55 protein-coding genes and 4 tRNA genes (1 of these 59 running past the window's edge) are annotated in these 55862 nt (G+C 65.5%); 16 read left to right on the forward strand and 43 right to left on the reverse strand.

The window, feature by feature from the left end; translation table 11 throughout:
• The 6 genes from BI344_RS06035 to hpnC all read right to left on the reverse strand — a co-directional run.
• Positions 1-499 (reverse strand): DUF7125 family protein (locus BI344_RS06035; protein ID WP_158021037.1); only part of this gene is annotated, 499 nt, incomplete at its 3' end.
• Positions 500-573: 74 nt separating this feature from the next.
• Complete coding sequence (locus BI344_RS06040) at positions 574-1143, reverse strand: hypothetical protein (RefSeq protein WP_071112093.1); 570 nt, start codon at positions 1141-1143, stop codon at positions 574-576.
• Between the two features lie 16 nt (positions 1144-1159).
• A complete protein-coding gene (locus tag BI344_RS06045; RefSeq protein WP_071112094.1) occupies positions 1160-1915 on the reverse strand; it encodes an SDR family oxidoreductase in 756 nt (251 codons plus the stop codon).
• Positions 1916-1917: 2 nt separating this feature from the next.
• Complete coding sequence (gene hpnE, locus BI344_RS06050) at positions 1918-3219, reverse strand: hydroxysqualene dehydroxylase HpnE (protein WP_071112095.1); 1302 nt, start codon at positions 3217-3219, stop codon at positions 1918-1920.
• Positions 3186-4031: a presqualene diphosphate synthase HpnD gene (gene hpnD / locus BI344_RS06055; protein ID WP_071112096.1), complete on the reverse strand. Its 846-nt coding sequence runs from the start codon at positions 4029-4031 to the stop codon at positions 3186-3188. Before hpnD ends, hpnE begins: the two co-directional genes overlap by 34 nt.
• A 70-nt stretch (positions 4032-4101) precedes the next feature.
• Complete coding sequence (gene hpnC, locus BI344_RS06060; RefSeq protein WP_071112097.1) at positions 4102-4914, reverse strand: squalene synthase HpnC; 813 nt, start codon at positions 4912-4914, stop codon at positions 4102-4104.
• A 207-nt stretch (positions 4915-5121) separates the two neighbouring features.
• Between hpnC and BI344_RS06065 the strand changes: the two genes are divergently transcribed.
• The 3 genes from BI344_RS06065 to BI344_RS06075 all read left to right on the forward strand — a co-directional run bounded on the left by BI344_RS06065 (position 5122) and on the right by BI344_RS06075 (position 11214).
• Positions 5122-5197: transfer RNA gene (locus BI344_RS06065), tRNA-Ala, on the forward strand.
• 239 nt (positions 5198-5436) lie between these two features.
• A complete protein-coding gene (locus tag BI344_RS06070) occupies positions 5437-10272 on the forward strand; it encodes a PAS domain-containing hybrid sensor histidine kinase/response regulator (protein WP_071112098.1) in 4836 nt (1611 codons plus the stop codon).
• Positions 10273-11214, forward strand: coding sequence for a diguanylate cyclase domain-containing protein (locus tag BI344_RS06075; protein WP_071112099.1), 942 nt, complete (start codon positions 10273-10275; stop codon positions 11212-11214).
• A gap of 7 nt (positions 11215-11221) precedes the next feature.
• Here the strand turns inward: BI344_RS06075 and BI344_RS06080 are convergent, their stop codons facing one another.
• From BI344_RS06080 to BI344_RS06090, 3 genes are read right to left on the reverse strand one after another with little or no spacing between them, the layout of a single operon-like run.
• Positions 11222-11992 (reverse strand): amino acid ABC transporter ATP-binding protein, encoded by a 771-nt coding sequence (locus tag BI344_RS06080; RefSeq protein ID WP_071112100.1) that lies wholly within the window; start codon positions 11990-11992, stop codon positions 11222-11224.
• A complete protein-coding gene (locus tag BI344_RS06085) occupies positions 11989-12675 on the reverse strand; it encodes an amino acid ABC transporter permease (RefSeq protein ID WP_420837179.1) in 687 nt (228 codons plus the stop codon). Before BI344_RS06085 ends, BI344_RS06080 begins: the two co-directional genes overlap by 4 nt.
• Before the next feature lie 8 nt (positions 12676-12683).
• On the reverse strand, positions 12684-13448 hold the full coding sequence (locus BI344_RS06090; protein ID WP_071112102.1) for an amino acid ABC transporter substrate-binding protein: 765 nt from the start codon (positions 13446-13448) through the stop codon (positions 12684-12686).
• 301 nt (positions 13449-13749) lie between these two features.
• On the opposite strand from BI344_RS06090, the gene BI344_RS06095 reads away from it, so the two are divergent.
• The 3 genes from BI344_RS06095 (at position 13750) to BI344_RS06105 (ending at position 13993) form a co-directional block, all read left to right on the forward strand.
• Positions 13750-13825, forward strand: a tRNA-Ala gene (locus BI344_RS06095).
• An 8-nt stretch (positions 13826-13833) separates the two neighbouring features.
• A tRNA-Glu gene (locus tag BI344_RS06100) sits at positions 13834-13909 on the forward strand.
• Between the two features lie 8 nt (positions 13910-13917).
• A tRNA-Ala gene (locus BI344_RS06105) sits at positions 13918-13993 on the forward strand.
• A gap of 112 nt (positions 13994-14105) precedes the next feature.
• On the opposite strand, the gene flgJ is transcribed toward BI344_RS06105, so the two are convergent.
• From flgJ to fliE, 18 genes are all read right to left on the reverse strand, one after another.
• Positions 14106-14816, reverse strand: a complete 711-nt coding sequence (flgJ, locus tag BI344_RS06110; RefSeq protein WP_071112103.1) for a flagellar assembly peptidoglycan hydrolase FlgJ — start codon at positions 14814-14816, stop codon at positions 14106-14108.
• Positions 14797-15222 (reverse strand): flagellar export chaperone FlgN, encoded by a 426-nt coding sequence (flgN, locus tag BI344_RS06115; protein WP_071112104.1) that lies wholly within the window; start codon positions 15220-15222, stop codon positions 14797-14799. The genes flgJ and flgN overlap by 20 nt, the downstream gene beginning before the upstream one ends.
• On the reverse strand, positions 15222-15479 hold the full coding sequence (gene flgM, locus BI344_RS06120; protein WP_071112105.1) for a flagellar biosynthesis anti-sigma factor FlgM: 258 nt from the start codon (positions 15477-15479) through the stop codon (positions 15222-15224). Before flgM ends, flgN begins: the two co-directional genes overlap by 1 nt.
• Before the next feature lie 122 nt (positions 15480-15601).
• Positions 15602-16288: a Crp/Fnr family transcriptional regulator gene (locus BI344_RS06125; RefSeq protein ID WP_071112106.1), complete on the reverse strand. Its 687-nt coding sequence runs from the start codon at positions 16286-16288 to the stop codon at positions 15602-15604.
• Between the two features lie 225 nt (positions 16289-16513).
• On the reverse strand, positions 16514-17503 hold the full coding sequence (locus BI344_RS06130; protein WP_071112107.1) for a flagellar motor protein MotB: 990 nt from the start codon (positions 17501-17503) through the stop codon (positions 16514-16516).
• 3 nt (positions 17504-17506) lie between these two features.
• Positions 17507-18373 carry a flagellar motor stator protein MotA gene (gene motA / locus BI344_RS06135; protein WP_071112108.1) on the reverse strand — a complete coding sequence of 289 codons (867 nt, stop codon included), beginning with the start codon at positions 18371-18373 and terminating at the stop codon, positions 17507-17509.
• A gap of 16 nt (positions 18374-18389) precedes the next feature.
• Positions 18390-19082 (reverse strand): FliA/WhiG family RNA polymerase sigma factor, encoded by a 693-nt coding sequence (locus tag BI344_RS06140; protein WP_071112109.1) that lies wholly within the window; start codon positions 19080-19082, stop codon positions 18390-18392.
• Positions 19083-19086: 4 nt separating this feature from the next.
• Positions 19087-19524: a flagellar basal body-associated FliL family protein gene (locus BI344_RS06145; RefSeq protein WP_071112110.1), complete on the reverse strand. Its 438-nt coding sequence runs from the start codon at positions 19522-19524 to the stop codon at positions 19087-19089.
• Between the two features lie 23 nt (positions 19525-19547).
• Complete coding sequence (locus tag BI344_RS06150; RefSeq protein ID WP_083339014.1) at positions 19548-20543, reverse strand: flagellar hook-length control protein FliK; 996 nt, start codon at positions 20541-20543, stop codon at positions 19548-19550.
• Positions 20540-20827, reverse strand: a complete 288-nt coding sequence (locus tag BI344_RS06155) for a hypothetical protein (RefSeq protein ID WP_071112112.1) — start codon at positions 20825-20827, stop codon at positions 20540-20542. Before BI344_RS06155 ends, BI344_RS06150 begins: the two co-directional genes overlap by 4 nt.
• Complete coding sequence (fliS, locus tag BI344_RS06160; RefSeq protein WP_071112113.1) at positions 20814-21206, reverse strand: flagellar export chaperone FliS; 393 nt, start codon at positions 21204-21206, stop codon at positions 20814-20816. Before fliS ends, BI344_RS06155 begins: the two co-directional genes overlap by 14 nt.
• 22 nt (positions 21207-21228) lie before the next feature.
• Positions 21229-22578: a flagellar filament capping protein FliD gene (gene fliD / locus BI344_RS06165; protein WP_071112114.1), complete on the reverse strand. Its 1350-nt coding sequence runs from the start codon at positions 22576-22578 to the stop codon at positions 21229-21231.
• Between the two features lie 79 nt (positions 22579-22657).
• Positions 22658-23095 (reverse strand): flagellar export protein FliJ, encoded by a 438-nt coding sequence (gene fliJ, locus BI344_RS06170; protein WP_071112115.1) that lies wholly within the window; start codon positions 23093-23095, stop codon positions 22658-22660.
• Positions 23092-24405 (reverse strand): flagellar protein export ATPase FliI, encoded by a 1314-nt coding sequence (fliI, locus tag BI344_RS06175; protein ID WP_071112116.1) that lies wholly within the window; start codon positions 24403-24405, stop codon positions 23092-23094. Before fliI ends, fliJ begins: the two co-directional genes overlap by 4 nt.
• 3 nt (positions 24406-24408) lie before the next feature.
• Positions 24409-25062: a flagellar assembly protein FliH gene (fliH, locus tag BI344_RS06180; protein ID WP_241499266.1), complete on the reverse strand. Its 654-nt coding sequence runs from the start codon at positions 25060-25062 to the stop codon at positions 24409-24411.
• On the reverse strand, positions 24956-26140 hold the full coding sequence (locus BI344_RS06185; RefSeq protein ID WP_241499263.1) for a flagellar motor switch protein FliG: 1185 nt from the start codon (positions 26138-26140) through the stop codon (positions 24956-24958). The genes fliH and BI344_RS06185 overlap by 107 nt, the downstream gene beginning before the upstream one ends.
• The gene (fliF, locus tag BI344_RS06190) at positions 26124-27803 is read right to left on the reverse strand and encodes a flagellar basal-body MS-ring/collar protein FliF (RefSeq protein WP_241499264.1); all 1680 of its coding nucleotides are present in this window, start codon (positions 27801-27803) and stop codon (positions 26124-26126) included. The genes BI344_RS06185 and fliF overlap by 17 nt, the downstream gene beginning before the upstream one ends.
• Positions 27804-27816: 13 nt before the next feature.
• Complete coding sequence (fliE, locus tag BI344_RS06195; protein ID WP_071112119.1) at positions 27817-28158, reverse strand: flagellar hook-basal body complex protein FliE; 342 nt, start codon at positions 28156-28158, stop codon at positions 27817-27819.
• A gap of 238 nt (positions 28159-28396) precedes the next feature.
• Here fliE and BI344_RS06200 point away from each other — a divergent pair, with 238 nt between their 5' ends.
• From BI344_RS06200 to BI344_RS06235, 8 genes are all read left to right on the forward strand, one after another.
• Entirely contained in the window at positions 28397-29239 is an 843-nt protein-coding gene (locus tag BI344_RS06200; protein ID WP_071112120.1) for a FliM/FliN family flagellar motor switch protein, read from the forward strand.
• Between the two features lie 26 nt (positions 29240-29265).
• Positions 29266-29607 carry a flagellar motor switch protein FliN gene (gene fliN, locus BI344_RS06205; protein WP_071112121.1) on the forward strand — a complete coding sequence of 114 codons (342 nt, stop codon included), beginning with the start codon at positions 29266-29268 and terminating at the stop codon, positions 29605-29607.
• Complete coding sequence (gene fliP / locus BI344_RS06210; protein ID WP_071112122.1) at positions 29607-30353, forward strand: flagellar type III secretion system pore protein FliP; 747 nt, start codon at positions 29607-29609, stop codon at positions 30351-30353. The genes fliN and fliP overlap by 1 nt, the downstream gene beginning before the upstream one ends.
• Positions 30354-30378: 25 nt before the next feature.
• Entirely contained in the window at positions 30379-30651 is a 273-nt protein-coding gene (gene fliQ / locus BI344_RS06215; protein WP_011136551.1) for a flagellar biosynthesis protein FliQ, read from the forward strand.
• A gap of 3 nt (positions 30652-30654) precedes the next feature.
• Positions 30655-31437 (forward strand): flagellar biosynthetic protein FliR, encoded by a 783-nt coding sequence (gene fliR, locus BI344_RS06220; protein ID WP_071112123.1) that lies wholly within the window; start codon positions 30655-30657, stop codon positions 31435-31437.
• Positions 31430-32569, forward strand: a complete 1140-nt coding sequence (gene flhB, locus BI344_RS06225; protein ID WP_071112124.1) for a flagellar type III secretion system protein FlhB — start codon at positions 31430-31432, stop codon at positions 32567-32569. The genes fliR and flhB overlap by 8 nt, the downstream gene beginning before the upstream one ends.
• Complete coding sequence (locus BI344_RS06230) at positions 32566-34656, forward strand: flagellar biosynthesis protein FlhA (protein WP_071112125.1); 2091 nt, start codon at positions 32566-32568, stop codon at positions 34654-34656. The genes flhB and BI344_RS06230 overlap by 4 nt, the downstream gene beginning before the upstream one ends.
• 280 nt (positions 34657-34936) lie before the next feature.
• Positions 34937-35800: a helix-turn-helix domain-containing protein gene (locus BI344_RS06235; protein ID WP_071112126.1), complete on the forward strand. Its 864-nt coding sequence runs from the start codon at positions 34937-34939 to the stop codon at positions 35798-35800.
• 70 nt (positions 35801-35870) lie between these two features.
• Here the strand turns inward: BI344_RS06235 and BI344_RS06240 are convergent, their stop codons facing one another.
• The 3 genes from BI344_RS06240 to BI344_RS06250 all read right to left on the reverse strand — a co-directional run bounded on the left by BI344_RS06240 (position 35871) and on the right by BI344_RS06250 (position 39146).
• The gene (locus tag BI344_RS06240; protein WP_071112127.1) at positions 35871-37604 is read right to left on the reverse strand and encodes an ATP-binding response regulator; all 1734 of its coding nucleotides are present in this window, start codon (positions 37602-37604) and stop codon (positions 35871-35873) included.
• Entirely contained in the window at positions 37601-38089 is a 489-nt protein-coding gene (locus BI344_RS06245) for a putative pterin-binding protein (protein ID WP_139166901.1), read from the reverse strand. The genes BI344_RS06240 and BI344_RS06245 overlap by 4 nt, the downstream gene beginning before the upstream one ends.
• A 190-nt stretch (positions 38090-38279) precedes the next feature.
• A complete protein-coding gene (locus BI344_RS06250) occupies positions 38280-39146 on the reverse strand; it encodes a flagellin N-terminal helical domain-containing protein (RefSeq protein ID WP_071112160.1) in 867 nt (288 codons plus the stop codon).
• A gap of 211 nt (positions 39147-39357) precedes the next feature.
• On the opposite strand from BI344_RS06250, the gene BI344_RS06255 reads away from it, so the two are divergent.
• On the forward strand, positions 39358-40641 hold the full coding sequence (locus BI344_RS06255; protein WP_071112129.1) for a S10 family serine carboxypeptidase-like protein: 1284 nt from the start codon (positions 39358-39360) through the stop codon (positions 40639-40641).
• Between the two features lie 68 nt (positions 40642-40709).
• Here BI344_RS06255 and BI344_RS06260 read toward each other — a convergent pair whose 3' ends face one another.
• From BI344_RS06260 to BI344_RS06285, 6 genes are all read right to left on the reverse strand, one after another.
• On the reverse strand, positions 40710-41726 hold the full coding sequence (locus BI344_RS06260) for a LacI family DNA-binding transcriptional regulator (protein ID WP_071112130.1): 1017 nt from the start codon (positions 41724-41726) through the stop codon (positions 40710-40712).
• A gap of 97 nt (positions 41727-41823) precedes the next feature.
• A complete protein-coding gene (rbsB, locus tag BI344_RS06265; protein WP_071112131.1) occupies positions 41824-42750 on the reverse strand; it encodes a ribose ABC transporter substrate-binding protein RbsB in 927 nt (308 codons plus the stop codon).
• Between the two features lie 60 nt (positions 42751-42810).
• Complete coding sequence (locus tag BI344_RS06270; RefSeq protein ID WP_338032398.1) at positions 42811-43752, reverse strand: ABC transporter permease; 942 nt, start codon at positions 43750-43752, stop codon at positions 42811-42813.
• Between the two features lie 35 nt (positions 43753-43787).
• Positions 43788-45272 (reverse strand): sugar ABC transporter ATP-binding protein, encoded by a 1485-nt coding sequence (locus tag BI344_RS06275; protein WP_071112132.1) that lies wholly within the window; start codon positions 45270-45272, stop codon positions 43788-43790.
• A gap of 10 nt (positions 45273-45282) precedes the next feature.
• Positions 45283-45681, reverse strand: coding sequence for a D-ribose pyranase (gene rbsD, locus BI344_RS06280; protein WP_071112133.1), 399 nt, complete (start codon positions 45679-45681; stop codon positions 45283-45285).
• Complete coding sequence (locus BI344_RS06285; RefSeq protein WP_071112134.1) at positions 45678-46568, reverse strand: ribokinase; 891 nt, start codon at positions 46566-46568, stop codon at positions 45678-45680. The genes rbsD and BI344_RS06285 overlap by 4 nt, the downstream gene beginning before the upstream one ends.
• A 286-nt stretch (positions 46569-46854) precedes the next feature.
• On the opposite strand from BI344_RS06285, the gene BI344_RS06290 reads away from it, so the two are divergent.
• Positions 46855-47604 carry an MgtC/SapB family protein gene (locus tag BI344_RS06290; RefSeq protein ID WP_083339012.1) on the forward strand — a complete coding sequence of 250 codons (750 nt, stop codon included), beginning with the start codon at positions 46855-46857 and terminating at the stop codon, positions 47602-47604.
• Positions 47605-47608: 4 nt separating this feature from the next.
• Here the strand turns inward: BI344_RS06290 and zapE are convergent, their stop codons facing one another.
• From zapE to BI344_RS06325, 7 genes are all read right to left on the reverse strand, one after another.
• Positions 47609-48772: a cell division protein ZapE gene (gene zapE, locus BI344_RS06295; protein ID WP_071112135.1), complete on the reverse strand. Its 1164-nt coding sequence runs from the start codon at positions 48770-48772 to the stop codon at positions 47609-47611.
• A 90-nt stretch (positions 48773-48862) separates the two neighbouring features.
• Positions 48863-49627: a substrate-binding periplasmic protein gene (locus tag BI344_RS06300; protein ID WP_083370098.1), complete on the reverse strand. Its 765-nt coding sequence runs from the start codon at positions 49625-49627 to the stop codon at positions 48863-48865.
• 49 nt (positions 49628-49676) lie between these two features.
• Positions 49677-50288 (reverse strand): glutathione transferase, encoded by a 612-nt coding sequence (yfcF, locus tag BI344_RS06305; protein ID WP_083370099.1) that lies wholly within the window; start codon positions 50286-50288, stop codon positions 49677-49679.
• 81 nt (positions 50289-50369) lie between these two features.
• Entirely contained in the window at positions 50370-51260 is an 891-nt protein-coding gene (gene cysM, locus BI344_RS06310; RefSeq protein ID WP_071112138.1) for a cysteine synthase CysM, read from the reverse strand.
• A 322-nt stretch (positions 51261-51582) separates the two neighbouring features.
• On the reverse strand, positions 51583-51771 hold the full coding sequence (locus tag BI344_RS06315; RefSeq protein ID WP_139166902.1) for a hypothetical protein: 189 nt from the start codon (positions 51769-51771) through the stop codon (positions 51583-51585).
• Positions 51772-51957: 186 nt separating this feature from the next.
• Positions 51958-54780, reverse strand: a complete 2823-nt coding sequence (locus BI344_RS06320) for an FAD-binding and (Fe-S)-binding domain-containing protein (RefSeq protein ID WP_241499265.1) — start codon at positions 54778-54780, stop codon at positions 51958-51960.
• Positions 54777-55862 carry the 3' portion of a LutB/LldF family L-lactate oxidation iron-sulfur protein gene (locus BI344_RS06325; RefSeq protein WP_071112141.1) on the reverse strand. It continues 372 nt past the right edge of the window, so the window shows 1086 of its 1458 coding nt (coding positions 373-1458); the start codon falls outside the window, past its right edge; the stop codon is at positions 54777-54779. Before BI344_RS06325 ends, BI344_RS06320 begins: the two co-directional genes overlap by 4 nt.

Below are 55862 nucleotides of genomic sequence, written 5' to 3' on the forward strand. Positions count from 1 at the left end.
CTTCCGGCAGATCGGTCTTGAGCGTGGCCAGGATGTTTTCTATGCAGATTTCCGCCAGCAGGTTGACGCTGCCGGTATCCAACGCCAGCCGCGAGGCTCGCAGCGCGATCTGCTGCGCCGATTCCTCGCCCGACACGTACAGCACCTTGCGGCGCTGACCGATGACAGACAAGGCCTGCAGCAGCAGCGTGGACTTGCCAATGCCGGGATCGCCGCCGATCAGCACCACCGCGCCGCGCACGATGCCACCGCCCAGCACTCGGTCCAGCTCGTCGATGCCGGACGGGTCGCGCGGGGTTTCCTCGGTCTGCACCTCGGACAGCTTCTGCACCTTGGTGACATTGGCCGCCCAGGATTGAAAGCGCGGGCTGGCCGCGGCCGGCGCGGACACCGCCTCGGTCAGGGTATTCCAGGCATTGCAATGCGGACATTGGCCCTGCCATTTGGGCGTCTGTCCGCCACACTCGGTGCAGCTGAATACGGTTTTGGTTTTGGCCATCGAAGAATCAGGGCGAGGAGAAATGGATCAAGGCGGGAAGGATAGCAGGAGAGGAACGGGCTGCCCAACCGGATTCAACTCGGCGCGCGGCCGGGATCGGACTTGTTCAAGTCCTTGATGATGTTGAGCAGCCGCTTCTGGTCCGGCTCGCTCTTGCTTCCGCCCTGCGGGCGGCGGGCAGAACCGCCCGCGCCGCTGGCGGTGCTCGGGCCGCCGTTGCGTATCGCCGCCAGCACGGCTTCCACCTGCGGATCGTTCTTGGCCGCGCGGTCGGCCTCCTCGCTGGTAAGCGGCTTGGTTTGATTGTCGTCGCTTTTGCCCATCGAGGCGCTGGCGGAGCGGTCGCCGCCATTGCCCGCCCCGCCCGACATCGCCGCGCTGGAACCGCTCGGCTTCTCGGGCGGCGGCGCCATGGTTTCCAGCTTGTTCTTGGCCATGTATTCGTTCATCTCGCGCCAGCCCGCATAGATGGACGCCTTGTCGGCCTCGGGATTGCGCAGATAGCACTCCTCCAGCGAACGACCGGTCTGACGGCAGGCCGCGCCCACCGCTTTGTCGGAATCCTTGGTCAATCCGGAAACCGTGCCCACCCAGTTGCAGCCGGCCAGGGCCAGCAGCGTCGTCAGCAAAACCAGTGTTCTCATCTCGTTCCCGCCCTGTTCATGGTTGCGGCTTGCGCAGGTCCAGCTCCAGCACCTCGCCGCTGCGGCCGCGGCTGTCGCCGCCCAGCCAGTACAGCAGGTGCGGCATCAGATCGGCCAGGTCGCCGCGCTCGCTCTTGGCCTCGCCCGGATGGGTGCGGTTGCGCTGCGGCGAATTCACCGGTCCCGGCGTCAGCAGGTTGACGCGCAGATTGGGATGCATGTCCCACTCGCTGGCCGCCACCGCCGTCAGATACGGCAAACCGGCGTTGGAGGCGCCGAAACCGCCCCAGTAGGCCGCCGGATGCAGGCCGTGGCTCTCGCCGACAAACAACACCGATGCGTCCGGCGCGTCCTTCAACAGCGGCAGGCAGGCGCGGGTCAGCGCAAAAGGAGCCACGGTATTGATGCGGTACTGGTTCATCCATTCTTCTATGGTCTGATTCGACAGCGGCGACAAGGCGTAGAAATGCGAGGCGCAGTGCAGGATGCCGTCCAGCCGGCCAAATTCGCGCTTGATGGTCAGCGCCAGATTGTTGAATTCGTTCTCGCCGGCGTTCAGCAGGTCCAGCGGCACCGCCGCCGGCTCCGGCGCGCCGGCGGCCACCACTTCATCGTAGACCTTCTCCAGCCCCTTGACGCTGCGCGAGAGCAACACCACGGCGGCGCCGTGGCGGGCAAACGCCAGCGCCGCCTCGCGGCCTATGCCCTGGGAAGCCCCGGTAACCAGGATCACGCGCCCGGCCAGGGCGTCTTTGGCGAATTCTGTTTTCATCGTTATGGTTCCATCCTTAAATCCTGCATCACCGCGGCCGCCGCGGCCACCCCGCTGCGCACCGCCCCTTCCAGCGTGGCCGGATAATCGGGACACACCCAGTCTCCGGCCAGGTAAACCCTGCCCCCGGCGTCGCGCACCGCTGGCCGCTTCAGGCCGACGACACTGGCGAAAGTTGCGCGCTTCTCCACGATCACCTTGCTCGCCAGCGGCGCCGGCAGATGCGGCGCCAGCCGGCGCAGATCATCCAGCGCGCCGCGCACCAGCGCGTCGCTCGACGGCAACGACTGCGGCGCGCTGATCACCGCCGCCACCAGGCCGGACTCTCCGGCCAGGGCCTCGCGGTCGAACAGCCAGTCGACCATGCCGCCCCTCACGCCCATCATCGGCGCAGGCAGCTGCGGCGCAACGGTGAAACGCAGGTAGACGGTGACAATCGGCCAGTACTGGTAGCCCTGCAACTGCGCACTCAAACATGGACCGTCCAGCAAGACGGCCGCATGGTAAGGCGCCGCCGCCAGCACCACGGCATCGTATTCCTCGCCGTCCACCAGCACGCTGTCCGGCTCCCGCGCCAGTTGGCTCACCCGTCGGCCGACGCGCAGGTCGGCGCCTTGCGCCGCCAGCCAGCGCCAGGCCGGGTCGGGAAACAGCGCCGACAGATCGCTGGCCGGCAACAGCAGGTCGCTGGCCTCGCGGCTGGCGCCCAGGCTGTCGCGCAGCACCGTCGCCAGCACCTGCATCGACGCCAGCTCCGGCGGCGTATTCAGCGCCGACAGCACCAACGGCCGCCAGAACTCGCGCACCACCTCGGCCTGCTGCCCCTGGCCGCCAAGCCAATCGGCCACGGAGCAATCCCCGGACAAGCGATAGGATGCCGCTTGCAGATTGCGCAACGCCCGCGCCAATTGCCATTTGGCCTGCCAGCTCAGTCCGCGCGCGGTCAGCAAGCCCGCCGCCAGATGCAGCGGTGCCGGCCAGCGCGGGCATTGCATCCTCACCCCGCCCTCGCGCCACCATTGCAGCGGCCGGCGCAGCAGCAGCGTCTCCGGCGGCGCGCCCACGCGGCGCATCAGGCGCAAGCATTCTGCATAAGCGCCCAACAGGATGTGCTGACCATTGTCAAACCTGTCGCCATTCCTGCCGCCGCAGCGGGCGCGCCCGCCGGGCTCCCGGCCGGCCTCCAGCACGGTGAGATCGGCCTTGCCGGCCAATTCCACCGCCGCAGCCAGGCCGGCCCAACCGGCACCCACCACCGCCACCCGGGGTTTCACGGCCGGTAGCCGAAGGTCCAGGTTTTCCATGCCAGCCACAGCTTGCGGCCGGTTCCCAGCGACAAGCGCTGGTTGAGCACCTTGGCCGCGCCGTCCTGCTGGATTTCCCGCAGCGTGGCGCGGTAGATCGCCGCCATCAACAGGCCCGGCCGCTGCGATTTGCGGTCCACCGTCGGCAACAGTTGCCACGCCTTGCGGTAATGCTCCTCGGCGCGCTCTATCTGGAAAGCCATCAACTGTTTGAACGCGTCGCTTTCCTCGTAATGCAGGATGTCCATCGCCGGGCAGTTGAAACGCTGCAGCTCCTCCATCGGCAGGTAGATGCGGTCGCGGCGGGCGTCCTCGCCCACGTCGCGGATGATGTTGGTCAGCTGGAAAGCCACCCCCAGTTCATGCGCATACTCCAGCGTGCGCTCGTCGCGGTAGCCGAAGATGCGCGCCGCCAACTGACCCACCACCCCGGCCACCCGGTGGCAATACAGCTGCAAATCCTGGAAGCGCTGGTAGCGCACCATGGAAAGGTCCATCTCCATGCCGTCGATGATTTCCTCCAACTGCTGCTGCGGCAGCTGGAAGGCGGCCAGATGGGGCAGCAGCGCGCGCATCACCGGATGATCGGCCTCCCCGCGGTAAGCCCTCCCCACCTGGCCGCGCCACCAGGCCAGCTTGGCCTGGGCCACGCTCAGGTCGTGGCACTCGTCCACCGCGTCGTCCACCTCGCGGCAGAAAGCGTACAGGGCGGTGATGGCGCGCCGCCGCTCCATCGGCAGGAAGCGGAAGCTGTAATAAAAACTGGAACCACTGGCCGCGGCCTTGTCCTCGCAATACTGATCGGGCGTCACGCGCCTCTCCTATGCTGCAGCCGGAGCGCCTGCGCGCGCCGGCAAGATTCCCATCGCGGGCTTGCCCTGCTCATCTGGCCCGGCAAGCCCGCCACATCATATATATCCAGTCGCCGCTGTTGAGCTGCGGCCGCTGTTTGAACACATCGCCGCCCGAGGCGTGCAGCTTCTTCAGGATGCGCTCGCCGCCCAAAATGATCAGCCGAAGCTCCAGCCCCAACCGGCCTTGCAGGATGCGGCCCAGCGGCGCGCCGGCCTGCAGCATCTTGCGGGCGCGCTCCACCTGGTACAGCATCATGCTCCGCCAGGCGCCATCGCAATGGCCCGCCGCGATCTGCGCCTCGTCCAGCCGGAAACGGGCCAGATCCTCCTGCGGCAGGTAGACGCGGCCTTTTTGCCAATCCACCGCCACATCCTGCCAGAAGTTGATCAATTGCAGAGCGGTGCAGATGCCGTCCGACTGTGCCAGGCAGCGGACATCGTCAACGCCGTACAGCGCCAGCATCAGCCGCCCCACCGGATTGGCCGAGCGGCGGCAATAGTCCACCAACTCGGCAAAAGTCTGATAGCGGGTCTTGACCACATCCTGGCGGAAAGCCGACAGCAGATCGTGAAACGGCTGAAACGGCAGCCCATGCGCGGCGATGGCCGCCGCCAGCGGCCGCATCAGCTCAATCTGCGGCGCCTCGCCCGCCTCGATTCGCGCCAGGTCCGCCGCCAGCCTGTCCAGTTCGGCCAGCCGGGCGGCGGCGTCGGCATCGCCCTCGTCGGCCACGTCGTCGGCGTAGCGGGCAAAATGGTAGATCGCATGCACCGCGCGCCGCATCCGGCGCGGCAGCAGCAGCGAGCCTACCGGGAAGTTCTCGTAATGACCAACCGACATCGGCATCTTCCTGCATCTTCAGGCCGCCGATTATAACCGAGCCCCCGCCCCGCCACATCGTCCTGTCGGCTGACAATGCCATGAGCGGATGTCCTGAAGCATGCCAATCGCCGCCGGGAAAAAAATTTCCGCTTTTTATCGACAGAAGTATTTACAAGATAAATCAATATCAATATACTGCGCAGCACTGTGAACGCAGCGTCACGCGGGGGTATAGCTCAGTTGGGAGAGCGCTTGCATGGCATGCAAGAGGTCAGCGGTTCGATCCCGCTTACCTCCACCAAGACCGCTTCACGGATCCGGATGCTCCATATGCAGTAATGGCAGCAAACCGGGAAACAAAGCCCGCATCCGCGGGCTTTTTTCATTTCAGCACCCAATCTCCCCCATAGCCCAGGCCTCAAGACCGGCTCCTCGCCGGCAAATCATGACTATGATCAAGAGGCTGAATGGCCATCAGCCGCCGCCACTCTGCCGGCCACACCATCCGGTAGCCCAACACACCATCCGTCGAAGCGAGCCATGATGCGCAAGATCAAGCTTTCTTCCCCCGCTGCCTGGGCCATCGGCACACTGGCAATCGGGCTGCTGCTCACCGTCCTGACCGCCTGGCAGCTATCCGTCCGCAACGCGGAAACCCTGCGGAACGCGACATCCCAGAGCGCCAGGCACGCGCTGTCGTCGATCGCTCAACGCATCGAACTCTACCAATACGGCCTGCGCGGCGCCCGCGGTGCCGTGATCACCGCCGGCGAACACGGCATCAGCCGCGAGCTGTTCCACCGCTACAGCCTCAGCCGCGACATCGCCCGCGAATTCCCAGGCGCCCGCGGCTTCGGCTTCATCCGCCGCGTAGCCGATGCCGAACTGCCCGCCTTCATCGCCGCCGCGCGCCAAACCGGCGATCCCGGCTTCGCGCTGCGTCAGCTCCAGCCCTTTCGCGGCGAGCACGCCATCGTCCAGTTCATCGAGCCGGAAAATCGCAACAGCCGGGCCATAGGCCTGGACATCGCCTCCGACCCCGAACGCCGCCGTACCGCCATGACCGCACTGCGCACCGGCGACATCCAGTTGACCGAACCCATCCTCCTGCAGCAGGGGGCACAACAACCGCAGCAAGGCTTTCTGATGCTGCTGCCGACCTACCGCAGCCACAACACGCCAGACAAGGAAAGCGCCCGCCTGACGGAAGGCTTCGGCTGGAGCTACGCGTCGCTGATCATCTCGGAGGCGCTGGGCAGCCTGAACCTCGACCGCGACAAAAGCCAAATCGCACTCAGCGACGTGACCGACCCCGCGCACCCCATCGCCTTCTTCACATCCGGCAAACCCTTGCCCAACGCGCAAGTCGTGGCTCGCGAAACGCTGCGCCATCCGCTGTTCGGCCGGACGTGGCAGATCGGCTTTTCCGCCTATCCGCCCTTCGAGGCCGAGCTAAACCTTCCATCGGTCGGCATGATCAGCCTGGCAGGCGCGCTGCTGAGCCTGATCAGCGCCGCCCTGGCCCACGCCTGGCGCGCCAACGCCCGCTCGCAGCACCGGCTGATCAGCGCTCAGGAAGATCTGGCCGCCATCGTCGACAGCTCGACCGACGCCATCATCGGCAAAACCCTGAACGGGGAAGTCGTCAGCTGGAACAAGGGCGCGCAGGAGATATTCGGCTATAGCGCCGGCGAAGCCATCGGCCGCCCGCTGCCGCAATTGATCGTTCCGCAGGACAGGCAGACTGAGGAAACGGAAATCCTGGCCCGCGTCAGCAAGGGGGAGCGAATTTCCCACTTGCAAACCGTCTGGCGGCGCAAGGACGGCAGGCTGGTCGACGTGTCGGTATCGGTATCGCCGATATACGACGACGCCAGCAAGGTGATAGGGGTATCCAAGACAGTGCGCGACATTACCCACCAGAAAGTGATGGAAGGCCAGTTGCTGGCATTGAACTCGATGGCGGAACGCACACAGGCACTGGAGAAGGCTCAACACGATCTGCGCACCATACTGGACGCCGTGCCCTCGATGATAGGCTACTGGGACCGCGAGCTGATCAACCGCGTCGCCAATCACGCCTACCACGTCTGGTTCGGCAAGCCGCCGGGAACCCTGCCCGGCACCAGGATGCAAGACCTGCTTTCCGCGGAAGCCTTCGAAGTCAGCCTCCCCCATCTGGAAGCGACACTGCGCGGCGAAGCCCAGCAGTTCGAGCGCACCATCCCCAACCCGGACGGCCAGCTCCGCCACACGCTGGTCCATTACCTGCCGGACATGGTCGACGGCGCGGTGTGCGGCTTCTACACCGTGGTCCATGATGTCTCCGAACTGGTGGACAGCCGCACCCGGCTTGCCGCCGCCCTGCGCGAGAACCAGGTGCTGCTGAGCAGCATCAACGAGCAGTTGCTGTACTCGGCCACCGACGCCGACGGCCGCATCGTCGACGCCAACGAGGCGTTCTGCGCGGCATGCGGCTATTCCAGGGAGGAGTTGACCGGCCAGGATCACCGCATCCTGCAATCCGGCATCCACGACCGCGCCTTTTGGCAAACGATGTGGGAAACCCTGCGCCAGGGCCAGGCATGGCATGGAGAAATCTGCAACCAGGCCAAAGACGGCAGCCTGCGTTGGTCCGACACCGTGATCGCCCCGCTGCCGGACCATGACGGCGCCATCGAGCGCATCGTCGCCCTGCGCATCGACACCACCCGCCGCAAGCTGGTAGACGAGGAAATCAACCGGCTGAGCCTGCTGCTGTCGAATGTGCTGCGCGCCGCATCCGAAGTCTCCATCATCGCCACCGACGCCCACGGCCTGATCACCGTGTTCAACACCGGCGCCGAACGGATGCTGGGCTATGACCAGCAGGAAGTGGTCGGCCTGCACACGCCGGCCATTTTCCATCTGGCAGAGGAGATGGAACAGCGCAGCCAGCAGCTGAGCCGGCAATACGGCATGCCGATCACCGGCTTCCGGTCATTCGTCCACGAGCCCGAAACGCTGGGCTCGGAAACCCGCGAATGGACCTATGTTCGCAAGGACGGCGGCCATATCGCCGTCTCGCTGGTGGTCACCGCCATACATGACGGCAATGGCGCGATCGGCGGCTATGTCGGCATCGCCACCGACATCACCGAGCGCCGCCGCTTCGAAACCCAAATGGTGCAGGCCAGGCAGCAGGCGGAGCAGGCCAGCATGGCCAAGAGCCAGTTCCTGGCCAATATGAGCCACGAAATCCGCACGCCGATGAACGCCGTGCTGGGTCTGCTGCAGCTGCTGCTGCACACCCAGCTGGACTACCGCCAGCAGGACTACGTCGACAAGATTAAGACTGCGGCGAAATCGCTGCTGGGCATACTCAACGACATTCTGGACTTCTCCAAGATCGAGGCCGGCAAACTGCAGCTGGACCTGCACCCGTTCCCGCTGGACGAGCTGCTGCGCGACCTGGGCGTGATCCTATCGGGCAACCACGGCGAAAAGGACGTGGAGGCGATTTTCGAGATCGACCCCAGCCTGCCGACCGCCGTGGTCGGCGACCGGCTGCGGCTGCAGCAGATATTGATCAACCTGGCAGGCAATGCGATGAAGTTCACCGAGCAGGGCCAGGTGATCGTCAGCGTCTCGTCCCCGGCGCGGGACGATGCCAAGGCCACCCTGCATTTCGCGGTCACCGACACCGGCATCGGCATCAGCCCGGACCAGTTGGAGCGCATCTTCGACGGCTTCACCCAGGCGGAGGCCTGCACCGCACGGCGCTTCGGCGGCACCGGCCTGGGCCTGGTGATCTGCCAGCGCCTGGTGCGCATGATGGGCGGGCATCTGCGCGCCAGCAGCGAACCCGGCCACGGCAGCCGCTTCTGGTTCGACATCACGCTGGACATCGCCGACCAGGCGCCGGTGTCCGCCGCGCCCGGCCAGGAAAAACTGCATGTCCTGGCTGTGGACGACAATCCGCTGACAGGAGAAATCCTGACTCAAACCATCGCCGCGGCGGGCTGGAGCGCGGATTATGCCGGCAGCGGTGTCCAGGCCATCCAGGCGGCGCAGGACGCCATGGCGCGCGGCGCCCCTTACGACGCGGTGCTGATGGACTGGCGGATGCCCGACATGGACGGCGTCAGCGCCGCGGCGGCGATACGCGACGCCACCCGCGGCGGCAAACCGCCGGCAGTGATCATGGTCACCGCCTTCGGCCGCGAGGTGCTATCCGAAATCGCCGACCTGCAAGACACTCCGTTCTCGGACTTTCTCACCAAACCGCTCACCCCGCAGCAACTGATAGACGCGGTCCATCGCGCGATTCACCATCAAAATCCGCGCCCACCGGCCGGGCCGGTCAAACCCGCGCGAAAACTGGCCGGCATGAAATTGCTGCTGGTGGAGGACAATGCCCTCAACCGACAGATAGCGGCCGAACTGTGCCGCGCCGAAGGCGCCGAAATCGTGCTGGCGGAAGGCGGGCTGGAGGGCGTGAATATCGCCACCCGCCCCGACGCCGACTTCGACGTGATCATCATGGACATGCAGATGCCGGATATCGACGGCCTGGAGGCCACCCGGCGAATCCGGGCCAGCCGGTTCGGCAACGCCACCCCTATCCTGGCCATGACCGCCAACGCCACCGTCGCCGATCGCGACGCCTGCTTGGAGGCGGGAATGAACGACCACATCGGCAAGCCGATCGACATGAACGAAGTGGTGCCGCGGCTATTGGCGCTGGCGGGAACCCCCGAAGCCGCGCCCCCCCCGGCGATCGCGCCGCCGGAGGACGCCGCAGGACAAGACATCGAACCCGAAGAACAGGTGCTATCGCGCCTCGGCCAGCGGATGGAGGTGCTGCAGAGCGCGCTGGCCAATTTTCAACCGGAAGCCAACCGCCTGACCTCCATCCTGAAACGCAATGCGGAAAGCGGCGCCGCCTCCCGGATGGCAGCGCCGCTGCACGCGCTCAGAGGCATAGCAGCCACGGTGGGAGCCACGACGCTGGCCCGCTACGCTTCGCGGCTGGAGCAGTATGCCCAGTCGTCGGCCACGCAGCCTTTCGACGCCGGACTCTGGCTCAATGCCGCCAACACCCTGCACCAGCTGGTGACCGAAAGCGTCGACAAACTGAGCGCGCGCATGCCACCACCGGCCAGCGCGGCGCCCTCCCCGCCGCTGTCGCCGGCCGAGTGGCGCGCCCAGCTGCGGGCAATGCTGCCGCTGCTGGAAAGCGGCAATCTGGATGCGATCGATCATGCCGCCGCTTTACTCTCGCTATCGGAAGACAAGGTCAAGCCGCAATTGCATGATCTGGTGGAGCAGGTCAGGCGGCTGCAATTCGCGCCCGCCGCACAGATCATCAAGACCTTGATGGAAAGCGAGCCGTAAATGAATCAGCCCCCTGCCGATCACCACGACAAGCTGTCAGAACGGCCCAAGATCCTGGTCGTCGACGATCAGAGCGTCAACATCCTGCTGGTGCGCGAGATCTTCAAGCACGACTACGGGGTATTCATGGCGCAGGACGGCGAACAGGCCATCGCCCAATGCCAGGCAGTGATGCCCGACCTGGTGCTGCTCGACCTGGTCATGCCCGGCATGGATGGCTTCGAAGTGTGCCGGCGGCTGAAGGCGGACGCCCGCACCCGCGCCATCCCCATCATCTTCGTATCGGCGCAGCGCGAAGAGGCCGACGAGGTTCGCGGCTTCGAGCTGGGCGCCGTCGACTACATCACCAAACCCGTCAACCAGACCATACTGCGCGCCAGGGTGCGCACCCACCTGGAACTGAAACGCCAGACCGATCTGCTCAGCACCATCGCCCTGATCGACGGCCTGACCGGCATCGCCAACCGGCGCAAATTCGACCAGGACCTGCAGGTAGACTGGCTGCAATGCGCCCGCAACCAGCAGCCGATCTCGCTGCTGATGCTGGACGTCGACTATTTCAAGCGCTTCAACGACCACTACGGCCACCAGGTCGGCGACGACTGCCTGCGCCAGGTGGCCCAGGCGATCAGGCAGTCGATCCGCCGGCCGATAGACTTGGCGGCCCGCTACGGCGGCGAGGAGTTCGCCTGCGTGTTTCCCGACACCGACGCCAACGGCGCCGCCTACCTGGCGCAGAATATCCTGAGCGCCATTCGCGGCCTCGCCATCCCCCATACCGCCTCGGAGGCTGACAGCGTCGTCACCGTCAGCATAGGCATAGCCACCGCCATGGCCCGCCCCAGCGACTCGCCGCAGGCGCTGGTGGAAAATGCCGACCGCCAGCTGTACGAAGCCAAGCGCGGCGGCCGGGCCAGAATCTGCGCGGCCGAGCTGGAGTAGCCGCGGCTCAGCCCCCCAGCGCGGCCTCGCGCGCGCCGGCGGTCAGCGTAGCCACGTACTCCGCCGTTCGCGCTTCGCGCGGCTGGCGGAAGATTTGCGCCGCGCCGCCGGCCTCGACGATGCGCCCCCGCTCGAGAAACACCACGTCGCGCGCCACGCTGGCCGCCAGCCTCAGGTCATGGGTGGCCATCAGCATGGTGACGCCTTCGGCGGCCAGTTGGCGCAGCACCGCCACCACCTCCGCCGCCAGCTCCGGATCCAGCGCCGAAGTCGGCTCGTCGCACAGCAGCAACTGCGGCGACGGCGCCAGCGCGCGGGCGATCGCCACCCGCTGCTGCTGGCCGCCGGACAAGGTCGCCGGCCAAGCCTGCGCCTTGTGCGCCATCCCCACCTTGTCCAGCAGCTCCAGCGCCCGCCGCTGCGCGCGCTCATGCGGCCAGCGCTGCACGGCGATCAAGCCTTCCATCACATTCTGCAGCGCCGTCTGGTGGGGAAACAGCTGGAAGCTCTGAAACACCATGCCGGTGATGCGTCGCACACGCAGAATGGCGTCGCGCGGCAGCTTCCTGCCCGCCTCGAAGCGCAAGGCCTCCCCAGCCAGCCTCAATTCGCCGGCATCCGGCACCTCCAGCAGATTGGCGCAGCGCAGCAACGTGCTCTTGCCGCTGCCGGACGGGCCGATCAGGGCGGTGACGCCGCCCTCGGCCAGTTCCAGGCTGACGCCGTCCAACACCGTCTGGCCGGCAAACGATTTAACGATATTGTCGAGTCTGATCATGCCGCCGTTCCCACTGCCGTCACATGCCGGTCAAAACGTTTTTCCAGCCGCTCCTGCAGCCAGGTGAGCACCGTGCTCAACAACAAATAGATCAAGGCGGTTTCCAGGTACAGCAGCAGCGGCTCGTAGGTGGTCGCCGCGATACGCTGCGCCGCCTGGAACATTTCCGGCACCGTCAGCACCGCCGCCAGCGACGTGTCCTTCACTAGCGAGATGAAGGAATTCGCCAGGGGCGGCACCGCCACCCGGCCCGCCTGCGGCAGGATCGTGCGGCGCATCGCTTGCTGCCAGCTCATCCCCAGCGAATACGCCGCCTCCCATTGCGCCTTGGGCACCGAGGAGATCGCTGCCCGTATCACTTCCGAGGTATACGCTCCCACGCTCAAAGTGAAACCGAGCAGAGCCGCGGGAAAGGGGTCGAACACGATCCCCACCCGCGGCAAGCCGTAGAAGATCACGAACAACTGCACCAGGAGCGGCGTACCGCGCACCAGCCAGGAATAGCCGCGCACCAGCAGCACCAGCGGACGCGGCCCGAACAGGCGGATCAAGGCCGCCGCCAGGCCTAGGGCCAGGCCGAAAGCGAAAGACAGCAGCGTAAGCGGCACGGTGAAGACAAAACCAGCGTACAGCAGGGATGGCAGCGAGTCCGCCATCAATTGCAACCACGGAGGCATGGCCATTCCTCAGCTCAGCGCGACACGTCGGCGCCGAAATACTTGTGCGAGAGCTTCAGATAGCTGCCGTCGGCCTTGATCGAGGCCAGCGCCTTGTCGATGGCCGCCTTCAACTCCGGATTGCCCTTGCGCAACAACACGCCGGAAGCATCGCCGTTAGCCTCGGTGGCCGCCACCTTCAGCCGCGACGCCGGCTGTTTCTTCTTGAAGTCGAGGAAGGACAGGCTATCGTTGATGGTGGTTTCCACCCGGCCCGACTCCAGCAGCGCGACCGACTCGTTGAAGCCCTGGGTGGGCACGACTTCGGCGCCATAGCGCTGCGCCAGCTTGCCGAAATTGCTGGTCAGGGTATTGGCCGACTTGCGGCCCTTCAGGTCCTCGAAACGTTTGATCTCGCGATTGTCGTCGCGCACGATCAGCACCGCCTTGGAGACGATATAGGGTTCGGAAAAATCGTACTTCTGCCTGCGCGCGTCGGTGATGGCCACCTCGTTGATCACCACGTCGTAGCGCTTCACATCCAGACCGGCGATCAGGCCGTCCCACTTGCCTTCCACGAATTGCGCCTTGACTCCCAGACGCTTGGCGATGGCTTGGCCAAGCTCCACATCGAAGCCCGTCAGCTCGCCGGAGGCATTGTGATAGGTAAACGGCGCATATGTGCCTTCGGTGCCTATCTTCAGCACCCCGGCCTTGCGGATATCGTCCAAGCCGCCGGCCTGCGCGGCCACAGTCAGCACGCTCAGGCCCAGCGCCAGGACTGCATTCAATTTTTTCATATCGTTCCCCATCGCATTTCGGTCGCTCCAGCCACCCCGGCCAAGCATTGCGTCACCTTAACAGCGACAAATTAGAACTTGAAGTAATAATATTTTAATTATTTATTCGATTTTTGGTATATAACTACCCCAAGCAACTGTGCTCGGCGCGCAAACACCACAGCCGACTAAGCAAAATGGGTCAATTTAGGAAATTTTAGAAATATTTCCCAGAAACGCTTGCACAGAGAAAAAGGCGCAGGTATAGTTCGCTTCCTGTCGAGACCAAACGGTCGCAGCGAAAGCAAATCGATGGATACGTGGGGGTATAGCTCAGCTGGGAGAGCGCTTGCATGGCATGCAAGAGGTCAGCGGTTCGATCCCGCTTATCTCCACCAACAATTTAGTCCCTATCGTCTAGAGGCCTAGGACACTGCCCTTTCACGGCGGCGACCGGGGTTCGAATCCCCGTGGGGACGCCAGCATTACCGGGGGTATAGCTCAGCTGGGAGAGCGCTTGCATGGCATGCAAGAGGTCAGCGGTTCGATCCCGCTTATCTCCACCAATAAAAAAGCCGAAATCCAAAGATTTCGGCTTTTTTCTTTTTTATATTTAAAAAATAAGCAAATAGAAAAATGGACGCCGTCGGCGTCCATTTTCAAACCCCATTGCCCGACTTACCGGCCAGCCTTGCGCAACTGCCCGACCAAGCCCACCAGCTTGCCCGCGTAGTCCGGATCGGTCGCATAGCCTCCGCGCGCCAAGCCATTGGCGAATGCCGCGACATCCGCACCGGCGCCCAATGCCGCGCGGTAACGCGGATTGGACACCAGCAAATCGGCGTAATCGGCAAAAGCGGCCCGGTAATCGGAATAGGCGCGGAACGGCTCCAGCCGCGACTGTCTCCTCCCGTCCAGATATTCCGTAGTCAAGGCTGGAGTCACTTCGCCGCGCCAGCGCGCATCGGCCTTGATGCCGAACAGATTGTGGCTGTCGCCGCCATCCGCGCGGCGCAGGGGCTTGCGCCCCCAGCCCGACTCCAGCGCCGCGTGGGCCAGCAGGATATCAGGCGTCACACCCAAGCGCTCGGCGGCCTCGCGGGCATACGGCGCCAATTCGGCGACAAAGGCCTGCTGGTCCCGCGACACCGCCGGCATCGCGAGCTGACCGGCACCCACCTGCTGCCGCACTCGCCAAGCCTCCGGCGAAAGCGTTGCCGACGACCCCGCATCACCATTCGCGATGAAGCGCTCCACTTCGCCGCGCACGGCGGCTAACTGTTCGGCGAAACCGGCGCCCGGCGCCGGCAGATCGAGCGGCAAAGCCACCGCGTCGGCGGACGCGGGCAAGGCCCCCACCCCCCAAGCCTCACTGCGCTGCGTAAACATCAGACTCCCCCTCCAACACCCGCCGCAACAGCTGCCGGCGCTGCTGCAACAGCTGGCCATTGCGCAGATTGCGCTCGCGGCAATCGCCTATCAGGCCGCGCAAACGCAACCACAGCCCCTCGCCCTGTGCCTGCGCCTTTTCCGGCAGCCTGCCCAGCACCGCGTCCATTGACAACTCGGCCCCTTGCGGCAACAGCCGCTCCACCATGCTCAAACGCGCGCGGCGGCTCCGCTCCAGCCGCAGGCACAACGCGGCGATCTCGTCGGCGCACACGGCCAGGGCCTGAGCATCATGCGCCAACGCGGCGGCGAACTGCCGCTCCAGCAAATCCTGCAGACGCGGATAGTCGGCCAGATCGTTCGCCACCGTGGCGAACAAACGGCGCAAGTCCTGCTGCCTATCCATCAGCGTCCGCCGTGGTACTGCTCGATCAGGCCCGCCAGGCGCTGCGGATCAAAGCGCACTTCGCCGCGCGCCAACGCGGCGCGCACCGCGTCGACCTTGGCCTGGTCGATTTCCGGCATCGCCTGCAAGGTAGCGGCCAGCGGCGCTGAAGACGCCGCGCCGGCAGCCCGCGCCGGCGGCTCGGCCGCAACCTCGACGTCGGCCTTGGCGGCTGGCGCGTTATCGGCGCGCCTGGAGGAAAGGGAAGATATCTGCATCAGTCTGCCTACTGCGGTGGAATGGGGGCGATACCCATACAAGGCGACACCCGGGCGCCAAACTTAAATCCGTAAGCAAAACGGCCGCGCAGTCGATCGAAACCGCGCGGCCGGCCGCGGCGTCAGAAGTTTTCCGGCAGCATCTTCAGCACCACGATGCGGCGGTTTTCCATGCGGATATAGTGGCCGTAGATCAGCTCCTTCAGGATGCGCGCCACCATCTCGCGCGAGGAGCCGATCTGATCGGCGATTTCCTGTTGGGTCAGCTGCTTGCGCAGGATCAGCACCCCGTCCTGCTCAATCAGCATCTGATTGATCAGGATGCGCACCCGGCCGTAGACATCCAGCAAGGCCAGATTGCGCGCCAGCGTAGTCATGTGGCGTACCAGCGAAACCAGGTAGCACATGATGCTGCTGCGCACCTTGTCGCAGCCCGGCAGGCCGTCTTCGCTATCGAACAAGCGGCCGAGCATTTCACGCGAGAACATCAGCAACACGCTTTCTTCGTCCGCCACCGCGCTATTGCTGCGCTCGCCGCCATCCACAAAGGACTCCATGCCCAGCATGCCCCCGGGCATGGCCATCTGCAGCACATACTTCTTGCCGCAGCCATCGGCCACAAATACCTGCATGCAGCCCGCCAACAACAGGTAAACCGCATCCGAAGCGCCCCCCTCCATATACAAGGCCTCGCCCCTTGCCAGGCGGACCGTAGCGGAAGCCTCCAACGCCGCATCCAGGTCTTCATCCGTCAAATGCCCAAACAGCGGCGTCTGCCGCAACAACTGCGTAACTTGTTCTTGATTCATCTCGGTAACACGTCCCCGACTATCCGGCACCCCGAACCACAAACGGGCACTGCAATGCCTAAGTCATTATTTATTGTTCGCGATATGAGATCTGGCTCATACAGCGCACATTGTTATCAACGTCGGGTGAATTGTAAATAATTTGATTAAAATTTGTGTGAAAATCGCACAAAAAAAAGCCTTGCAACGCAAAGGCTTTTGTGTACGAACAATCTTAACAAAAATTCACTTGATACCGATGGTATTTTCTCTGAGTTTATGCAAGTCCTTCTCATTTGGTAGCGCGGACGCAACACCGGCCAGGCTGGTCTTGTCCTCGGCCGCCGAGCCGAACATGGCGACGACCGCCTGCGCCTGACCCGAAGTAAGGATCAAAAGCTCGATGCGGCGATTCACCGCGGCCAGCGGATGGTTCTTATCCAGCGGCGCCCGTTCCGCCATGCCCACCACCTGCAGCACCGAGCCGGCCGACAAGCCACCCTGCAGCATATGCATGCGCGCCGCCATCGCTCGGTTGCTGGACAAAGACCAGTTGGACAGGGCGGCGAAACCGCCGGCGCTGTGGTATTGCGCCGAGTCAGTATGGCCGACCAGCAGTATCTGATTGTCGATATCGCCCAGCATGGCGCCCATCTCTTGCAGCAATTGACGGAATCGCGGTTCGACGATGGCGCTGCCGCGCTCGAACATGCCCTGCTGATCGGTATCGTGCAAGGTCACGCGCAGGCCGTAGGGCGTGATAATGGTCTGCAGATTGCTGGACAGCCCCGCCTGCTCGCTCATCTTGGACAGCTGGGCGGCCAGCTTGCGCAGATCGGCTTCGCTGTCGTAACTGCGGCGCGGCATTTCCGGCGCTTCCTGGGTGGCGCGCTTGTCGCTGTCGCGCAGCGCCGACTTGCTGGCCACCTGGCTGCCGGCCGAGCCGGGAATCGGATCGCGCGGAATCAGGCTGCCGGGCGGATTGCCCATGTGGTCTATCTGCTTGCCGTTGCCCTGCATCAGCGGGCTGCCGCCAGAGGTGGTCAGCAGCTGGCGCAGGTTTTCCTGATCGCGCGCGGCCAGCACCCACAACACCAGAAACAGGCACATCAACGCCAGCACGAAGTCGGCGAACGCCACCTTCCATGCGCCGCCGTGCCCTTCTTCCTCGTGCCGGCGCGCCACGCGCTTGATCACCGCGCCGTCGTGCTCGTTTTTGCCCTTCAACCCGGCCACGGCTCAGCCCTGCCCTTCCAGCATGGTGATCCACGACTCCAACTGCGAGAAGCTGGGCTTGGTGTTGAGCTGCACCAGGCGACGACCGGCGTCGATGGCCAATAACGGCGGCTTGCCGGAGGCATGGGTGGTCAGCACCACCTTCACCGATTCGAAATTGGACAGCTCTTCCTTCACCAGCTGGCTCATCACATTCGAGATCGGGTCAAGCACGCCGTAGCAGAAAAAGATGCCGATGAAGGTGCCCACCATGGCGGCGGCCACGCTATTGGCGATCTCGCCGGCGCTGGCGCCCTGGCTAACGGTGTTCATCGCCATCACGATGCCCAGCACCGCCGCCAGGATGCCAAAGCCCGGCATCGCCTCGGCGATCTTGTGCAAGGACTTTGACGGCTGGTTCAGCTGTTCGTGGATGGCGTCCAGCTCCTGGTCCAGCACGCCTTCCAGCTCGTGCGCGTTGATTTTTCCCATCGCCATCAGGCGAAAATTGTCGACGATGAAGGCCAGCAACTTGGGACTTTCCAGCACCAGCGGATAGCGGTTGAACAGCGGGCTCTGCCGCGGCGCCTCCACGTGCTGGTCCAAGGCCTTCAGGCCGCGGCTGGCAGTGATCAGCAGCTCGTACATCAACAGCAACTGCTGGCGCTGGAACTCCGCCCCTTGCTTCTTGCGCATCACCACGCGCTTGAGCTGGCCGCCCATCTCCTTAAGCACATGCGGCGGATTGCCCAGCACGATGGCGCCCAACGCGGCGCCGCAGATGATCAACAGCTCCACCGGCTGCCAGATCACCGACATCACGCCGCCATGCAGCATGAAGCCGCCGAATACACAAACCAGCACGATCAGGATGCCAAACAGTTGCTGCATGAGGTGTTTCCTTGCTTCAGGCCGCCATCAGGCAGACCTGCATCTTTTTCAGGGCGCTCTTGTTGATCTGGCAGATGCGGGCCTCGGTAAGCTCCAGCACTGCGGCGATCTCCTTGAGACTCAGTTCAAACTCGTAATACAGCTGAATCACCTGCCGCTCGCGCTCGCTCAGCGCGGTCAGCGCGCGCGCCAGCTCGCTCTGGCGCTCCAGCCGCGCCTCCGGCGAGTCCTCTGCCGCCAGTTCCATCCCGGCGGCCACCAGCTCGTCGAAGCTGGACATCGCCTCGGCGTTTTCCGCCAGCAACGCCTCGCGGTAAGCGTCGGCGTCCAGCCCCAGCAGCGTCATCGCCTCCGCTTCGCTGGGCTCGCGCCTGAGCTTGCGGCGCAGCTCGCGCAGGCCGTCGCGCACCCGGTGCGCCTCCTGCCGCACCGAGCGCGGCCGCCAGTCCAGCCGCCGCAATTCGTCGAGAATGGCGCCGCGAATACGCAGCATGGCGAAGCCGGCGAAGCGCTCGTCCGGCTCGCCGCCGTAGCGGCGCAGGCAGTCCAGCAGCGCCATCAGGCCGATCTGCTCCATGTCTTCGCGGTCGAACACGCCGCCGGCCTGGCTGGACAGCTGGCGCGCCGCCCGCTTCACCAGCGGGGCGTACTGCGCCAGCAACCGGCCTTCGTCGGCGGCCTGCGGAGCGGAATAGCTTTCGGCGTACATCGGCTTATTCGATGATCAGCTTGCTGACCATCACTTCGCTGAACGGCTGCTCGCAGCCTTCGCGCGCAAAAGCAGCGCGGTAGGACTTGTCCAGCAGGCGCTGGTAGTCGTCTATGCCCAGCGCGTTGGCGCGCTCGCGCGACAGCTGCGACAAGGCCCGCACCGCCACGCTTTTCAGCAAAGGCAGCTGCTCCTTGACCTTGGCTTCGCCGTCCGGGCCGCTGCGGAACACCAGATCCACCGCCATATAGCTGGCATCGCCGCCGGCATCGCTTTTCAGCATCACGATGATCTTGTCCAGGCTGACAAAACGGTAATCCACCGGCTTGGGCTTGGCCGGCGCGGCATGGCCGGGCTGCTGGTAATACCACCAGCCGCCTGCGCCCGCGCCGCCCACCAGCACCGCCACCACGACTGCCGCGATCAGGCTCTTGCTATTCATCTATTCGTTTCCTTGTCCGGCCTTCAGCCCTGATCCAGCTGGAAGGCTTCCGCCGTCTGCCAGCCCTGTTCGCGCAAGGCGCGGCCCGGATTCTGCTGCTGTTGCTCGCGGTTCTGCTTGCCGCCCTGGCCGTGGCCGGACGGCATGCCTTCCTTCACCTCCACCGCCACCTGGGTGTACTGACGGCCGCCCAGATCCTGGCGCAGGCTGTCGCCTATGGTCTGCAGCTGCTTCACCACCTCGCTGTGCGAAGCCGTCAGTTCCACCGTCAACGCGCCGGCCTGGTGGCGGATGGCGATCTCCAGCGTGCCCAGCGCCGGCGGGTCCAGGCGGATGGTGGCGCGCTCCTGGTTCTGGCTGGACAGCAGTTGCAGCCGTTCGCCCAGCGCCGCCTGCAGTTTGCCGCTCCAGCTGTCGGACTGGGCCGCCGGCAATTGCAGGCTGAAGGCTTCTGCGGGCTTGCCGCCATCGGCCTGATGAATGGCCGGCAAGGGCAAGGCCGCCAGCAGGCCAGCCTGCTGCGCATCCGCGCGCGGCGTCGGCAGATCCGCCGCCAGCGCGGCCAATGGTTTGGCGTCCGCCGGCGACAAAGATGCCGCGGCGGCGCGCGGGGCCGGGTCGGCCTGCGGCTGCAGCGCCTCCACCGGCAGCGCCTGGCGCGGCGTCAAGGGCAGCGACTGCCAGATCAGCGGCGGCTGCAGGGCCGGGCTGAGGACCGCCAGGTCGGCTTGCGCCAACCGGGCCTCGTCCTTTTTCCCTTCGTCGGGTTTGATGCCATCATCCTGTGCAGCCAACGGCGGCGGCGCGATCAATTGCGCGGCATGCAGTTGCGGCGGAGCGGCCTCGGAAGCCGGCGGAACGGACACCGGTGGCTGCAAAGCCTGCAGCGCGCTGGCGAAATCCTGCGCCGGTACTCTGGCCGGCTGGCTCGGATCGTCGATATCCAAGGCCTGGCCGATGGCATCGTCGGCCATCCCCGGCAGGGCGTTGCTGGTTTGCGGCGGGGCCACTCTGCTCATGCTTGTTCCCATTCACTGAATTGCGCGTAGGCCATCTGGCCTTCGCGCTGTTGGCCCATCGAGGAAAGTCTGTGCCGCAAGCCGTCCAGCTCAGCCTGGCTGCGGCCAAGCGCCGCGCGGTAGGCTTCGGCCAGCGCCTGGCGCTGGCCGTCGTCCAAGGCAAGGCCCGGCTCGGCCAGCCGCTGGCGCAATGCCTGGTCCAGCTGCGCCAGCCGCTGCCAGTCGCCCTGCCCGGCGGCGGCGGCGATCGCCTGCAGCCAGGCGTCGACCTCAAGCCGGGACATGCTGGTCCCGCACGCCTATCCAACCGCCCCTGAGCTTCGCCAGCAGCGCCTCCGCCTCGTCCAGCGCCGCCACATCCAGTTCCACGCTGGCCTGGTACAGCCGGTGCGCGCAGTAGTCGTACAGCCGCGCCAGATTCACCACCACCTCGCCGCCGTTGTCGAAATCCAGCGCGCTGGACAGGCCGTTGAGGATGTTGATGCACTTGCTGATGCTCTCGCCCTTCTGTTCGAAGCGCTGGTGCTGCATGTGGCCGCGCGCGCGGGCGATCTCCTCCAGCAGGCCGTCGAACAGCACCAGCACCAGATCCACCTGGCTGGCGGAATGGGTCTGGGCTTCCAGGTTCACCGCGTGGTAGCTGCGATAGGCTTCGTAATCCACGATCTCAATCCTGCTTTCTTGCTCAGTTGAAACCCAGCATGCCCAGCGTCTGGTTCATCTGGGTCTGCATGTTCTGCAACTGGGTGAATTGGGCCAGGTAGCGCTGGTAGGTCTGCTGATACTGCTGCTGCAGCGCGTCCTGGCGGCGGTTCAGATCCTGCTGAGTGCGGTCGGCGCTGTCCTTGCGCTGCTTGAGCAGGCCGCTGCTGTAGTTCAGCCACTTGTCGAGATAGTCGCCGCTTTGCTTGAGCGCGCCGTTCTGGCTGGTGCCGTTGAAGTAGCGGTCCAATGCGTCCGGGGTGTTCTTCAGCGTGTCGCCCAGCTTCTTGCTGTCCAGCGCCAGGCTGCCGTCGCGGCTGGCGCTGATGCCTAGTTGTCCCAGCGTGATGCCGTCGAAGGACTGGCGCAGGATGGAGTTGAGCTGGCTTTTCAGGCTGCGGATGCTGGAATCGTCGGCGAAGGGACCGGCGGTGGCACCGTTGATGCCCGGCTGGGACAAATCGCCGATGGCCTTGTAGATCTTGTTGTAGCTATCGACGAAGGACTGCACGTTGGCAGTGGTGTCGTTGTCGCTGCGGCTCACCGCCAGTTGCAGAGGCGCGTCGCCGTCCTTCATCGCCTTGTTCACGGTGAAGCTGACGCCGTCGATATTGTCGAAAGTGTTGGAGGCTTGCTGCATGCGCACGCCGCTGGTCTTGCCACCCAGCCACACCACGGCATCCTGCGCCTGGGTCAGCTGCTTGGACGAGGACAGGCCGTTCTTCAGGCCAGCGTCGCTCACCTGGGACAGGTCCAGCGAAATGGCGCCGCTCTGGCCGGTCTTGCCGGAGGACAGCACCAACTGGCTGACGCCGTTGTTGTTCAGCACCATCGCGTTGACCTTGCCGGCGTTGCCGCTGGAGCGGTTGATCGCCAGCGCCAGCTCGCTGGGCGACAGCTTGCCGTCGCCGTCGCGGTCGGCACCGGCCATCGACACGTCGAAAGTGTCGCCGCCCGCCAGCTTGACGGTGAACTTGTCGCCGGCCTGCGCGGTGGCGCCGGACAGGTCGCCCATCGCCAATTGCTGGGCGCTCGCCAGTTGCTCGACGAACAGGCTGTAGTTGCCGGGCTGGGCATTGCCCTTGGCGCTGACGGTGGCCGCGCCGTCCGGACTGGCGGTGGCGTTCATCGCCACCAGGCTCTTCTTGCCGGTCAGCGTGCTCAGGCTGGTCTTGTAATCCTGCAGCGCCTTTTGCAGCTGGTTCAGCGCGTCGCTGCGCGCCTTGGCCGCCTTGGTCTGGTTGTCAAGCTGGGTCTGCATATTGCCCAGGCTGGTTTTGGCCAGATTGTCCGCCCAGGTACTGGGCGGCATCGCGTTGAAGTCTATCGCCATCGCTATTCCTTTCGTCGGCTAACGGTATTCACCATTCAATGGCGACCGCGCGCGGCCATCGCTGAAACATCGTGAATATTCACCACTCGCTGGCGCTCCGCAGCCAGGCCTGGCCAGCGGCCTCGTCGGTGCGCTTCTGCTCGGCGCGCGCCTGTTCCCGACGCCACGCCGACAGGGTCTGGTCGCGCAGCAGCGCCACCTGCTCCTGACGCTGGCGCGCGGCCAGCAAGTGGCGCTGGCTGACCGCGGCGTCCGCCTCGGCCAGCTGCAGGTCTTGCCGCTGCGACTGGCGCAAACCCGCCAGATGGCCCTTGTAGCCGGCGCAGTTCAGCGCCAGCGCCGGATGCCCCGACGCGGCGCTGGCGCCGCTGGCGGCGCTCAATTGCTCCAGCCTCTCGATATTGCGGCGGTAGCGCTCCTGCAGCCGGCGCTTGCCGGCCAGCTCGGTTTCCAGCTGCTGGCGGTCGCGCTCGCGCAGTTGCAGCAGCAGGTTCAATTGGACGATGGGCTGGTTCACGCGCGCGACAGCTCCTGCAGTTGACTGCGGGTTTCGTCAAAGCCGGCCGCCTCAGCCGCGCCCTGGCACAGCATGGCCTCGATGCGCGGCTGCAGGCGCAGCGCGCGGTCGGTGGCCGGGTCGGCGCCGGGCACGTAAGCGCCCAGCGGCAGCAGACCGCGCACCTCTTGGTAGCGGCTCCACGCGCCGCGCAGATCGCGGGCGGCGGCGGCGTGTTCGGGGTCGATCAGTTGGCTCATGCAGCGGCTGACCGAACGGGAAATGTCTATCGCCGGATAATGGCCGCGCTCGGCCAGCTCGCGGCTGAGCACTATGTGGCCGTCGAGGATGGCGCGGGCGGTGTCCGCCACCGGGTCCTGCTGGTCGTCGCCTTCGGCCAGCACGGTGTAGATGGCGCTCATGCTGCCCTCGCCGCCCTCACCGTTGCCAGCGCTTTCCGCCAGGCCGGGCAGCAGGCCGAACACCGACGGCGGATAGCCGCGGGTGGCCGGCGGCTCGCCCAGCGCCAGCGCCATTTCGCGCTGCGCCATAGCGTAGCGGGTCAGCGAATCCACCAGCAGCAGCACGTTGCGGCCCTGATCGCGGAAGTGGGCGGCGATGGTGTGGCACAGCTCGGTGGCCTTCAGCCGCATCAGCGGCGACTCATCGGCCGGCGCCACCACCAGCACCGCCTTGGCCAGCCCTTCGGCGCCCAGCGAGTGTTCGACGAACTCGCGCACCTCGCGGCCGCGCTCGCCAATCAGCCCCACCACCACCACCTCGGCTTCGGTGTGGCGGGTGATCATGCCGAGCAAAACGCTCTTGCCGACACCGGAGCCGGCGAACAGGCCGACGCGCTGGCCGCGGCCTATGGTCAGCATGCCGTTGATGGCGCGCACGCCCACGTCCAGCGGCGTGTCCACCGGCTTTTTCCGCAAGGGATTGATCTGCGGCGGATGGGCGGCCAGCGGCATGTCGCCGCCCAGCCGGCCCTTGTCGTCCAAGGGCTCGCCCAGCCCGTTGACGATGCGGCCCAGCCAGCCGTCGCCTATCGTCAAGCCGCTGCTTTCCGGCGCCGGCAGCACCCGGGCGCCGGTGGCGAGGCCCACCGGCTTCTTGAACGGCATCAGGAAGGAGACTTCGCGCTTGAAGCCCACCACCTGCGCCGGCAGCCAACCGCCGGCGGCGGTTTCGATCAGGCAACGCTGGCCGGTTTCCAGCGGACAGCCGACGCTCTCCAGCAACAGGCCGCTCACGCCCACCAACCTGCCGCTGATGGTGGCGACAGGGGCGTCCGGCACGGACAGCTGGCTGAGCGCCCGGCGCAGCATCGCTTAGGCTTCCGCCTGCGCGGCCGGGTCGGCCCGCAGTTGTTCGCGCAGGCTGTCCACGCAATGCTCCAGCCGCTGCTGGCAGCCGGCGTCGGCTTCGAATTCGGCCCCGCGCACCCGGCATTCGCCCGGCGCCAGGCCGGAATCGGCCAGCAGCCGCCACTTGGCGGACCGCTCCGGCGCCAATTCGCGGATGCGCTGGCACTCTTCCGGGTTGAGCAGCACCTCCACCTCGCCCTGGCTGTGGGCGGAAGCCGGCAGCGCGGCCAGCGTCTCCTCCACCAGGTCCAGGATCTGCACCGGCTTCAATGCCAGTTCGCAGCGGATCACCTGGCGCGCCACCTTGGCCACCAGTTCCACCACTTCGTCGCGCTGCGCGGCCTGGTAGTCGCGGCACAGCCGTTGCAGTTGTCCGATGGCCGCGTCCAGCGGCGCGGCGATGCTGGCGAAGCGCGCCAACGCCTCGTCGCGCGCCGCCGCGCCGCCCTCCTGCCGGCCCTGCTGCAGGCCGGCCTGATAACCGGCGTCGCGGCCGGCGGCTTCGCCGCTGTCAAAACCTTCGCGGTAGCCGGCGTCCATGCCCTGGCGGAAACCGTCGGCGGCGGAGGCCTGCACCTCGGCGGCGGCCGTCGGCTCCAGCGGCGCGCCGTCTATCAACGGCGGAAAACGGAAGGGGCGCCAGTGCTTCACTCGACCACTTCCTCGGGAACAGCTGCAGATCGATCTCGCCGCCGTCGGCCAACTGGCGCACCTGGGCCATGATCTCGCGCCGCGCCTCCTCCACCCGACTTTTCGGCACCGGGCCGGAGCGGCGCATCGTCGCTTCGAAATTCTGCGCCTGGCGGCGCGGCATGGTCTGGATGATGGCGTCGCGCACCGCCGGCTCGGCGCCCTTGAGCGCAATGGCCCACTGCTCCAGCGCAACGTCCTCGCAGATGCGGGTGAGCACTTCCTCGGTCTGGCGCGACAGGATGAAGAAGTCGTACATCCGCACCTCGATTTCGTCGACGATGTCCGGATCGTGCGCGCGCAGCAGCTCCATCATCTGGCTGCGGTCGCCCGGCAGGCGGTTGATGATGTCGGCGGTCTGCTGCATGCCTTCCACCGCGGTGCTCTGGGTGTGCAGGCTTTCCAGGCAGCGGTTGACCAGCTCTTCCAGCTCCTGCAGCAGTTCGCGGTCAACATCGGTGAGGCGGGCCACATTGACCAGCACGCTGTCGCGGCTGGCGGCCGGCAGGGCGTCCACCACCTGGCCGGCCAAGGCCGGCGGCAGGAAGGCCAGGAACACCGCTTGCATCCGCACGTGCTCGGCGGCGATGCGCTCGGCCAGCCACTGCGGCGACACCCATTGCAGCCGCGCCATCTTGGGACGGATGGCGTCGCCGTAGATGGTGTCCAGCACGCTGCCGGCGATGTCGTTGCCCAGCGCCAACTCCAGCGAGCGCTTGAGGAAGCTGCGGCTGGCGCCGTGCACGCCGCTCTGCTCGCGGTATTCGTCGAAGAACTTCTGCATGGTGGTCTTCACCGCATCCACCTTGATGCCGCTCATGCCGCTCATCGCCTGGGTCACCTGCAGCAGCTCCTCGCGGCTGAGGCAGCGCAGCACCGCCGCCGCCGGCTCCTCGCCCATGCACAGCAGCAGCACCGCCGCCTGTTCGATGGCGCTCATCTGGCCACTGGCCGCCGGCGGGAGGTAAGGCGCCGCGTCCGGCGCAAAGTTATTGCTTGCGTCCATTGTTCTGCACCCATTGTTTGACCACTTCGGCCACCCGCTCCGGCTCCTTGGCCGCCAGCACCTTCAGGTGGTCCACCAGCACGTCCACCGGCGAACCGGCGGGCGGCAGATCGTAATTTTCCAACAACGGCACCACCGGGTTGTTGCCCGGCGCGGCGGCGGCCGCCAGCGCGGCCTGGCGCTGGCCGGACACTTCGCGCAGCGGACGGCTGTCCAGCAGCGGGTCCTCAGGCGTCAGCGCCAGCGCGTCGGGGGTGTAGTCGCGCAGCTTGTGTTCAGCCAACTGCCGCGCCAGCTTCAGCAGCGGACGGGCCAGCAGCAGATAGGCCAGCAGCAGCGCGACGGCGTAGGCCGCCCAGCGCGCGCCCTCGAACCAGGTTTCCGGCTGCTCCCAGATCGCCTCTTCCGCCACCGGGGCTGCGAAGCTCAGCGTGGACACAGCCAGCACATCGCCGCGTTCCGCGCTGATGCCCAGGCCATTGCGCAGCAGCTTGTCGATATTGGCCAGCTCGGCCGGCTGCCAGCCCTTCTTGCCGGGCGCGGCAGCCTGGTTCAGCACCACCGCCACGCTTAGGCGGCGCAGCGTGCCGCGCGCCTTCTTGATGTTCATGATGTTGCGGTCGTAGGCGTACTGGCGGGTGACGGCGTTTTTGCTGTTGCCGGACTTCTCATTGGCCGGGCCGGAGGAGTCGGTGCTGACCGGACGGTTGCTCAGCGAGCCGGGCACGCCCAGCGCCATGCGCTCGGTGCTGGTTTCCTCGCGCGAGGCCTCGTTGGTGACCTTGGGCGCCTCGCCGTATTTCTCGCGGGTTTCCTCGACGCGGTCGTTGTCGACGTCGGCGGTGACGCTCACCTTGAAGTTGCCCGCGCCCAGCGCCGGGGCTAGAAGATCGCGCACGTTCTGCAGCGCCTGTTCGCGGAAGCGGCGCGCCGCCTCGTTGTCAGAGCCCAACATGCCGCCGTCGGACAGATCGACATGGGCGGACAACAGATTGCCGCTCTGGTCCACCAGCGTCACCTGCGACGGGTCCAGCGTGGAGACGCTGCCGGCCACCAGCTTGACCACCGCGGCGATCTGCTCGCCGGACAGCTGCTGGCCGGGCTTGAGGGTGACCACCACCGAGGCCGAGCCCTTGTCGGTGCCGGCGGTGATGAAGGAAGTGCTGCGCGGCAGCGACAGATGCACGCGGGCGGCGCGCACCGGATCCAGCGCCAGGATGCTCTGCACCAGCTCGCCCTCCAGGCCGCGGCGGAAACGCACGTCCTGCACAAACTGGCTGACGCCCAGCGGATCGTTCTTGTCCAACAGCTCCAGGCCGGCCGGCAGCTGCGCCACCACGCCCTTGGCCGCCAGTTGCATGCGCACCCGGCCCAGTTCGCTGTCCGGCACCAGCACCTGGCCGGTTTGCGGATGAATGCGGTAGGGAATCTTTTCGGCGTCCAGCACCGCCATCATGTCGGCGCCGCTCACCTTCTCCTGCGCGCCGAACACCGGTTTGTAACTGGCGTCGTCGCGCCACAGCCACAGCGTCAGCAGCACGCTGAGCGCGATGGCCAGGATCACCATCGGCAGCAGATAGCGCCAGGCGTTGGCCGGCAGCAGGCGGCGGCCGGCCATTTTTTCTTGTACGGCGGCAAAGCCGCTACGCAATTGCTTGACCACGTCGTCTCCCGACTTACAGCTGCATCTTGATCAAGTCGTCGACGGCGCCGACCACCTTGTTGCGCACCTGCATCAGCATCGAAAAGGACAGGCTGGCCTCCTGGCTCATCAGCATCGCTCCCACCAAGTCATCGCTCTGGCCGCTGTCCACCTCGGTCATCTTGTCCGAGGCCAGGCGGTTCTGCTGGTCCACGTCGCGCACCGCCGACACCAGGGCCTGGCTGAAGCTTTGCGCAGGCGGCGCATCGTCGTGCGCGGGGCGCGGAGCCGCCATGGCTCCCTGCCCCAGGGTAGCCATCTCTCCCAGCAACTGGTTGCGGTCGGCATGGATCATCAAGCCCAGATTGGCGGCCATCACTCATCCTTAATCAACAGGTATCAAAACGCGGCGCGCCTGCTGCAGGCATCCGCCAGCAATGCTTACATGCAAGCTGGCGGATTTTAAACTCAACGCTTTATTACTCAGTCGGTATTTTTCACAATCGCAACCGTGAATTTTCCCCCTTTACCACCGGCGGACAGCCAGTAAGATGCACACTCCCAGCAATTGCCGGGGACTGTCCGACTGTCCCCGACCACGAACGAATACCGCCATGCCCAAAGCCAAAATCGTTGCGCCGCAGGACGGCGTCCGCCTGCAGGCCTTGGATCTGCGAACCCTGGGACGCCCGATACATCTGTTGCCGCTATTCGAGCGCGCGCTGCAGCAAGAGCTGGGCGACTTCCTGGAGCGGGAACTGAACCGCCGCTACCACGCCGCGTTCCGCATCGCCGATCTGCGCCAGGCGCTGCCGGCCGGCGACGAGCGGCGTTGGCAATGGCACGCGCTGGGCGACTGGCAGCTGGGCAGCCACGTCGACCGCAGCCTGCTGTTAGGCATCCTCGATTACCGCTTCGGCGCCAGCGGCGCGCCCATCAGCGAAGAACTGCCGGCTGAAACCGAAACCGAACGCCGCCTGGCCCGCAACCTGGCCGAGCGGCTGCTGCCGCGGTTGGCCGCCGCCATCCGGCAACTGGACCAGACCCCGGCCTCCTCCGGCGACAAGCCGCGCCCCCTGCCCTTTGCAGGACAAGCCGCCTGGCAGCTGGAGATCGATCTCGCCGACGGCGACGCGTTGCGCGGCACGCTGCGCCTGCGCCTGGGCGCTTCCGCTTTCGAGGCGCTGTTGCAGCATCTGTCCGGACAACGCCCGCGGCTGGGCACCGGCCACGACCGCGGCGGCTTCCGCGACAAGCTGACGATGCGGCTGGATGCCCGTCTGCTGCAGCAGGAGCTGCCGCTGGGCGCCATCCTCGACCTGAAGCCCGGTGCCGTGCTGCCGGTGACGCTGCCGCCGCGGGCGGAAGTCTGCGTGCAGGGCGCGGCGCTGTTCAGCGCCCAAGTGGTGGAACGCCAGGGCAAGCTGTGCCTGAGCGGCTTTGCCGATACCGAATGACTCCCATCGCACTGGAAACACTACGCATGGACCTGAAACAAGATTTCGACCTGGACGGCATCCTGGACAGCCTGGAGCCGGAGGCCGCCCCGGCCGAAGCCGCCCGCGCGCCGCGCGACATGACGCCCTTTCTGCGCAAGATCCCGGTGAAGCTGACGCTGGAAGTCGGCAGCGCAGACGTCAGCCTGGCCGACCTGTGCCAGATCGGCGCGGGCTCGGTGATAGAGCTGGACAAGATCGCCGGCGAGCCGCTGGACATCAAGGTGAACGGCACCGTGATCGGCCGCGCCGAGGTGGTGGTGTCGGGCGACAACTACGGCCTGAGGGTGGTGGAGCTGAACGACCTGGAACTGGACAACCTGGCCTGATGAAACGGTACCGGCCTTACCTGCCCCTGCTGCTAGGCCTGGCGCTGGCCAGCCCCGCCGCCTGGGCCGACTCGCTGAAACTGCTGACCGCCACCTCCGGCGGCGCGGCGGTGGACTTCACCGTCAAGACCCAGATCCTGATCCTGATGACGGCGCTGGGCCTGCTGCCGGTGCTGGCGCTGATGATGACCAGCTTCACCCGCTTCGTCATCGTGCTGTCCTTGCTGCGCCAGGCGCTGGGCCTGCAGCAGGGCCTGCCCAACCGCCTGATCACCGGCGTGGCGCTGATCCTGACGCTGCTGGTGATGCGCCCGGTGGGCCTGCAGGTGTGGAACGAGGCGATGGTGCCGTTCGACGCGGACAAGATCACCATGCCGCAGGCGCTGGAGATCGCCGCCAAGCCGGTCAGCCGCTTCATGTTGGCGCAAACCAGCAAGACCGCGCTGGCCCAGGTGGCCAAGCTGTCGGGCGAGGGCGACGTCGCCCGTCCGGAAGACCACGCCTTCACCGTCAAGCTGGCGGCTTTCGTGCTGTCCGAACTGAAAACCGCGTTCCAGATCGGCTGCATGCTGTTCATCCCCTTCCTGGTGATAGACCTGGTGGTGTCCAGCGTGCTGATGGCGATGGGCATGATGATGCTGTCGCCGCTGGTGATCTCGCTGCCCTTGAAGCTCTTGCTGTTCGTGCTGGTGGATGGCTGGTCGCTGACCGTCAACACGCTGGTGACCTCGATACAGGCCTACTGACAATGCGTAGCGAAAGCCCAAAGCCATGCTGACCCCGGACATCGCCGTCGACATCGTCAACGACAGCCTGCGCGTGGTGGTGACGCTGGTGGTGCTGCTGGTGCTGCCCAGCCTGATCGTCGGCGTGGTGGTCAGCCTGATCCAGGCCGCCACCCAGATCAACGAGCAAACGCTGTCCTTCCTGCCCCGTCTGCTGATCGTGCTGCTCACCATCGCGCTGGCCGGCCACTGGATCACCGGCTACCTGATGGACTTCTGCGTCGCCATGTTCCAGCGCGCCGCCAGCCAGGTGGGCTAGGCGATGAGCCAGGGCCTGTTCGCCCAGCTGCTAGAGCTGCTGCCGGCCATCTGGTGGCCGTTCTGCCGGCTGATCGCCGCCTTCAGCGTCGCGCCCTTCATCGGCGACGCCATGGTGCCGATGCGCGCCCGCATCGGCCTGGCGCTGCTGCTGGCAGTGGCCTGCATCCCCGGCATGCCCGCCCACTCGCCCATCGACCCCTTCTCGCTGCACGGCGTCGCCGCCAGCCTGGAGCAGGCGGTGATAGGCCTGCTGTTCGGCTTCGCCTTCCAACTGACCCTGTCCATCCTGTCGCTACTGGGCTTCATGCTGTCGTCGCAGATGGGCCTGTCGATGGCGGTGATGAACGATCCCGGCAACGGCAACAGCTCGGACGTGGTGTCCAACCTGCTCTACCTGCTGGCGGCGATGCTGTTCTTCGCCATGGACGGCCATCTGGTGCTGGTGCAGGTGGTGTACGCCAGCTTCCGCGCCTGGCCGCTGGGCGGCGGCATTCCGCAGGCGGCGCTGCCAGTGCTGGCGGGCAGCGTCAGCTGGGTGATGGCCGCCGCGGTGGCGCTGGCGTTGCCGGTGGTATTCGCCACCTTCCTGGTGCAGGCCGGCTTCGGCATGATCAACCGGGTGGCGCCGGCGCTGAACCTGTTTTCACTGGGCTTTCCAGTGGTGACGCTGTTCGGCCTCTCCACGCTGACCCTGCTGATGCAGGTGCTGCCGCCGCAATACCTGAGCCTGAGCGAGCAGACGCTGCGCCTGCTGGACCGCCTGCTGGAGATGGGCCATGGCTGAGGCGCAGCGCGGCGACAAAACCGAAAAAGCCACCCCGCAGCGGCTGCGCAAGGCGCGCGAGCAGGGCCAGGTGCCGCGCTCCAAGGACCTGGCCGCCGCGCTGGGCCTGATCCTGGCTCTGAAGCTGATGTTCTGGCTGGCGCCGGATTGGCTGAACGATTTTCGCGAGTTGTTCGCGCTGGCTTTCGCTCCGCTCGCCGGCCAGGGCGCGCTGGAGAACGGCTGGTCCAAGCTGTTTGGCGGCACCTTGCTGTTATTGCTGAAAATGCTGGCGCCGCTGGCGCTGATACCCACCACGATGCTGTTGATCAGCTTCTTCCCCGGCGGCTGGGTATTCGTGCTGAACCAGCTCAGCCCCAAGTTCGAGCGGATGAATCCGCTGGCCCACCTGTCGCGGCTGGCCTCACCCAAACACGCCAGCGAAATCGCCAAATCCATCGCCAAGGCGCTGCTCTTGGGCTGGTTGCTGTACCGTATCGCCTCCGCCGCGCTGCAGGACTTCTTCGCCCTGCACGGCATGCCGCTGCTGCCCACGCTCTCCGGCGCGGCCGACCTGCTGCTGTCCTGCCTGCTGCAGCTTGCCGCGGTGTTCCTGCTGTTCGCGCTGGCCGACCTGCCGCTGCAGGTCTACCTGTTCATGAAGCAGCAGAAGATGAGCAAGCAGGAAATCAAGGAGGAATACAAGAACACCGAAGGCCGGCCCGAGGTGCGCCAGCGCATCCGCCAGCTGCAGCAGCAACTGGCGCAGCGCGGCGTGCGCAAGGCGCTGCCCGGCGCCGACGTCATCATCGTCAACCCCAGCCACTACGCGGTGGCGCTGAAATACGACGAAGACCGCGCCGAGGCGCCGTTCATCATCGCCAAGGGCGTGGATGAAATGGCGCTCTACATCCGCCAGCTGGCGGAAGAAATGGAAATCGCCGTGCTGCCGCTGCCGCCGCTGGCGCGCGCGGTTTACCACACCACACAGGTCAACCAGCAGATCCCCGCGCCGCTGTACCGCGCGGTGGCGCAGGTGCTGACCTATGTCTTGCAACTCAAGGCTTTCCAGACGGGTAGCCGCCGCAACCGGCCGATATTGCCGGAGCTGGCGGTGCCGCAGGAACTGTCCGATCCCAAGCCCGCATCATGAACTCGCTGACCCGACTCCTGGCCGACATCGGCCGCCACAAGCTTGCCGCCCCGCTGTTCCTCCTGGCCATCCTGGCGATGGTGATGCTGCCCCTACCGCCGCTGGCGCTGGACATGCTGTTCACCTTCAACATCGTGCTGGCCATCATCGTGATCCTGGTCAGCGTGTCGGCGCGGCGGCCGCTGGACTTTTCGGTGTTCCCAACCATCATCCTCGCCACCACGCTGATGCGGCTGTCGCTGAACGTCGCGTCCACCCGGGTGGTGTTGCTGCACGGCCATGAGGGCACCCATGCCGCCGGGCGGGTGATCGAGGCCTTCGGCAATGTGGTGATAGGCGGCAACTTCGTGGTCGGCATGGTGGTGTTCGTCATCCTGATGATCATCAACTTCATGGTGGTGACCAAGGGCGCCGAGCGCATTTCCGAAGTGTCGGCCCGCTTCACGCTGGACGCGCTACCGGGCAAGCAGATGGCGATAGACGCCGACCTCAACGCCGGCCTGATCAACCAGGAGCAGGCGCAGCAGCGCCGCCGCGACATCGCCACCGAGGCCGACTTCTACGGCGCGATGGACGGCGCGTCCAAGTTCGTCCGCGGCGACGCCATCGCCGGCATCCTGATCCTGATCATCAACCTGTTCGGCGGCGTGGCCATCGGCGCGCTGATGCACGGCCTGTCGGCCGGCGACGCCTTCCGCCAGTACGCGCTGATGACCATAGGCGATGGCCTGGTGGCGCAGATTCCAGCGCTGCTGCTCTCCTCCGCCGCCGCCATCATCGTCACCCGCATCAGCGACGACGGCGACATGCAGCAGCAGGTGGGCAGCCAGATGCTGGCCTCGCCGACGGTGCTGATGAGCGCGGCCGGCATGATGCTGGTGCTGGCCATCATCCCCGGCATGCCCTGGCCCACCTTCCTGGGCTTCGCGGCGCTGCTGGCCTACGTGGCCTGGCGCATGCACGCCCGCCGTCCGGTGGCGGCAAATACCCTGAACCAGGCAGCAGTCAAGTCCGCCATCCAGGGCGAAGCGGAAATCGAGCTGGAATGGAGCACCCTGCCCTATGCCGACACCCTGGGCATTTCCCTGGGCTACCGGCTGGTGGCGCTGCTGGACCAGAACCAAGGCGCGCCGCTGGTCAAGCGCGTCAAGGGCGTGCGCCAGAGCCTGTCCGAGCAGATGGGCCTGTTGCTGCCGACTGTGAACCTGCGCGACGACCTGCGGCTGAAGCCATCGCAATACGCGATACAGCTGTCCGGCAACACGGTGGCCGAGGCCGAAGTCTATTCCGACCGGCTGATGGCCATTCCCTCCCCGGAAGTCTACGGCGAGATTGACGGCATCCCCGGCATAGACCCGGCCTTCAACATGCCGGTGACATGGGTAGTTCAGGCGGACAAGAGCAAGGCGCTGGGCCTGGGCTACCAGGTGGTGGACTGCGCCAGCGTGATGGCCACCCATCTGAACAAGGTGATGCGCGAGCATCTGTCCGAGTTGTTCCGCCACGACGACGTGGTGGCGCTGGGCGAACGGCTGACCGCGCTGTCGCCCAAGCTGGGCGCGGCGCTGGCCGCGGCGCTGCCGCCGGTGCAGCAATTGAAGGTGTACCGCCAGTTGCTGCTGGATCATGTCTCGCTGAAGGACATCGTGCCGGTAGCCAGCGCGCTGTTGGAAGCCAGCGAAACCACCAAGGACCCGATCATGCTGGCCGCCGAAGTGCGCTGCGCGCTCAAGCGCCAGATCATTCAGGGCATCGCCGGCCCGCGCGATGAGATCCGCGCCTTCAACCTGTCGGCCGATCTGGAAAACCTGCTGCTCTCCGCGCTGAGCCAGGCGCAGCAAACCGGCAAGCCGCAGCTGGACAGCTTTCCGATCGATCCCAATGTGCTGCAGCAGCTACAGGCCAATATGCCAGTGATCCGCGACCAGATGAAGCAGCAGGGCCAGGCGCCGGTGCTGCTGGTGATGCCGCAGATCCGCCCGCTGTTGGCGCGCTACGGCCGGCTGTTCGCCCCCGGCCTGCACGTGCTGTCCTACAACGAGGTGCCGGAAAACCGCCAGGTCAGCCTGACTGGCACCCTAGGCTGACGCAGTCGCATGCCGCGCGCCAGGCCGTTCGGTCTGGCGCCATACTCCAGTGTGCCAACCGGCAACACATCCCCGTCCACCGCCTGCCGTACCGACAATACGCGTCAAGTATTTTCACTGGGTGCAAAATATATGCATGTACTTTTTCGCATGTTGTGAAAATGCAAATGCATGTTTCGCAAATTAAGAAAATCTGCAAAATCTGACATTTTACCCAACCATGTCGGACGCATGAGTGCTAGCATCCCATATATGAATATCATGTGACGGCATAAAGCTTATGGCAAACCCGAAAACCGCCAACCAGATCATCTGCGACAACATCCGCAACCAGCTGGAGCAATTCCGCTGGCCCGAGGCGCAGCAAGCCGGCCTGGTGGAACAAATTCTCGGTCTGAGCACCTCCCAGGCTTACCGCAAGCTCAATGGCAGCAGCCCATGGCAACTGTCCCAGGTGGAAAGGCTGGCGCAATACTTCAACGTCCCCACCTCCAACCTGCTGGTCGATCATTCGCAGCAGGATGGCCAGAGCCCGGTCGACAATGAGCTGATCCCGGCCATCTTGCACCTGAACAACCACAGCGGCGAAGCCCATTGCTGGATCCAGCTGGGCGAGCCGCTGGCCGACGACTCCTGCTCGCCGCTGCTGCTGGCCAAGCGCCTGCACGATTGCTGGCACGTTTTCCCCGGCACCCAGTTCGATTGCGAGGATGGCTACGAAGTGACCTACCTGACCATCCGCCCGCCCAAGCGCGCCAACACCAAGCGCCTGCTGGTGGCGGTGCTGGACGACCAGGACGCCGACCTGCTGTCGGCGATCCTGGTGCAGCAAGGCCTGTTCGCGCTGCCCTACCACCATCCGCAGGACCTGCTTGAGGCGCTGCCGCAGGAGAACTTCGACGCCTTCGTGCTGGACTGGGTGCTGGGCGAACCGATCAACTGCATGGACGTGATAGAAACCATCCGCCGCCAAACGCCCAACGTGCCCATCGTGGTGCTGACCGGCTACGCGCTGGAGCATGAAAGCGAACTGTCCAAGGCGCTGCAGATGCGCGGCGTCTACTACATCGGCAAGCCGACGCCGGGCTCCATTCTGGCCTTGCAGATCAAGAACATGGTCACCAACGGACTGGAACACGCATAATCTGACGGCGCCGGCGGCAACGCAAACAGGCTCCCGAAGGAGCCTGTTTTCTTATGCGCGCGGTGCCTTTCTACAAAGGTAGTTCACCCAGCGCGGCCCTCAGCGCGTCGCCGTCGAAAGGCTTGGCCAGCCGGGCGGCGAACCAGGCGGCGCGCACATCGGCGAACTCGTCGGGATTGGCGCTCATCGCCAGCATCAACGGCCGCTGCGGCTGCTTGCGCGCCAGCTCCGCCAGACGATAGCCGCTTTCCTCGCCCAACTGCATGTCGAGCAGCAGGATATCGAAACGTTGTCTGGCCAGGCAATCGGCCGCCTGGGTCAGGGTGGAAGCGCAGGCGATCTGGAAGCCCTCCTGCGCCAGCAGCGCCCCCAGCGACGCGCGTATCACCTCGTCGTCGTCCACCAGCAGCAAGCTGCGGCTGGCCGTCGCCTCCAGCACCTCGCGCATCGGAAGGCGCACGGTGAAAGCGGTGCCGACGCCCACCGTGCTATCCAATTCGATGCAACCGCCAAACAAGCGCACCAGCTCCTTGACGATGGACAGGCCAAGGCCGCTGCTGCCGGGACGGCGGTTGCGCCCCTGGCTGAACGGCTGGAATACGCGCTGCCGGTCCTCTTCGGCGATGCCGATGCCGCTGTCGCTGACCTGCAGCCACAATTCGAGATGGTCCTGGCACATCTGGCCGCGCGCCCTCACCAAGACCTCGCCCTGATCGGTATAGCGGATGGCGTTGGACACCAGATTGCCGACAATCTGGCGCAGACGGATTTCGTCCATCAACACCATCTCCGGCAAGGCTTGGCTCTCGTAACGCAGTTTCAACCCCTTGGAGTCGGCCAGCGGCTGCATCACATCGATCACGGTGCGCAGCACATGCGCCGGCCTCATCCGGCCCGGATTGAGCCGCAGCTGCATGTTCTTGATTGCCGAGACATCCATGATGTCGTGCACCTGGGTCGCCAATTGCGCCATCCCGGCCTTCAGCCGCTTGAGCGCCAGCTGCGCCGGGCCCTGCGGCAGCACCGCCGGCTCCACCAGCTCGATGCACATCTGCATCGATTGCAGCGGCGAGCGGATTTCATGCCCCAGCGTGCCGAGGAAGGTGGTGCGGTCGAGTTCCAGCGCCACGGTGGCCTGATGCGCGACCCGCTCCTGCTCGAGCAGCGATTGGCGCGCCTCGGCCAGATCCTTGACCTCGCGATAGCGCATCAGCATCAGCAACACGCCGCAGATGCCGCCGCACAACACCAGCTGCAATATCAGCATCTGCGAGCGCTGGCTGGCCAGCGCGCTGCTGCGCGCCACCCGGGCCGACACCTCGGCCTCCCGGGTCTGCACCGCGAAATTGGCCAGCACCGGCCGCAGCGCATCAATGCGCACCACCATCTTGCGCGCCTGCGCCGGCGTAAGGTCTTGCCAGGCCTTGTCGCGCAACAGCGGGCCGAGCGCGCCGACCAGCGCGTCGAAGCCGCCCACCTGGCTGAGCAAGCGGTGCACCAGCACGCTGTTGGGCGCCTCGAACACCTGATAGCGGCTTTGCAGCACCTGCAATTGCTGCTGCAAGTCCGGAAACTGCTTTTCGTCGGCGGCATAGCCTATCAACTCGGCGCGCGTCCTCTCCAGCTCGACATGCAGCTGGGCCACGGTCCAGTACTGCTGCTCGCTCTTGCCGTTGCCTATCAGCGCCTCGCTGGCGCGGTCCATCCGGTAGAAGTTCCAGCAAGCGGCCAGCAGCAACAACAGCAACGACAGCACCAGCCACCACGGCGCCTGGATGTATTTGCCGATCCGGGAGCGCCTCACATCACCTCCATGGCTTCCACCTGCCACACCAGCTTGGCGTCCAGCGGCGGCCCCTTATCGGCATCGGACATGTCGGACAACGGATACATCAGCCATAGCGGTCCGTAATGCGCGACATCAAAGGGCTTGTTGTCGATGCGCCGCGCCAGCACCACCTTGCCGCGCACCAGTTCGGCTACGGAAATATCGTAGCGGTAATAATTGATCGCCAGCACCCGCACCGTGGCGCCCTTGGCATCCACCCTGGCCAGGATATCGCGCACCAGCGGACCGCTGAAGGTCACCGAGGGCGTCCAGCTGGTCGTCGTGGTGAAACTGACCTGCCGCATGCGGGCCAGATCGCTGTCGCGGAACTGATAGACGCCGCGTTTGGCATCGGTGAATCGTCCGATTTTTCCGGACACCGTCAGCACCACCGGATCCGCATTGGCCAAAGCGCAAGCGCTCAAGAACAGGCCTATCAACACCCACAAGGCCTTTCGCATAGCCATCCCCATCGTCACGCGTAAAAATGGCCAATTATATTCATCCATCGGGGCAGACAACCAGCCTTGCATGGACAAATAAATCCCTGCGCCGGCAAGCCGGCGCATTTTGGCCACCGCCAAATGCAAAAAAGCCAGTGGAATACCCACTGGCTTGCGTTGCGGCGGCCTGCGCCGCCGCCATCCACGATTACTGCAGCAGGGACATGGCCAGGCTGTTCATGCTGCCGCTTTGCTTCAGCATCGAAGTGCTGGCTTGCATCAGCATTTGCTTGGCGGTCATGCTGGAGCTTTCGTTGGCGTAGTCGGTGTCCATGATGCGGCCCTTGGCGGCCAGGGTGTTGTTGTTGACGTTGGACAGGTTGTTGATCACGTGGTCCAGACGGTTGGAGTTGGCGCCCAGGGCGGAACGCACGCTGCCAACGCTGTCCATAGCGGTGTTCAGGGTATCGATGATGGCGGCGGGCGTGCCGGCGGTCAGACCGGTGATTTCAGTGCCGGCCTTGGTCGGGTCCTTGTAGGTGCCCGAAGCGGCGGTCAGGCCGGTGTCCAGCGCGGTCATCTGGGTGGACAGGTCGACAGCCATGGTCTCGGAGGAGCTGGCGCCAATTTGGAAGCTCACGGCGGCGGCCATCTTGCCGCCCTTCAGCAGCTTTTCGCCGCCGAAAGTGGTGTTGCCCATGATGTTGCCCAACTCCTTGCCCAGCGCGTCGAATTCGGACTGCATCGCGGTCTTGTCGTTGGCGGTGGAGGTGCTGCTGGCGCCTTCGGTGGCCAGGTCCTTCATCCGTTGCAGGATGTTGGTCACTTCGCTCAGCGCGCCTTCGGCGGTCTGCATCATGGAAATGCCGTTTTGGGCGTTCTTCATCGCTACGGTCATGCCGCGGCTTTGCGCGTCCAGACGGGTGGCGATCTGCAGGCCGGCCGCATCGTCCATGGCGGAGTTGATACGCAGGCCGGTGCCCAGGCGCGTCATCGAGGTCGACAGCGCGTTCTGGGTGGAGTTCATGTTGGACTTGGTGTTCAGTGCGGCGATATTGGTGTACAGGCTCAGCATGGTCATGCTCCGTCTAGGTTGGTCGAAACCGGCATCAGCTGCCGTTACCCACACAAGGCGGCCATCGGGTCGAACAACTTAACTGCAACAACTTGTGAATAATCACGGCACTTTTCCAGAACGAAATGCCAGCCATGCGCAATGGCAACTACAATGCATACAGACAAGATGATCCAGTATCATCACTCACCGGACAGGGAGGGCATCAATCATGAACGCTCAAGTGAATCCCTTTCTGTTTGAGAGCGCGACACTCACCCATCTGCCCAACTACGGCGCCATCAACACCACCCAACTGGCCGGCTATCTCTCGGTCGGCGACGCCGCTGGCGGCTGGCTGTATTTCTGGTTCAGCGAAGCCAGCGTCAATCCGGAACAAGCCCCGCTGCTGCTATGGGTCAACAGCCACCCGGTCGAAAACGCGCTGTTCAACCTGTTCGACGAGCACGGTCCCTACCTGCTGGACGCCAATGGCCGGGTATACAGCAATCCCTTCAGCTGGCACCACCATGTCAATTACCTGATCATCGACCAGCCGCTCGGCAATGGCCTGTCGTTTTCCACCCATCCGCGCTACCTGCCGGACAATTACGACGAGGCGGCCCAGCAGCTGTACCACGCGCTGCAGGAGTTTCTGCTGCGCTGGCCCTGCTACCGCCAGCAGGACTTCTATCTGTTCGGCTGCGGATCGGCCGGCCACACCATCGCCCGCCTGGCCAGCTCGATACTGGACGGCAACGGCTATGGCCAGCCGGAAGTGCGGCTGAAGGGGCTGGGGCTGGGCAATGGCCAGATTTCGCCGGAGATCCAGTTGCCCAGCTATATCGAATACGCCTACCAGCACCGGCTGATCAATCTGGAGGAGAAGCACCGCGCTCTGGAGATGCTGCAGGATTTTTCCCTGGCCCAGGCCTCGCCGATACCGCTGCGGCGCGCGCAAGCCAGCCGGATCGCCACTGCGATTGAAAACTACATCCAGCAATGCTCCGGCCGCGACAAGCACGATATCCGCCAACCGCCCGGCAACCATCGGCAGCGCCTCGGCGAATACCTGGCCAAGCCCGCAGTGCAGCAAGCGCTGCATATCGACCCGCGCTCGCGCAACGAGTTGCAGACGATGCCGCAGCAGTTGCTGGACGCTTCCTGGCTGGACGATTCCGCCCACCTGTTCCCGCGCCTGCTGGACCAGCTCAAGGTATTGCTCTATCACGGCGAGTACTGCATGGAGGGCAACTACCTGGGCATGGACGTCTGGCTCAACAACCTGCTGTGGTCGAAGGCCTCGAACTTCCGCCAGCAGAAGCGCCAGTCCTGGCGGCCGTACGGCCTGGCCGCCGGCCTGATCCGGCAGCACCAGCAGCTATCGCAGGTGATCATCCAGAACGCCGGCCTGCGGGCGGCGCGGGATCAACCCGCCATCGTGCTGGCCATGCTGCGCGATTTCCTGCAGAACGGCGCGGAAAACCCTGGGGCCGCCGGCGAGCCCGCCAGCTGATTCCGGCGGCGCGGGCGGCAGGAATCGCGCCGCCCCGCCATCACGACCTCCGCCGCGGAACAATCGCTCTAGGCCGGAATGCGGCGCAGATTGAGGCTGGCCGGAATGCGGATATCAGCTTCAGCCAAAGGCTCGCCGTGCAGCAGAGCCAGCACTTGCCCCAAGCTGGCCTCGGCCAGCGCCTGGCTATCCTGGCGGATGGCGTCTATCGGCAACGGCAGGCAATCGAGCAGCGGATGATCGTCGAAAGTCAGCAGGTATTGCGGCGCCTGCCGCATCCGGTGCCGCTCGCGGATGAAGGACAACACGCCCTCCAGCAGGGTGATGGAGGCGGTGAACAAGGCCTGCGGATAGCGGCCATGACGCTGATGCCAATCGCGCATCAGCCGGTAGCCGGACTCGCGCTGGAAATCCCGCTCCGCCACCCAGTCCGGCGGCGGTTGAATGCCCTGCCCCCGCAACGCCTGATGATAGCCGGACAGGCGCTCGCGGCTGGCCGACAGGCCGGGCTGGCCGCCAAAATACGCCAGTTCGCTCACGCCCTGCGCCAATAACGGCGCCAGCAGCCTGGCCACGCTGTCGGCCGCGTCGGTGACTGCGGACGGAATGCCGCTGCCGGGAATATGGCGGTCGGCGAACACCAGCGGCAGCCGGCTGGTCCACGGCTGATAACGCTGCGCCTCGCCGCTGCACGGCACCACGATCATGCCGTCCACCTGGCGAGCCGCCAATTGGCCGATGCCGGCGCTTTCGCGTTCCGGATCCTCGTCGCTGGTCACCATCAGCAGCTGATAGCCGCGCGCGCGGCAGCCGTTCTCCAGCGCCTGCGCCAATGCGGCGTGGGTGGAGTTGGTCAGGTCAGGAATCACCAGACCAACGCTGCTGCTGCGCCGGCTGCGCAGGCTGCGCGCCTGTTGCGAGGGATTGAAATGCTGCTCGCGCGCCACCTGCTCCACCTTGTCCACCGTTGCCTGCGAAATGCGGTAGCGCCCGGCGTGGCCGTTGAGCACCATGCTGGCGGTGGTGCGCGACACGCCGGCCAATTGGGCGATGTCGTCTATGGTGAGGCGTTTGAAGCTGCTCATGGCATGGCGTGCGGAGGCGAAAGAAAAAGCATGATAAACGCAATCCGGCAAAACGGGGCCCGAGCCATCCGGCCGGTCCCGCCTGCCCTGTCGCGGCTTACTGTTTGACCAGATTCAGCGGCACCGGGATGAACCGGTCGACCTTCTGGCCGTCCATCAGCCGCTTGGCGGTCTGCACGCCGTACTGGCCGATCAGCGCCGGCTGCTGCTGCACCGTGGCGGACATCGCGCCAGCCTTCACCGCGGCCACCGCGTCAGGCGTGGCGTCGAAGCCCACCACCACCACATTCTTCAGGCCCGCAGCCTGAATCGCCTTGAGCGCGCCCAACGCCATCTCGTCGTTATGGGCGAACACGCCCTGGATATCCTTGTTGCCCTGGATGATGTTCTCCATCACCGCCAAGCCCTTGGCACGGTCGAAATCCGCCGGTTGCTTGGCCAGCAGCTTGACGCCTTCCTTCTTGTCCACCACCTGATGGAAGCCCTCGCCGCGCTCGCGGGCGGCGGAGGAGCCGGCGATGCCCTCCAGCTCGACCACCCGGCCCTTGCCGCCCAGCTTGCCCAGCAGGTACTGGCCGGCCATCATGCCGCCGGCGATATTGTCCGAGGCGATGTGGGCGCTGACTTCGGCGCCGTTGACGCTGCGGTCCAGCGATACCACCTTGATGCCCTTAGACGTCGCCTCCTTCACCACATTAGCGGCGGCGGCGGAGTCGGTGGGATTGATCAGGATCACGCTCACCTTTTTCTGGATCAGGTCTTCCACGCTGGCCTGCTGCTTGGCCGGATCGTCCTGGGCGTCCACCGTGATCAGGTTGACGCCCTCCTTCTTGGCCTCGGCGGCGGCGCCGTCGCGCAATTCGACGAAGAACGGGTTGTTGAGCGTGGATACCGCCAGACCGATGCTGGCCTTGCCGTCGGCGGCCGGCGCGCCGGCCTCGCTGCTGCCCGGCCCCTGCTTGGAGCAAGCGGCGATGCCGAGGGCCAGCGCGCTGGCCAGCAGCGGGGTGAGAATGCGTTTCATGCCAAGACTCCCTGAGAAATAGACAGATTGCACTGCGGATGGCGGCCAAAGCCGCCGGACTTATTTCTTGTTGCTGCGGTCAAGCAGCACCGCCAGCAGGATCACCGCGCCCTTGATCACTTGCTGGTAGAACGACGATACCCCCAGCAGGTTAAGGCCGTTGTTGAGCACGCCTATCAACAGCGCGCCGATCAGCGTGCCGAAGATCCAGCCGCGGCCGCCGGTCAGGCTGGTGCCGCCCAGCACCACCGCGGCGATGGCGTCCAGCTCGTAGCCGGTGCCGGCAGTGGGCTGCGCGGAATTGAGGCGCGAGGTCAGCACCACGCCGGCCATCGCCGACATCGCGCCGGAGGCGGTGTACACCCACAGCTTGATGCGGTCCACCTTCACGCCGGACAACCGCGCCGCGTCCTCGTTGCCGCCGGTGGCGTACAGATGGCGACCGAACACCGTCTTCTTCAGCGCAAACCAGAACACGGCGAACATGATCAGCATCCATACCACCGGCACCGGCACCAGGCCGGCGACATAGCCGCCGCCCAGCATGGCGAAGGCATCGCTCTGGAAGCCGGTGATCGGACTGCCGTTGGAGAATACCAGCGCCAGGCCGCGCAATATGGTCATGGTGGCCAGCGTGGCGATGAACGGCGCCACCTTGCCCTTGCTGATGATCAGGCCGTTGAACAGGCCCATCGCCGCGCCGGCCAGGATGCCCAGCAGCGTGGACAGCATGGGATCGACTCCGGCCTGCATCAGACTGGCGGCGGTGACCGAGGACAATGCCAGGATGGAGCCGACCGACAGGTCGATGCCGCCCAGCAGGATCACCAGCGTCATGCCGAAGGCGATCAGCGCGTTGATCGAAACCTGGCGCATCACGTTGAGCAGGTTGTTGACGGTGAGGAAGTCCGGGCTCATCACGGACAGGCCGACGGCGACCGCGACCAGGGCGATGAAGGGGCCCAGGCGTTGCAGGGTGGCTTTCTGGTTGGGAGTCATCATGGTTCCGTATCTTTGCTTCTTGTTCTGCCGGACGATCAGCCGGCGGCGCCGGTGGCCGCCGCCATCAGGGTTTCCTGCGTGCAGCCGGCGGCATCGAAAATGTCGGCCTGGCGGCCTTCGCGCAATACCAGGATGCGGTTGCTCAGCGCCAGCACTTCCGGCAGCTCCGACGACACCATCACGATGGCTACGCCGGCCGCCGCCAGCTGGTTGACGATGTGGTAGATCTCGGCCTTGCCGCCGACATCCACGCCGCGAGTGGGCTCGTCCAGCAGCAGCACCTTGGGCGGCCGCGCCAGCCATTTAGCAAACACCACTTTCTGCTGGTTGCCGCCGGACAGGGCTTTCACGTCCAGTTCCGCGTCGCGGGCGCGAATGCGCAGCTGCGCGATCAGGCCATCCACCGCCCGGCGCTCGGCGGCGGCGTCCACCACGCCCAGCCGGGCATATTGCGAGAGGTGCACCAGAGTGGCGTTCTCGCGCAGCGACATCCCCAGCACCAGACCCTTGCTCTTGCGGTCTTCCGGCACGAAAGCCAAGCCGGCGGCGATGGCCTCCGCCGGCGAGCCAGCCGCCAGCGGCTGGCCATCCAGGCTGACGCTGCCTTCGCAGCGGCGCTTGGCGCCGAACAGCGTCTTGAGGATGTCGCTGCGGCCCGAGCCCATCAGCCCGGCGATGCCCAGCACCTCGCCGGCGCGCGCATCGAAGCTGATGCCCGAGATCATGTCCTCGTCGGCCAGATTTTCCACCTTCAGCCTCACCTCGCCGGGAACGGCTTCGCGCTTCGGGTAGCGGTCGCCGATCTCGCGCCCCACCATCATCCGCACCACTTCGTCGAAATCGGTGGCGGCGATGGCGCGCTCGCCGACGAAACAGCCGTCGCGCAGCACGCTGATCCGGTCGCAGATGCGGAAAATCTCCTCCATCCGGTGCGAGACGTAGACGATGGCCACACCCTGCCGCTTCAGCTGGCGCATCAGGCCGAACAGGGTGTCGATCTCGCGCTCGGTCAACGCCGCGGTGGGCTCGTCCATGATCAGCACCCGGGCATCGAGCGCCAGCGCCTTGGCGATCTCCACCATCTGCTGCTGGCCGATGGACAGGCTGCCGGCCTCGGCGTCCGGACTGATCCCGCCTGCGTCCAGCGCCTCCAGCCGCGCCCGCGCCTCGCGGCGCATCGCGGCGAAGTCGATCATGCCGAAGCGCGACGGCTCGCGCCCCAGGAACAGGTTTTCCATCACCGACAATTGCGGGATCAGGTTCAGCTCCTGGTGGATGATGGCGATGCCGGCGGCCTCGGCCGCCGCGGTGTCGGGCAACGCCAGCGGCTTGCCGTCCAGCAGGATCTCGCCGGCGTCGGCCAAGTGCACGCCGCTGAGGATTTTCATCAACGTGGACTTGCCGGCGCCGTTCTCCCCCATCAACGCGTGGATTTCGCCGCCCGCCAGATTGAATTCCACATTTTCCAGCACCTTGACCGGGCCGAAGGCCTTGCAGATGCCGCGCATGGTCACTTGCATCGCCGCCACCTCAGAAGATCACGCCGGAGTGCAGGATCACATTGGCATAGGGCGTGCACTCTCCGGTGCGGATCACCGCCCGCGCCGCCAGGCAACGCTGCTTGAACTCCTCATGACTGACGAAGTCCAGCGCCACGCCTTGCTGCGCGATGGCTTCCGCCTGCGCCAGCACCGCCGGATTATGCTGGCGGCACTCGATGGCGAACACCGCGCGCTCGCACTGGAAATCCGCCAGGATGCTGTCCAGCACGGCGGCGAAACCCGGCTGGCCCAATTGCAGCGCCAGATCGATGCACTCGACGCCGGGCGGAATGGGCAGGCCGCAATCGGCTATCACCAGGCTGTCGGTATGGCCCATGCCGGCCAGGATGCGGGCGACGTCGCGGTTCAGATGGCCGTGCTTTTTCATGGCTGCCGCTCCAGGAAAGCGTCCAGCTCGGCCAGCGTGGGCATGCCGCCTTGCGCGCCGTGGCGGGTGACCGACAAGGCGCCGGCGGCGCCGGCGCGGCGCACCGCCAGCGGCAGGCCCAACGGCAGGAACGTGGCCAGCGCGCCGTTGAAGGTGTCGCCGGCGCCGGTGCTGTCGACCGCCTCCACCGCGAAACCGGGCTGGTGCAGCAGCTTGCCGCGCATCATCGCGTAATAGGCGCCATGGCGGCCGTGGGTCATCACCAGCTTGCCCGGCTGCTCCACCAGCAAAGCCCGCCAGTCGGCGTCGGGTTGCGCCAGCATGGTGAGGAATTCATGTTCATTCGGCGTCAGCAGCGCGATCTGCGCCAGCAGCGCTTCCGGCAACGGGATGGCCGGCGCCGGGTTCAGCAGCAGCGGCTTGTCGTGGCGCGCCGCCAGCATCGCGGCGTGCTGCACGGTTTCCAGCGGAATTTCCAGCTGGGTCAGGATCACATCGGCATCGATGAACGCCTGCTCGGCGGCGTCCAGATGGGCGGGCTGCAACAGGTGGTTGGCGCCGGGCACCACCAGGATGGCGTTGTCGCCGCCGGCCACGGTAATGACGGCGATGCCGGTGGCGGCCTCCACCGAGTGCAGGCAAGCGGTGTCCACGCCCTCACGCTGCAGGTGCTGACGCAATTCCGCGCCGAAAGCGTCGTTGCCGACGCAACCCAGCAGCGCGACTTGCGCGCCCAGCCTGGCGGCGGCCACCGCCTGGTTGGCGCCCTTGCCGCCGGGATAGGTGGCGAAGCCCTCTCCCATCAGCGTTTCCCCAAGCCTGGGCAACTTCCCGGCGGAAACCACCAGGTCCATATTGATACTGCCGATGACCAACACCCGAGTCATGCAACCCTCCCTGTACCTTCGCTACATCACGGTGCGAAAGCGGAAAAATTCTAGCTAAAACGTAATCAGCACTAAGTTATAACAGAGTTCCGGCCCGGCAAGGAAGAGGTTTCCGCCAAAAATGTAGTGAATGAACTACATAGTTCCACATGAAAATATCTGCACCAATCCATTCAGTCCGCGCCGCCCATCGCAGGCGCCGCGCCGCGGCGCTGAGTAAGCCGCCGGCAAATATGGGATGATGGCGAGCTAAGCAGCAAAGTCGGATAGCATACACGGAGACACCATGGACATGAGTTGGCAGCAGTTGATCGATCTTTACTGGAGCGCGGCGAAATGGCAGGTCAACCTGCTGATAATGGGCAACCTGCTGGGCGGCCTGTGCCTGGGCAGCCTGCTGGGTTATGAGCGCTGGTACAACGGCCGCGCCGCCGGCATGCGCACCTATGGCTTGGTATGCATGGCCTCGACCGCGGCAATCAGCATCATCGGCTATTCCGGTTTCTGGTACGGCGGGCATAATCCGGACACGGTGCATGGCGACATGACGCGGGTGGCGCAAGGGGTGCTCACCGGCATAGGCTTTCTGGGCGCCGGCATGATCATGAAGGAAGGGCTGAGCATCAGCGGCCTGACTTCGGCCGCCTCGGTATGGATGTCTTCGGTGATAGGTATTTTGCTGGGCGTGGGCTTTTACGCCGCCGCCATCGCGCTGACCTTGCTGTGCATGGCGTTCGTGGTGGTGGTGAACCGGATTGAGCACATCCTGCCGCGCCGGCTCAGCCTGTTCATCACCATCAGGCTGATGCCCGACCACAACTGGACGGTGGAGACGCTGGAGCAGCGGCTGGCGCGCTCCGGCCTGCTGCTGCACGACGAGAGCATCAGCATCAGGGCAGATCAGGCCGGCACCGTGTGGAACTTCATGATCTCGGCGCAGAACCGCCGCACCTTCATCAGCGTGGTGGATCTGGCGCGCGACATCATGGCCGCCGACCACATCCAGGAACTGGACATCCAGCCGGCGCGCAACTGATGCCTTACACCGCCACGCCCGGCGGCGGCTGATCGTGGCTTTGCGCCATCGACTGGTGCGGCAGCTCCAGATAGCTTTTCGACTGCATCTCGGTCAACCGGCTGGCGGTGCGGAAAAACTCCCCCGCCTGCAGGCCTTCGGTGTAGATCTCTTCCGGCGCGGCGGCCGCCGAGGCGATCAGCTTGACGCGGTTGTCGTAGAACACGTCCACCAGCCAGGTGAAGCGGCGCGCCACCGAAGCCTGCTTGGCGGTCAATCTGGGGATGCCGGACAGGAACACCGTGTGGTAGCCGCTGGCGATTTCCAGATAGTCGGTCTGCGCGCGCGGGCCGTCGCACAGTGCGGCAAAATCGAACCAGATCACCCCCGGCGACATCCTTTTCACCGGAATGCTGCGCCCCAGCACCGTGATCTCACCCTGCTTCAACTGGGGGCCGGTGCTGACGCGCCGGAACAGCTGCATCATTTTTTCCCCGTTCGCCGCATCGTCCGGCACCATGAACAGCGGTTCGCGCGTCAGCTCGCGCAGCCGGTAGTCGTTGCCGCCGTCGACATTGAGCACATCCAGTTCGCGCTTGATCAGCTCTATCGTCGGCAGGAAGTTCTGCCGCTGCAGACCGTTGGGATAGAGATCGTCCGGCGCGTAGTTGGAGGTGGTCACCACCACCACCCCGCGCTCCAGCAGCGCCGACAACAGCCGGCCCAGCATCATCGCGTCGGCGATGTCCGACACGTGGAATTCATCGAAACACAGCAGCCGGGTGGCCTTGGCGATCTGGTCGGCGTAGGCCAGCAGCGGGTCCGGACTGCCTGCCAGCTTGCGCAGCTCGCGATGGGTCTCGGCCATGAAGTTATGGAAATGGATGCGGCGTTTGCGGCGGTAAGGCACGCAGGCGTAGAACGCATCCATCAGGAAGCTCTTGCCACGCCCCACACCGCCCCAGAAATACAGGCCACGCGGCACTTCGGGGCTCCTCAGGCTGCGGCCCAGGAAGCGATTGCGCTTGGACTTGAAGTCCACCAGTTGGTGCCACAGGCTGTCCAGCCGCTCTATGGCCGCCGCCTGGGCTTCGTCATGGATGAAGCCAGGCTTTTCGCTGGCCATCCGGTACCAGTCCTTCGGGCTGCAGTGGACGTTCTCGTCCGGGGAAAATGTGTGTTGCGACATGGTTATGCTTGATTCTGCGCGACTGGTTGGCGCCGCCGCGGCGGCCGGGAATCCCTGCATGATAACCGCTTTGCCCCATTCTTGCCCCACTCAGCGGCAAGGCGCCAGCCGGATGCCGGACGGCGCGGCCAGCCGCTGCAGGCTGCCGTCGCGGCACATGTCGTCCAGCGCGCGGTTGAATTCGGCCAGCATGCCCGGCCGCACCCGACTGCGGGTGAAGCCGTACAAATAGGTGAGCGGGCGCACCTCGGCCAGCTGGCGGATATTGGACAGGCCGTCGCGGCGCATCCAGTAGCGCGCCACATCGTCGTTGGAGAAGGCCACCGCCTCTTTGCCGTAGCGGCCGGCCGCCAGCTTGCGCAGCACGGTTTCCGGGTCCAGCTCCACCGCGACGCTGACGCCGGGCACGCCCTTGACCAGCCGCTCGCAATTGTCCTGCGACAGAGACGGGCCGTACACCGCCATATTGCGGCCGGTCAAATCGGCCGGCCGCCGATAGCGCAAGGCCGCGCCGCCCTGCACATACAGGCCGTAGCTGCTGGACAGCACCGGCCGCGACAGCTCCATCACCGCGCGCCGCTCCGGGGCGTCCTGCACCAGCACCAGGCCGTCGGCCCCGCCCTGGTTGATGGTGAGCAATGCCCGCTTCCAGACCATGATCTGCACATCGCAGCGCCAGGACAGCCGGCGGCAGGCTTCTTGCAGGATGACCACCAGCGCGCCGCCCGGCTTGCCGGCCGCGCTCTGGGAAATGAAGGGCGGGAACAGCTGGGTGACGAAAGACAGTTCGCGCGGCGCTGCCTCGGCCCGCAGACAGGCGCAGGCCAGCAAGCAACCCAACCACGCTGTTCGCATCTTCCCTCCCCTGCCTGTTTTCAATCAGTATAGGACTGACAGAGAACAATTATCCCGGCTGGCGCGCCCTCCAGGCCGCCAGCGACGGCCGCTGCCACTGCCGCTCGGCATAGACGGCCAGCCGCGGCGGCAGCTCCGCCGCCGTCAGCCGCTTCAACAGCAATGCCAACTCGGCGTCGACGACGCTCCAGGCGCCGAACAGGTCGCCGCCGTCGGCAGGCGCCACTTCCTCGGCCAGGGCAATCAGCTTGTGCGCCGCCGCGCGCGCCGCGTCGCCCAGCGGCAAGGCCGGCTGCAAGCCGTACACAACCTCGGTGCTGCGCTCGTCGCGCAAAGACAGGAGGTCGCTGCGCAGCCAGGCCTGCAACTGGCGGGCGCGGGCGCGCTGCCGCAAATCGCACGGCAACACCCGGACCGTGTCCGGGTAGGCTTCTTCAAGGTATTCGATGATGGCGGAGGACTCGCTGAGGCAGAAATCGCCGTGCCGCAGCATGGGAACGCGGGAAGTTAGCGATTGCCGGCGATAGGCGGACTCGAACTGCTCGCCGCCGCCCAGGTCGCGGACGCATACGTCAAAGGGTAGCCCCTTCTCGCTCAGCGCCACAAAAGCCGCCATCGCGTAGGGGCTGAGAAAATCTTGATCGACGTGGAGTTGCAGCATGTCATTGTCTCGTCTGAACCGAAGCATGACATGCTAATCGCAGACTTGGCCTCAGCCAAGCCCGCGACCCTCAATAGTTTGTCAAACGGCGTCGAACAATCCGGTAGATAGGTAGCGGTCACCGCGGTCGCACACCACCGACACGATCACCGCGTCCTTCAGTTGGGCATCCAGGCGCAAAGCCACCGCCAGCGCGCCGCCGGACGATGGCCCGGCCAGGATGCCTTCGCGCCGCGCCAACAGCCGCGCGGTGTCCTCCGCCTCCTGCTGGCCGACATATTGAATTTCGTCCACCCGTGAGAAATCGCAGATGCTGGGCACGTATGGATCTTCCCATTTGCGGATGCCGGCGATCTGGCTGCCCGGCTCCGGATGCACGCCTATGATGCGGATATCCGGATTCCTCTCCTTCAGGAAGCGGCTGCTGCCCATGATGGTGCCGGTAGTGCCCATGCTGGAGACGAAATGGGTGATCCGGCCCTGAGTGTCGGCCCAGATTTCCGGCCCGGTGGTTTCGTAGTGCGCCAGCGGGTTGTCCGGATTGGAGAACTGGTCCAGGATGCGGCCTTCGCCCGCCGCCTCCATGCTGCGCGCCAGGTCTATCGCCGCTGGCATCGAACCGGCGGCCGGCGTGAGAAGTACCTCCGCGCCGTAGGCGCGCATCGCCTGCACCCGCTCGGCGCTGGAGTTTTCCGGCATGATCAGGATCATCCGGTAGCCCATCATCGCCGCGGCCATCGCCAGCGCGATGCCGGTGTTGCCGCTGGTGGGCTCGATCAGCGTATCGCCGGGCCGGATGTCGCCGCGTTGTTCGGCGCGCCGTATCATCGACAGCGCCGGCCGGTCCTTGACCGAACCGGCGGGATTGTTGCCTTCCAGCTTCAGCAGAATCACATTGCCATTGTCGCCCGGCAGGCGCTTGAGCTTGACCAGCGGCGTGCCGCCGACGAAATCTTCCAGATGCTTGTACACAGAGGTTCTCCCAGAACTGGCCCCATTATATCTATTGGCTATCAGTAGAGACGAAATCGTTATTTCTAATCTAATAACCGTCGGTAACAGGACCATCCTGCGCGCCGTCGGCGGAATGAACCTAGCAACTTTTGCAAACGGCCTGCGGCAGGGAGGTGCGGCGATCGGGAACCGACTGGGGCGATGCGGGGGAAATTCACGGGGAAGATTGAAACACTGCTATGCCGCCGAAAACACATAGCCACACAGCCGGCCAGTGAACGATCAGGCTCAATCAAGCGCGGAATGGGGAGACGGCGCCGATAGTTTGGCGCCATGGGGTTCACTGGGTGTAGGTGTCCAAAAAGGCGCGGACTCTTTCCTCCGCCTTTTCACGCGCAAGATGATAACGCTGCTGCACCAGGCTGATCAGCTTTTGAAGCTCATCTTCAGTTTCCATTGCCTCATCGGACGGCAGTATCTCGTTGCGGGAAGGCGTGGCTTGATTCCGTACTGGGGTGTTGTCCATCATCATGGCTCCGTATGTTCGGCCGGCTAACATGGCTAGTCGCCACGTGGACAAAGAGTACAAAGACCGATTCGCGACGTATGTGCGCCACCCCACGCATGCGCAGATAGCGTCCATCCGCCATCGGAAGATCGGCAACCGGCCACCCGACAAAAGAGAATCGCCGCCTAAAAATCATCGCGGCTTTGCTCAGGCCCCTCCGGGCGGCGCGCTGCAAAAATCCAGCAAAGCCTCGATGCTCTGGTACTCAAAGCCCGCGTGTTCGGTCAGGCCGATCTGGCAAGTTCGGCTCATCGACACGCCGTGCCGGCAAGCTTCGGGCAAAACCGGCTTCAGCCGCCGCAAGCTATGGGCGTTCAGCTCCGGCACGGTGAAGCCCTTGTCGCCGGCAAAGCCGCAACAAGCGATATCGGGCACCGTCAACCGCTCGCAACAGCGCTCGGCCAACTGCGTGAGCGCGCCGGCCACTCCCATGCTGGAAGCGCTGCACGGAATATGCAGCGCCAGTTGATCGCGCCGGCGATGGAACCGCAGCCTGGGAAGCACCCGTTCAACCAGAAAGCTGGCGGCGTCGAACAAGTTGAGCCTGGCATCCAGCAAGCCGTCCGCCTGAGCCTGTTTCACCCTCGCCGCGCACGGGCCGTTGTCCAGATACACCGGATGCAAGCCATCCCGGCTGGCCCGCAGCAGCGCCCGGTTCAACGCGCGCTCGGCATCGCCCTGCGCCGCCGCAGCATTGGCCGAGGCGAATGGCTGGCCGCAGCATAGGCCATTGTGGCCGGGTGGATAAACGGGATGGAAGCCGGCGCGGCGCAACAGGCTGACCGCGTGTCCCGCCACGGAGCGCCCGCCGGCGCCCTCCGCCAGCACGCGGTTGACGCAGCTGACAAACAGCACCACCGGCTCGCCCCCGCCGGTCAGTTGCGGCAACGGCGCGGCGGCGCGCGGCAAGCTGGCCGGAATCAAGGGAATGATCTTGCGCCTGCTGCGCAGCCGTTGGCTGACGGCGTGCAGGCGCTCGGGGCCGAACCAGTGCGCCAGGCGCAGGCCGCCGCGCGCCGCCGCCGTCATCAGGCCCATGCGGCGGGCGGCGAACATCGCCGCTCCGGGCCGGGACGACGCGCCTTGCAGCCGCTTCATCAGCGCGCCGGCATTGATGCCCACCGGACAGCGGGCGGCGCACATGCCGGTGGCCGCGCAAGTGTCGATCGCGCGGTAGCGGTAGTCTGCCCGCAGCGCCGCCAGTTCATCCGCCGCGCCGCCTTCGCGCTGCAATTGCCGGATGCGCCGCCAGGCGACGATGCGCTGGCGCGGACTAAGGGTAAGGCCGTGCGAGGGACAGGCCGGCTCGCAGAAGCCGCATTCGGTGCAGCGGTCCACCAGCGGGTCCGCCGCCGGCATCGGCTTGAGGTTTTCCAGATGCAGCCTGGCGTTGTCGGTGATGATCACCCCGGGATTGAGCAGGCCCTCCGGGTCGAACAAGGCCTTGATGCGGCGCATGATGTTCCAGGCGGCGTCGCCCCACTCCTGGCGCACAAACGGCGCCACATTGCGGCCGGTGCCGTGCTCGGCCTTCAGCGAGCCGTCGTACTCGCCGGCAACCAGGTCGCTGACGTCCTGCATCAAGGCCTCGTAGCGCGCCACTTCGGCCGGGCTGTCGAAGCCGGGCGCGAACACAAAGTGCAGATTGCCGTCCAGCGCGTGGCCGAACAGCAGCGCCTCGTCGTAGCCATGCTTGTCGAACAGCCCGGTCAGCCGCGCCACGCCGTCGGCCAGATGCTCAATCGGAAACGCCACATCCTCGATCACCACCGTAGTGCCCACCGGCCGCGCCGCCCCCACCGCCGGAAACAGGCCCTTGCGCAGCGCCCAGTAGCTTTCGCACTGGCGCGCGTCGCCGCTGAAGCCGCTGGACGCCTGCGGCGCATAATCGGCGAGCAGCTGATCTATCGCTGCGCGATGCCCGGCCAGCTCGGCCGCGCCGCCGGCGCGCAGCTCGATCAGCAGGCAGCTGCTGCCCGGCCCCACCGTATGATAGAGAAAGTCCGGCAAACCGCTGTTGTTCTGCACCGCGCGTATGCTGCGGCTGTCTATCAGCTCCACCGCCGACACGCCGCAGCGCTGCCGCGCCGCGCTCAGCGCCGACACCGCGCGGCAGCAGCGCGCCAGATCGTCGAACAACACCAGCGCGGAAGCCTTGTGCGGATGCTCGACTATGGTGCGGAAGGTGATCTCGCTGATGAAGCCCAGCGTGCCTTCCGACCCGATCAGCAAGTGGCTGAGCATCTCCACCGGATCGGCAAAATCCAGCAAGGCGTTGATGCCGTAGCCGGTGGTGTTCTTCAGCCGGTACTTGCGGCGCACCCGCTCCGCCAGCGCCTCATCGTCGGCCAGCTCGCGCGACAATTGGGCCAATCCGTCCAGCAGGCCGGCATGGGAGGCGCGGAACGCCGCCACGCTGGCCGCATCGGCGGTGTCCAGCACCGCGCCATCCAGCAGCAGCGCGCGGATGGCGAGCATGGTGTGGTAGCTGTTGTCGCGGGTGCCGCAGCACATGCCGCTGGAGTTGTTGGCGGCGATGCCGCCTATCTTGGCGGTGTTGATCGACGCCGGATCGGGACCTATCTTGCGGCCGTACGGCGCCAGCATCGCGTTGGCGTGGGCCCCTATCATGCCGGGCGACAGCCGGATGCGCGCGCCGCCGTCCAGCACCTGGCCGCGGTTGAAACCGTCGCCCAGCAGCGCCAGCACCGAGTCCGACACCGCCTGGCCGGACAGGCTGGTGCCGGCGGCGCGGAAGGTGACCGCCACCCGGTGCTCGCGCGCCAGCCGCAGGATGTGGCCGACTTCGGCCTCGTTTTCCACTTTCGCCACGATCTGCGGCCGCAGCCGGTAAAAGCTGGCATCGGTGCCGTAGGCCAGCGTGGACAGCGGATCGGTATGGATGCGCGCCGCCGGCAGATGGGCCAGCAGGTCCTGGTGAAAAGCGCGGTGGGCGGGACTCATGCTCATGACAGCTCCCGGCGGGCGGCTTCGCGCTCGCGCACCCGTTCGTGCAGGGTTTTGGCCGCTGGCGTCAGCGGAACATGATTCTGGGTCCAACCCAATTGGTTTGGCGGCGTGAGCCTGCGCAGCCGCGTCGCCGCCCAGCCGAACATCCGGTACAGATTGGGCGAAGCGTGCAGCAGCCGCCAGCCCTTCCAGGCCAGGCTCTCCGCCACGCTGTGCGCCGCGCCCTGGCCGCGCAGCGGATGGACGACGCGCTGGTCCGCCGGACGCTGGCTTTCCTGGCGCAGCCGCATCAGCATTTCCGGGATCGGTATCCGCACCGGGCACACCTCGCCGCAGGCGCCGCACAGACTTGAGGCGGTCGGCAGGTCGCGGGTGTCTTCCAGTCCCATCAGGTGCGGCGAGATGATCTCGCCTATCGGCCCCGGATAGGTGGTGCCGTAGGCATGGCCGCCGATGCGGGTATAGACCGGACAGTGGTTCATGCAGGCGCCGCAGCGTATGCACTGCAGCGTCTTGCGCAGCTGCTCGTCGGCATAGGCCTGGCTGCGGCCATTGTCCAGCAACACCAAGTGCACCTCGCGCGGGCCGTCCTTCTCGTCCGCCTTGCGCGGGCCGCTGATCATATTGAAATAGGTGGTGATCGGCTGGCCAATGGCGGAACGGGTCAGCAGGCTGTACAGCGGCACCACGTCCTCCAGCTTCTCAACCACTTTCTCGATGCCGGTGAGCGCGATGTGCAGGTCAGGCACCGTGGTGCACATGCGGCCGTTGCCCTCGTTTTCCACCAGGCACAGCGTGCCGGTTTCCGCCACCGCGAAATTGACGCCGGACAGGCCGACGTCGGCATCCAGATACTTCTGCCGCAGCACGCGGCGGCCGATCTGGATCAGCGCGTCCACATCCTCGGTATATGGCGTGTCCGGCAATCGCTGATGGAATAGCTTGGCGATATCGGCCTTGGTCTTGTGGATGGCCGGCATGATGATGTGGGTGGGCTTTTCGCCGGCCAGCTGCACGATATACTCGCCCATATCGCTTTCCACCGCCTCCACCCCCCGCCCGGCCAGATAATGGTTCAGTTC

The organism is Chromobacterium sphagni (genome assembly GCF_001855555.1).
Classification (GTDB): Bacteria; Pseudomonadota; Gammaproteobacteria; order Burkholderiales; family Chromobacteriaceae; genus Chromobacterium; species Chromobacterium sphagni.

What these genes read in the sequence shown, in the direction of transcription:
- BI344_RS06040 (WP_071112093.1), bottom strand. Translation starts at nt 1,143, where the DNA reads ATGAGAACACTGGTTTTGCTGACGACGCTGCTGGCCCTGGCCGGCTGC.
- BI344_RS06045 (WP_071112094.1), bottom strand. Translation starts at nt 1,915, where the DNA reads ATGAAAACAGAATTCGCCAAAGACGCCCTGGCCGGGCGCGTGATCCTG.
- hpnE (WP_071112095.1), bottom strand. Translation starts at nt 3,219, where the DNA reads ATGGAAAACCTGGACCTTCGGCTACCGGCCGTGAAACCCCGGGTGGCG.
- hpnC (WP_071112097.1), bottom strand. Translation starts at nt 4,914, where the DNA reads ATGTCGGTTGGTCATTACGAGAACTTCCCGGTAGGCTCGCTGCTGCTG.
- BI344_RS06070 (WP_071112098.1), top strand. Translation starts at nt 5,437, where the DNA reads ATGATGCGCAAGATCAAGCTTTCTTCCCCCGCTGCCTGGGCCATCGGC.
- BI344_RS06075 (WP_071112099.1), top strand. Translation starts at nt 10,273, where the DNA reads ATGAATCAGCCCCCTGCCGATCACCACGACAAGCTGTCAGAACGGCCC.
- BI344_RS06080 (WP_071112100.1), bottom strand. Translation starts at nt 11,992, where the DNA reads ATGATCAGACTCGACAATATCGTTAAATCGTTTGCCGGCCAGACGGTG.
- BI344_RS06085 (WP_420837179.1), bottom strand. Translation starts at nt 12,675, where the DNA reads ATGGCCATGCCTCCGTGGTTGCAATTGATGGCGGACTCGCTGCCATCC.
- BI344_RS06090 (WP_071112102.1), bottom strand. Translation starts at nt 13,448, where the DNA reads ATGAAAAAATTGAATGCAGTCCTGGCGCTGGGCCTGAGCGTGCTGACT.
- flgJ (WP_071112103.1), bottom strand. Translation starts at nt 14,816, where the DNA reads ATGTTTACGCAGCGCAGTGAGGCTTGGGGGGTGGGGGCCTTGCCCGCG.
- flgN (WP_071112104.1), bottom strand. Translation starts at nt 15,222, where the DNA reads ATGGATAGGCAGCAGGACTTGCGCCGTTTGTTCGCCACGGTGGCGAAC.
- flgM (WP_071112105.1), bottom strand. Translation starts at nt 15,479, where the DNA reads ATGCAGATATCTTCCCTTTCCTCCAGGCGCGCCGATAACGCGCCAGCC.
- BI344_RS06125 (WP_071112106.1), bottom strand. Translation starts at nt 16,288, where the DNA reads ATGAATCAAGAACAAGTTACGCAGTTGTTGCGGCAGACGCCGCTGTTT.
- motA (WP_071112108.1), bottom strand. Translation starts at nt 18,373, where the DNA reads ATGCAGCAACTGTTTGGCATCCTGATCGTGCTGGTTTGTGTATTCGGC.
- BI344_RS06140 (WP_071112109.1), bottom strand. Translation starts at nt 19,082, where the DNA reads ATGTACGCCGAAAGCTATTCCGCTCCGCAGGCCGCCGACGAAGGCCGG.
- BI344_RS06145 (WP_071112110.1), bottom strand. Translation starts at nt 19,524, where the DNA reads ATGAATAGCAAGAGCCTGATCGCGGCAGTCGTGGTGGCGGTGCTGGTG.
- BI344_RS06150 (WP_083339014.1), bottom strand. Translation starts at nt 20,543, where the DNA reads ATGAGCAGAGTGGCCCCGCCGCAAACCAGCAACGCCCTGCCGGGGATG.
- BI344_RS06155 (WP_071112112.1), bottom strand. Translation starts at nt 20,827, where the DNA reads ATGTCCCGGCTTGAGGTCGACGCCTGGCTGCAGGCGATCGCCGCCGCC.
- fliD (WP_071112114.1), bottom strand. Translation starts at nt 22,578, where the DNA reads ATGGCGATAGACTTCAACGCGATGCCGCCCAGTACCTGGGCGGACAAT.
- fliI (WP_071112116.1), bottom strand. Translation starts at nt 24,405, where the DNA reads ATGCTGCGCCGGGCGCTCAGCCAGCTGTCCGTGCCGGACGCCCCTGTC.
- BI344_RS06185 (WP_241499263.1), bottom strand. Translation starts at nt 26,140, where the DNA reads ATGGACGCAAGCAATAACTTTGCGCCGGACGCGGCGCCTTACCTCCCG.
- fliE (WP_071112119.1), bottom strand. Translation starts at nt 28,158, where the DNA reads ATGGCCGCCAATCTGGGCTTGATGATCCATGCCGACCGCAACCAGTTG.
- BI344_RS06200 (WP_071112120.1), top strand. Translation starts at nt 28,397, where the DNA reads ATGCCCAAAGCCAAAATCGTTGCGCCGCAGGACGGCGTCCGCCTGCAG.
- fliN (WP_071112121.1), top strand. Translation starts at nt 29,266, where the DNA reads ATGGACCTGAAACAAGATTTCGACCTGGACGGCATCCTGGACAGCCTG.
- fliP (WP_071112122.1), top strand. Translation starts at nt 29,607, where the DNA reads ATGAAACGGTACCGGCCTTACCTGCCCCTGCTGCTAGGCCTGGCGCTG.
- fliQ (WP_011136551.1), top strand. Translation starts at nt 30,379, where the DNA reads ATGCTGACCCCGGACATCGCCGTCGACATCGTCAACGACAGCCTGCGC.
- fliR (WP_071112123.1), top strand. Translation starts at nt 30,655, where the DNA reads ATGAGCCAGGGCCTGTTCGCCCAGCTGCTAGAGCTGCTGCCGGCCATC.
- flhB (WP_071112124.1), top strand. Translation starts at nt 31,430, where the DNA reads ATGGCTGAGGCGCAGCGCGGCGACAAAACCGAAAAAGCCACCCCGCAG.
- BI344_RS06230 (WP_071112125.1), top strand. Translation starts at nt 32,566, where the DNA reads ATGAACTCGCTGACCCGACTCCTGGCCGACATCGGCCGCCACAAGCTT.
- BI344_RS06235 (WP_071112126.1), top strand. Translation starts at nt 34,937, where the DNA reads ATGGCAAACCCGAAAACCGCCAACCAGATCATCTGCGACAACATCCGC.
- BI344_RS06245 (WP_139166901.1), bottom strand. Translation starts at nt 38,089, where the DNA reads ATGCGAAAGGCCTTGTGGGTGTTGATAGGCCTGTTCTTGAGCGCTTGC.
- BI344_RS06250 (WP_071112160.1), bottom strand. Translation starts at nt 39,146, where the DNA reads ATGCTGAGCCTGTACACCAATATCGCCGCACTGAACACCAAGTCCAAC.
- BI344_RS06255 (WP_071112129.1), top strand. Translation starts at nt 39,358, where the DNA reads ATGAACGCTCAAGTGAATCCCTTTCTGTTTGAGAGCGCGACACTCACC.
- BI344_RS06260 (WP_071112130.1), bottom strand. Translation starts at nt 41,726, where the DNA reads ATGAGCAGCTTCAAACGCCTCACCATAGACGACATCGCCCAATTGGCC.
- rbsB (WP_071112131.1), bottom strand. Translation starts at nt 42,750, where the DNA reads ATGAAACGCATTCTCACCCCGCTGCTGGCCAGCGCGCTGGCCCTCGGC.
- BI344_RS06270 (WP_338032398.1), bottom strand. Translation starts at nt 43,752, where the DNA reads ATGATGACTCCCAACCAGAAAGCCACCCTGCAACGCCTGGGCCCCTTC.
- BI344_RS06275 (WP_071112132.1), bottom strand. Translation starts at nt 45,272, where the DNA reads ATGCAAGTGACCATGCGCGGCATCTGCAAGGCCTTCGGCCCGGTCAAG.
- rbsD (WP_071112133.1), bottom strand. Translation starts at nt 45,681, where the DNA reads ATGAAAAAGCACGGCCATCTGAACCGCGACGTCGCCCGCATCCTGGCC.
- BI344_RS06285 (WP_071112134.1), bottom strand. Translation starts at nt 46,568, where the DNA reads ATGACTCGGGTGTTGGTCATCGGCAGTATCAATATGGACCTGGTGGTT.
- BI344_RS06290 (WP_083339012.1), top strand. Translation starts at nt 46,855, where the DNA reads ATGGACATGAGTTGGCAGCAGTTGATCGATCTTTACTGGAGCGCGGCG.
- zapE (WP_071112135.1), bottom strand. Translation starts at nt 48,772, where the DNA reads ATGTCGCAACACACATTTTCCCCGGACGAGAACGTCCACTGCAGCCCG.
- BI344_RS06300 (WP_083370098.1), bottom strand. Translation starts at nt 49,627, where the DNA reads ATGCGAACAGCGTGGTTGGGTTGCTTGCTGGCCTGCGCCTGTCTGCGG.
- yfcF (WP_083370099.1), bottom strand. Translation starts at nt 50,288, where the DNA reads ATGCTGCAACTCCACGTCGATCAAGATTTTCTCAGCCCCTACGCGATG.
- BI344_RS06315 (WP_139166902.1), bottom strand. Translation starts at nt 51,771, where the DNA reads ATGATGGACAACACCCCAGTACGGAATCAAGCCACGCCTTCCCGCAAC.
- BI344_RS06320 (WP_241499265.1), bottom strand. Translation starts at nt 54,780, where the DNA reads ATGAGCATGAGTCCCGCCCACCGCGCTTTTCACCAGGACCTGCTGGCC.